Origin of the sequence: Mesorhizobium sp. KR1-2 (genome assembly GCF_040045035.1) — a bacterium.
Classification (GTDB): Bacteria; Pseudomonadota; Alphaproteobacteria; order Rhizobiales; family Rhizobiaceae; genus Pseudaminobacter.
The window spans coordinates 222,879-279,250 of sequence record NZ_JBDZDS010000006.1 but is presented as its reverse complement, the minus strand read 5'-3'; the positions used below and the strand labels follow the sequence as shown (position 1 = coordinate 279,250).

Here is a 56,372-nt window from a genome sequence, read left to right as displayed (position 1 = left end):
GACGCCGTTGCGCGCATCCCATCTCCATGGCGTAGCGCGACGATGTTGAAACTCGTCGTTGAACAGACTGGCGATCCCGCCGAGTCGATGCTGCAAAGCATCAAGCGCCGCATCGAGATCCTGGAGCTTGATCTCGCGGGTCTTGCGGTGGTGACGGAGGCCGCGACAGGCGCCTACGCATCCACGGCGGTCATAGCCGCGCTTGCAGGCGCCAGAGTGCACGCCTGCGCACGGGATACGAACAGCCATGGCAGCGCGGACGATGCCATCGCCGCCACACGCGAACTGGCGCGGCTGGCCGGAGTAGAGGCGCGAATTTCCTTTTCGCGCGGCATCCCGCAGTTCGCGTTGGTAGCCTGCGATATCCTAACCAACTCGGGCCGGATTCGACCGATCACGCGCCGCGTGATCAATCTTCTCCCGCCGACGGCGATCATAGCGCTAATGTTCGAGGCGTGGGAGTTTCGGGATACGGATCTCGACCTCGCTGCTTGCCGCGAACGCGGTATCCGGGTCGCGGCGGTGAACGAACGTCATCGCGATGTTGCCGTGTTTCCCTTTCTTGGCCCGCTTTGCGTTTGCCTTCTTCGAGATGCTGCCATGCCCGTCGCAGGACAGCGTGTCGCAATCTTGTGCGACAATCCTTTTGCCGACTTTCTCCTTGCCGGCCTCACGGAAGCGGGCGCAAACGCCGCGCTCTTCGCGGATCTGCATCAGTTGGCGCATGGATCATGGGATGCCGTCGTTCTCGCGCTTCTTCCCGGGGACAGACCACTTGACCGCGACGATCTGGAGATGATCGCCAGGAAGGCCCCGGGGGCGCTTCTGGCCCAATTCTGGGGCGGGATCGATCGCGATGCTGCTCGCTCGCTCGGCCTGCAGGTCTGCCCCGCGACAGAGCCGAGCCGTGGACACATGGGAATCCTTTTGAACCGGCTCGGACATGAGCCCATCGTGCGATTGCAGGCCGGGAGTCTCAAAGCGGCGGAGATTGTCCGGCGCGGCGGCCTTCTCACGACGGACGGCATCGCCTCACTGCTTTGATAGCTTCATGCGTTCGGTGCTCTGGCAAGAACCTAAGGGCACCGCCCAGGACGGGTGAGTCTCACCGCCGACTCACGGCGCACCTTGTTTGCCCGTCGTCCTGCGCGATCTCCGACTGACGGTCGCTACACGCCTGACCATTGCCTGCTTTTGGGCACTTCTGCTGGAAGGACGTGAAGAATCGGCCCCCTATGCTCCCTCGAAATGTGTGCCCACATGGCAACGGCGCCCCCGGCCTGACTGGTAAGCCGGTGTGAGGCTGAATCAAGATTGCGTGTAGCAGAAGCAGCGGACTGCTCTGGGGCGGGCGGCGATTTACGTTAGGAATGATTTCGAGCAACTAGCTGTTGGCAGGGAAACTGCGGCCAAGCGAAGATCAGTTGTAATGGATTTCTTTGCGCCTTCGCAAGAAGGTGGCTCCCCGGGCCGGATTCGAACCAGCGACCAACCGGTTAACAGCCGGTTGCTCTACCACTGAGCTACCGGGGAACAGCGGCTCGTCAGAACGAGGCTGCCTATAGCAAAACCTATTCGGCTTTGCAAAGAGCCTTTCTCGTTTTTTCGTGAAATATTCAGCCGTATTCTAAAAAAAATGCCAGAAGGCCTCATATGGGGGCTTTGGCGCCCTGCGCTCGCCAAGCGGCGCAGGCTAAGCGGACAGGAAAGGGACCACATTTCGCCCATGTCGGACCAGGATGCACAGCAGAACGCATCGCCTCGGCGCGTGATTTCGGTGTTCGGGCGCGATTTCACGATGCCCCAATCACGCAGCAAGCGCGTGGCTCTGGGAATCGGGCTGACGATTCTCGGCTGCTTCGGGTTTCTGCCGATTCTCGGCTTCTGGATGATCCCCCTGGGATTGCTCGTGCTCTCATATGAATTCGCCCTGGTGCGCCGCTATCGACGCCGCGGCATCGTGAGTTGGGGGCGTTGGCGAAAGAGGCGCAACAACAAGGCGGTCGGCGGCTGATTCGTGCGGTGGGGAAGTGATTCGAGAACGCCCGCCAATTGCATGAGCGTTCGATAAGTGGCCGATTCCATTACGGAATTGTAATGCGCGCGTTCAGTCCGCGTTCATCCGGGCCGGCCTAGCTTGCCCGTGTTGAATACGAAAGGAACACCTCCCATGAAGCGCATTGTTCTTGCTCTTGCCGCTCTTTCGATCCTCGCTGCGCCGATGGCGGCGCAGGCGCAGCCCGGCTACGGCAATCAGGAGGAATATCGTCACCACCACAGGCACCAAGACCAGAGGAGCAAGTTCCACAAGCCGGCTCCGAAGCCGTACTGGGTCAAGGGCAAGCAGGTGCCGGCCTGGCAGCGTAAGCATGTCGTGCGCGACTACCATCGCTACGGCCTGAAGCGTCCAGGCCGCGGCCAGGAATGGGTGCGGGTCGATGACAGCTATCTCCTGATCAACGTCGCTTCCGGCATAATCGCCGGCATCATTGCCGGCCGCTGATTGCGGTCGAGCAGGCGCGAACGGGGCGGCTGCGGGGTCGCCCCTATCTATTTGCCCGTCAACGCTTGCAGCGGCCCTGTTCCGGATTCGCTGAGGGCCTCTTCCTCAGCGTCATCGCGCGAAAGGTACGGGGAAAATTGACAGAAGCGCGACTGACAGCTTGACGCAAAAAATCTGGCAACCTATTGAACCCCCGTAGAACGCCGATAGCGGCGAGGCCTCGTGGCGGAGTGGTTACGCAGAGGACTGCAAATCCTTGCACCCCGGTTCGATTCCGGGCGAGGCCTCCATCCTGCACACCTTACCAGGTAAGGTGTTGAATTAACTGGCGTTATTCTTCTTGTTTTCGTCGCGGAACTCCACCCTATCGTCAGGGTGGGGCAGAATGTTCCCCATTTCACCCTATCAATGCGCAGAATCGCAGTCTGGCGAGCTTCGCCTGCAACTTCTTGGCGGTGTAGATTTTCGAGGTTTTGCCGTCCTTCCAGTCGAAAAGACCGTCCAGCATAGAGTCGGTCGCTTCGCTTTCCGCGAGATTCGGGTGGATCGAAATTGTGAGCGTGACGGGCGGCCGATTCCGGTTCTTGAAGAGGCGCAGCACCAGATAATTGCCGCGCCTGTGCTGAGGGCCGATCGCGGCGAGGTCGAGAGCGAGGTCGACAAAAGCCTCCCAACACCGGCCGCGCCAACGGTCAACATCCGGTCAGGCCCGGTGGCGCGGTTATCGTTCCCGCCGGCACCTTGCCAGATCCCGCGGATCTAGGCGGGCAATAAGCTGACATCAAGCGCGACCTGGAACACCAGGGATGGGACGCTGCCGCGGCGGTCTCACCGGCAAGATCCATGCGCTTGTTGACGCGGAAGGCCGCCCCGTTACCGCCCGGCTGACCGGCTGACCGGCTGACCGGCGGCCAGGTTGCCGGCTGCAAGGAGGCTGGAGCCCTGGTCTACGTCCTCGGCGAGGGCGACATCCTGCTCGCCGACAAGGGTCATGACAGCAACGCGATCCGGGACAAGGCGGCGCAACCGCTGGGCCTGGGTCAACATTCCACCGAAAGCGAGCCGTACGGGAACCTTCTCCTTCTCGGCTTGGCTCTACCGGCAGCGAAACCCTGTGGCGCGGCTCTTCAACCGCATCAAGCACTTCCGCGGCATCGCCACCCGCTACGACAAAAGGACCCCGCCAATTTCCTTGCCGTCGTCAAACTCGCCGCAGCCCGCATCTGGTGCCAAACGTAATGAGTCTACGGCCTAATGGCGACGCTTCATGTCCGTGCCGAAGGCAGGATCACCCGTCGATGGCCGTAGCTGAGGTCTGGACAAATGGTGCGGATGAAGGGACTCGAACCCCCACGCCTTTCGGCACCGGAACCTAAATCCGGGGCGTCTACCAGTTCCGCCACATCCGCTTTCCGTTGGCATTCTCATGTAGTGTTCACTCTGTCAATGTCGCGGCGGTGCATTAGATGGTTGAATCGCACGGAAATGAACCGGTTAGACCGCGTGAAGAGAGTTGAAAAATCGGTCCGTGTGTGACAAAAGGCGTGTCAAATGTGACGGGTTATAAATTCGCGCTTCGGACGTATGTGGTAAGAAGCAGGCAAAACAAAGACTTACCCATATTCTCGGAGCGCATTGAAGGCAGTTGATAGCCGATGGTGAAACCACCCCGGTCCAGTTGCTTCACCCGCGCCGAAGGATTGCCCGCCACGAGAACACCCGCAAGTCGAGCGGCAGGAGCCGTTGGTCGGGCGGCATTCGTGAAAACAAAGGTTTGATGATGCAGGTTACCGAAACACTCAATTCCGGTCTTAAGCGCGAAATCAAGGTGATCGTGCCGGCTGGCGACATGGAAGCCAAGCTCGTCGAACGGCTTGCGGATGCCAAGAACAAGGTGCGCATCAACGGCTTCCGTCCGGGCAAGGTGCCGATGCAGCACCTGCGCAAGGTCTACGGCAAGTCGTTCATGGCCGAGGTGGTCAACGAGATCCTGTCGAACTCGACCCGCACGATTCTTGCCGAGCGTGGTGAGAAGGCTGCCATGCAGCCGGAAGTCACCATGACCGAGGACGAGAAGGAAGCCGAGAAGATCCTGGCCGGCAATGCCGACTTCGAGTTCCAGCTCTCCTACGAAGTCATCCCGACCATCGAAATCCAGGATTTCTCCAAGATCGCCGTCACCCGCCAGGTGTTCGACGTGCCGGAAGAGGAAATCGACGAGCAGGTCAAGCGCATCGCCGAATCCTCGCGCTCCTTTGAGCCCAAGGACGGCAAGGCCGAAGAGGGCGATCGCGTCACCATCGACTATGTCGGCAAGATCGGCGGTACGCCGTTCAACGGCGGCACGGGCAGCGACCAGCCGCTGGTGCTCGGCTCGAAGGAATTCATCCCCGGCTTCGAGGACCAGCTGATCGGCACGAAGGCCGGCGACGAAAAGCTTATCACCGTGACCTTCCCGGAGAACTACGGCGCGGCTGAACTGGCCGGCAAGGAAGCCACCTTCGACGTCACCGTCAAGGAAGTGGCCAAGCCGGGCGAGCTGGAGATCAACGACGAGACCGCCAAGAACCTCGGCCTCGAATCGCTCGAGCGCCTGCGCGAGATCGTCCGCGGCCAGATCGAGAGCCAGTTCGGCTCGATGACGCGTCAGAAGGTCAAGCGCCAGCTGCTCGACCAGCTCGACGAGAGCTACAAGTTCGAGGCGCCGTCGAAGCTGATCGAAGCCGAGTTCACCAACATCTGGAATCAGGTGCAGCGTGACCTGGCCGCTGCCGGCCGCACCTTCGCCGACGAAGAGACGACGGAAGAGGAAGCCCGCGTCGAGTATCAGCGCCTGGCCGAGCGCCGCGTGCGTCTGGGCCTGGTGCTTGCCGAGATCGGCGAAAAGGCCGGCGTGCAGGTGAGCGACGAAGAGATGCAGCGCGCGCTGTTTGATTTCGTGCGCCGCTATCCGGGCAACCAGCAGCAGGAAGTCTTCGACTTCTACCGCAACAACGTCAACGCGCTGGCCACCCTGCGCGCGCCGCTGTTCGAGGAGAAGGTCGTCGACCATCTGCTGACGCAGATCTCCGTCACCGACCAGAAGGTGAGCAAGGAAGAGCTGATGGCCGACGACGAGGACGAGGCCGCCGGCGAAGCCAAGCCCGAGAAGAAGACCAAGAAGGCAGCGGCCAAGAAGTCCGACGAGGCGACCGGCGAAGAGCCGAAGAAGAAGGCCGCGCCGAAGAAGAAGGCTGCCAAGGAAGGCGACGCCGAGTAAGGCTCCGTCGCTTCCGGAAACGAGAAGGCCGCCCGCTGGGCGGCCTTTTTTGTTGGCACCCGTTCCGCGGGTGCGTCGCGGGAGCGAAGGCTCAGATGAGCAGCAGCCCCTTCATGCTGGCATAGCCCTTCTTGCCGATGATGATGTGGTCGTGCACGGCGATGCCGAGCGGACGGGCCGCCTCGATGATCGTCTTGGTCATGTCGATGTCCGCCCGCGACGGGGTCGGGTCGCCGGACGGATGATTGTGCACGAGGATGACGGCCGTCGCCGAGAGCTCAAGCGCGCGTCTCACCACCTCGCGCGGGTAGACCGGCGTGTGGTCGACGGTGCCGGTCTGCTGCACCTCGTCCGCAATCAGCGTGTTCTTCTTGTCGAGGAAGAGTATGCGGAATTGCTCGCGCGCTTCAAAGGCCATCGACGCACGGCAATAGTCGAGAACCCGGTCCCATGAAGAAAGAACCTCGCGGCCCTCGATTTCGCCGCGCGTCATGCGCTGGGCGGCTGCCGCGACGATCTTCAGGTCCATGGCCGCGCCTTCGCCGATATTCTCGACTTCCCGCAACAGGTGCTCGGGCGCCCCAAGCACTTCGGCCAGCGAGCCGAACCGTTTCAGCAGAGCCTTGGCGCGTTCCTTGGTGTCCGCCCGCGGGATGGAGCGGAACAGCAGCAGTTCCAGAAGTTCGTAGTCGGAAAGCGTCTCGGGGCCCGACTGGCGAAACCGCTCGCGCAAGCGCTGCCGGTGGCCGAGATAGTGTGGCTTCTTTGGAGTTGGAGGAACAGGCTTAATAGACGGAAGCGGCTGCTCGGCGAACAGCCCGCGCTCGTCCTCGTGGTCATCGGTCATGCCACGCCCCCCCGGTATCCGTCGCCGCATTCGGGCCGCGACGCCGGAAGGATATTAGGAAGACAGGCCGGGGCGGTCGAGTCCCTTGGGCGACAGCGTGAAAATTTCACAGCCGGTCGCAGTCACGCCCACCGTGTGCTCATACTGCGCCGAGAGGGAGCGGTCGCGGGTCACGGCCGTCCAGCCGTCGGAAAGCACTTTTACGTGGGGACGGCCGAGATTGATCATGGGCTCGATCGTGAAGATCATGCCTTCGCGCATCTCCACACCTTCGTTCGGGCTGCCATAGTGCAGGATGTTCGGCGCGTCGTGGAAAAGCTGGCCGACACCGTGGCCGCAGAAATCGCGCACCACCGAGCAGCGCTCGCCTTCCGCATAGGTCTGGATGGCCGCGCCGATCGCGCCGGTCCGTGCGCCGGGCCGAACGGCACCGATGCCGCGCATCAGGCATTCATACGTCACCTCGAGGAGGCGCTCGGCGGCGCGCTTGATGGTGCCCACGGGGTACATGCGGCTGGAGTCGCCGTGCCAGCCGTCGAGAATATAGGTCACGTCGATGTTGACGATGTCGCCGTCGCGCAGTGGCTTGTCATCCGGAATGCCGTGGCAGACAACGTGGTTGATCGAGGTGCACGTCGACTTGGTATAGCCGCGATAGTTCAGCGTGGCGGGCAGGGCGCCATTGTCCATGCCGAATTCGAAGACGAACCGGTCGATCTCATTGGTGGTCACGCCCGGCTTGACGATGTCGACGAGCTCGTCGAGGCAGCGCGCAGTCAGGTTGCAGGCCTTGCGCATGCCGGCGAAGGCTTCCTCGCCATAGAGACGGATTTGACCGGTGTTTCGTGGCGGGGCCGAGTCGGCGTCCAGATAGGTGACCATGGAAAAGACCTGCATGTCGAAAGGGCGAAGGGCAGAAGCGCTCGCAACCGCCCTGATGTGACACCTGATTGCGCCGGCTTCAAGCCCCAACACCGCAGAAGCGACCAAAAGGCGCCATAACGCGCCGGTTGGTGCGCTCTACGCCTCGATGTCGGTCTGAACGAGTTCATCCAGCAGCAGCGCACCTTCGTCCTTGATTGTCTTGATGACGACATAGGTGAAGTGCCGGTCGATGCCGAGTTCGCGGCCGAGCAGGTCATCGACCAGGCGCTGATAGGCATCGATGTCGCGCGCCATGATCTTGAGCATGTAGTCGACCCCGCCGCCGACTGACCAGCAGGCGACGATCTCTGGAATGTCGCGGATGGCGTGCTCGAAGCGCTCGAAATCGGTCTGACGGTGGGCGCTGAGCGTCACTTCCATCAGAACCGTCGCCACCGGTGCAATCTGGCGCATGGCGACCTTGGCATGATAGCCGGTCACCACTCCGGCCTCTTCCAGCTTCTTCAGTCGCGTCCAGCAAAGCGTCGGCGATTGCCCGACCTGCTCGGCGAGTTCCTCTTTGGTGATGCGTCCGTCGTGCTGCACGGCATTGAGAATGCGCAGATCGATCGGATCGAGTTTCGTCGTGGTCATGATCTTCCCGTGAGTGCGATTGCGGGCGACCATGGCCGGGCGCCTTTTCAATTGTCAATTGCGGGCGGGGCAGGGGTGCCATGCGGTTGTGGCCGGCAAAAGGCAAGTACATGTGTGCAATTGCGTACACAAGGGAGTTGACCGCCCGTTGGTGGCAGTGCAACTTATGATCGCATCGCCTGGCGGTGCCGTGGGGGACGGGGCGCCGGGCTGAGGCCTGATGTCGCACCGGATTTCACGACGGTGGTGCCGGCTTAAAGCGGGGGGCTTGAGCCGGCATCATCACAGCAGATTCGCCACCAGATGCCGCGTAGAGGAAAAACTACGCGGCGAGCGGCTTTTCATCTGGCGCCGGACGTGGTACCAGCCCTTGCCATTCCTGAAGGAAACAGACGATTCAGCGCAGCTCCTTCGAGCCATAGCGCGGGTTTCCTGCATTGAGGGCTAGTTTATGGCAAGGATCATCGAAACTTCCACCGGCGCGACCGCGCTGACTTTTGACGACGTGCTGCTACAGCCCGGTCACTCCGAAATCATGCCGGGACAGACCGACGTCCGCACGGTCATCGCCGGCGACATCGAACTCAATATTCCAATTCTTTCGGCTGCCATGGACACCGTGACCGAGGCGCGGCTCGCCATTGCCGTGGCGCAGGCCGGCGGCATCGGCGTCATCCATCGCAATTTCACGCCTGCCGAACAGGCCGAGCAGGTACGTCAGGTCAAGAAGTTCGAATCGGGCATGGTGGTGAACCCCGTCACCATCGGTCCTGACGCGACGCTCGCCGATGCGCAGGCGCTGATGCGCGCCCACGGCATCTCCGGCATCCCGGTCGTCGAGAACGGCGGCACCGGCGGCCAGAGGACCGGCCGGCTGGTCGGCATCCTGACCAACCGCGACGTGCGCTTCGCCACCGACCCGGGCCAGAAGGTCTACGAGTTGATGACCCGCGAGAACCTCATCACGGTCAACGAGTCCGTCGACCAGGCCGAGGCCAAGCGGCTGCTGCACAAGCACCGCATCGAGAAGCTGCTTGTCGTCGACAAGGCGGGCAACTGCGTTGGCCTCATCACCGTCAAGGACATCGAGAAGACGCAACTGAACCCCAATGCCTCCAAGGATGCACAGGGGCGTCTGCGCGCCGCTGCCGCCACGAGCGTTGGTGATGACGGTTTCGAGCGCGCCGAACGTCTCATAGATGCCGGCGTCGACCTTCTGGTGATCGACACCGCCCACGGCCATTCGCAGCGCGTGCTCGATGCCGTAACCCGCGTCAAGAAGCTCTCGAATGCTGTGCGCATCATGGCGGGCAATGTGGCCACAGCCGGCGGTACCCAGGCGCTGATCGACGCGGGTGCCGATGCGGTCAAGGTTGGCATCGGTCCAGGCTCCATCTGCACCACGCGCATCGTTGCGGGCGTTGGCGTTCCGCAGCTGTCGGCCATCATGTCGGCGGTCGAGGTCGCGCAGAAGGCTGGCGTATCGGTGATCGCCGACGGCGGAATCAAGTTCTCCGGTGACCTCGCCAAGGCGCTCGCCGCCGGCGCCGATGCCGCGATGATCGGCTCGCTGCTGGCCGGCACCGACGAAAGCCCGGGGGAGGTCTACCTCCACCAGGGCCGCTCGTTCAAAGCCTATCGCGGCATGGGCTCGGTCGGTGCCATGGCGCGCGGCTCGGCCGACCGCTACTTCCAGGCGGAAGTGCGTGACACGCTGAAGCTGGTGCCTGAAGGTATTGAGGGGCAGGTGCCCTACAAGGGCCCCGTCGCCGGTGTTCTCCATCAACTGACCGGTGGCCTGCGGGCTGCCATGGGTTATGTCGGCGGCGAGAACCTGACGGAATTCCGCGAGCGCGCCACCTTCGTGCGCATTTCCAATGCGGGCCTGCGTGAAAGCCACGCGCATGGAGTGACGATCACTCGCGAGAGCCCGAACTACCAGGGCGGCTTCTGAAGGCTGTAGACTTCCGGCTGACGGGGTCGCACCTGCCAGCCGGTTTTCCTGGCGCTCTTCAGGCTTCCTTTGGCTCGAACACCACCACCTTCTTGCGCTCGAACTTGAGTGCAAGCTCGCCGCGCACCAGCTGCAACGCGACGTTTCCGAACACCTCGCGTCGCCAGCCATGCATGGCCGGCACATCAGCCTTCTCGCCTTCCGCGGCGATGCGGTCGATGTCGTCGCCGGAGGCCAGCACCTTGGCGGCCACGCCTTCCTTCTCCGCGACCTGGCGCAGGAGAACCTTCAGCAGCTCAGCCGCCGCGCCGGTGCCTTCCGGCGCCTGGTGCATCTTGGGCAACTTCGGCAGCTCTTCCTTCGGCAGGGCGAGTGCCTGGTTGACCACTTCGAGAAGCTGGGTCGCGGTGGCCGAGCGTTCCCAGCCGTTCGGCACGGTGCGCAGCCGGCCGAGAGCGGCGGCGTCGCGCGGCTGCTGCTGGGCGATCTCGTAGATGGCGTCGTCCTTGAGCACGCGGCCGCGCGGCACGTTACGTTCACGCGCCTCGCGCTCGCGCCATGCGGCGATAGCCTGCACCACGGCGAGCTCCAGCGGCTTGCGTAGGCGCATCTTCAGCCGCTTCCAGGCGTCGTCCGGGTGCGGGTCGTAGGTCTCGCGCGAGGTTAGGACCTCCATCTCCTCCTTCAGCCAGTGAGCGCGATCGTCGCGCTCGAGCTGTGCCTTCAGGTGCTGGTAGACCTCGATCAGGTGCGTGACGTCGGCGAGCGCATAGGCCAGCTGCTTTTCGGAAAGCGGCCTGTGGCGCCAGTCGGTGAAGCGCGACGACTTGTCGAGATGCGCCCCGGTCACCTTGTGGACCAACTGCTCGTAGGAGACACTGTCGCCGAACCCGCAGACCATCGCCGCAACCTGGGTGTCGAACACCGGATGCGGGATGAGCTTGCCGAGATGGAAGACGATCTCGATGTCCTGCCGTGCGGCGTGGAAGACCTTTGTCACCGCTTCGTTTGCCATCAGGGCGAAGAAAGGCTTGAGGTCGAGGCCGGGCGCCAGCGGGTCGATGAGAGCCGTCACGCCGGGAGCGGCGATCTGGATCAGGCAAAGCTCCGGCCAGAAGGTGGTTTCGCGGATGAACTCGGTGTCCACGGTCACGAAGCTGGACTGCTCCAGCGCCGCGATGACCGTTTCAAGCTCTTTCTGGGTTGTTATGACGTGCATGAAAGTTCTTTGCTGGAAAGGGAAGTCATTTCCTTTCAGCCTCGGACGCGTTCGTCAAGCGTTGCGAGACAGTGGCGGTCTCGGCCAGCACGTCGCCCTTGCGGCGCGCCAGCCGGGCAAAGACCGTGGAAGTGCGTAGAAGCGCGATGAAATGGCCGCGCCGGCCCTCCGGAACCGCGCTGCGAACACCCATGCGATAGATGGTGATAAGCACGAAGACGGCATAGACGCAGCCCATGAAGACGAAGAGCGAATGCGGTCCCGTCGCCTCCATGGCGGCGGACGCTGCAAAGGGGCCGACGATCGCTCCTATCGAATAGAAGAGCATCAGCGCCGCGTTCACCAGTACGAACTCGTCCTTGTCGGCGCGGTCATTGGCATGCGCCGCCGACAGCGAATAGAGCGGCATGGCGAACGAACCGAATATGAAGATAAGCACGAAATTGGTGAGCGGCGCGCTTCCGGCCAGGAAGGCGATGGAGAACGCCGAAAGCAAGGCCAGCGTCGTCGTCAGCAGCAGCACCTTGCGCCGGTCCCAACGGTCGGAGAGATAGCCCAGCGGGTACTGGATCAACGCTCCGCCGATGATGCCGACACTTATGAATGTGACCACGTCGGTCACCGACATGCCGATCTGCTCGGCATAGACGGGCGAGAGCGTGCGGAAGGCGCTGTTTGTCACGCCCACGGCGACGCAGCCGATGGAGCCGAGCGGCGAGATGCGCCAGACACGGGCGAGGTCGAGCTTGACCTCTTCCGGCGGCTTCGGGTTCGAGCGGTCGCCCAGCGAGATCGGCACCAGCGACAGCGTGATCATGATCGACATGATGGCGAAGATGGTGAAGCCGCCAGCCCCGAAGACGGGAATCATGAACTGGGCGCCGGTCACCGACCCGATGTCGATGATGCGATAGATCGCCAGCACCCGGGCCCGATCGTGATTCTGCACGCCCGAATTCAGCCAGCTCTCCATCACGGTGAACAGGCCGGCAAAGCAGAAGCCGGTGACGAAGCGGATGACCGACCACATGACCGGGTCGATCACCAGGATGAGGAGCAAGGTTCCTGCCGAGGCGAGCGCGGCGAGCGCCGAAAAGGACCGCACATGCCCCACCGCCTTCATGATGCGCGAGATCGCCATGCAGCCAAGCAGGAAGCCGGCGAAATAGGAGGTGCCCATGAAGCCGATAACCGCCGGGGAGAAGCCTTCCTGGGCGCCGCGCAGTGCGATAAGTGTACCTTGAAGGCCATTGCCGCCGAGAAGTATACCTGCGGCGACAAGGAGAGGGATCAGCGGACGGATGGAGGACATCAGGCATCAATCGAATTGTGAAGCAAGAGTAGTGGACTAACCCCACCGCGATTGCCAGCATCATTATCGCTCGGCATTGGACCAAACGGCGCCATTGCCTTGACAAAACCCGGTGCACATGCGCTTTTCGCGCGACTTTTCGCGCCGCGCTTTGCGTCGGCGCGTTCCAGCAAACTCCTGACCGGATTTTTGACCATGCACCGTTATCGCAGCCATACCTGCGCTCAATTGAGGAAATCAGACGTCGGATCCACCGTCCGCCTGTCGGGCTGGGTCCATCGCGTTCGCGATCACGGCGGTCTGCTGTTCATCGATCTGCGCGACCACTACGGCCTGACGCAGATCGTCGCCGATCCGGATTCTCCCTGCTTCATGGTCGCCGAGACCGTGCGCGGCGAATGGGTCATTCGTGTGGACGGCGAGGTCAAGGCGCGCACTGCCGAGACGACCAATCCGAACCTCGCCACCGGCGAGATCGAAATCTTCGCCAAGGACATGGAAGTGCTGTCGGCCGCGAAGGAACTGCCGCTGCCGGTCTTCGGCGAGCCGGACTATCCGGAAGACATCCGCCTGAAGTACCGTTTCCTCGACCTGCGCCGCGAGACGCTGCACAGGAACATCGTCGCCCGCACCAAGATCATCGCCGACATGCGCCGGCGCATGACCGAGATCGGCTTTGCCGAATATTCGACGCCGATCCTGACCGCCTCGTCGCCCGAAGGCGCGCGCGACTTCCTGGTGCCGAGCCGCATTCATCCTGGCAAGTTCTTCGCGCTGCCGCAGGCGCCGCAGCAGTACAAGCAGCTGCTAATGGTCGCCGGTTTCGACCGCTACTTCCAGATCGCGCCCTGCTTCCGCGACGAAGACCCGCGCGCCGACCGTTTGCCGGGCGAATTCTACCAGCTCGATCTCGAAATGAGCTTCGTGACCCAGGAAGACGTCTGGAACACGATGGAGCCGGTCATGCGCGGCGTGTTCGAGCAGTTTGCCGAGGGCAAGCCGGTCACCCAACAGTTCCGCCGCATTCCCTACGACACGGCGCTGCGCACCTATGGCACCGACAAGCCGGACCTGCGCAACCCGATCGAGATCCAGGAAGTCACCGAGCATTTCGCCGGTTCGGGCTTCAAGGTGTTCGCCGGCATGATCGCCGCGAACCCGAAGGTCGAGGTCTGGGCGGTCCCGGCCAAGACCGGCGGCTCGCGCGCCTTCTGCGACCGCATGAACTCCTGGGCGCAGAGCCAGGGCCAGCCCGGCCTCGGCTATATCTTCTGGCGCAAGGAAGGCGACAAGCTCGAAGGCGCAGGCCCCATCGCCAAGAATATCGGCGAGGAGCGCACCGAGGCGATCCGTACCCAGCTCGGTCTCGAGGACGGTGACGCCTGCTTCTTCGTCGCGGGCGAGCCGGCCAAGTTCTACAAGTTCGCAGGCGAAGCGCGCGCCCGCGCCGGCGAGGAACTGAACCTCGTCGACCGCGATCGCTTCGAGCTTTGCTGGATCGTCGACTTCCCGTTCTACGAGTGGCTGGACGAGGAAGAGAAGATCGACTTCGCCCACAATCCGTTCTCCATGCCGCAGGGCGGCCTGGAGGCGCTGAACAGCCAGGATCCGCTCTCCATCAAGGCCTATCAGTACGATCTGGTCTGCAACGGCTTCGAGATCGCTTCGGGCTCGATCCGCAACCAGCTTCCGGAACTGATGGTCAAGGCGTTCGAGCTGACCGGGAAGTCGCGCGAGGAGGTCGAGGAGCATTTCGGCGGCCTCTACCGTGCGTTCCAGTATGGCGCACCGCCGCATGGCGGCATGGCCGCCGGCATCGACCGCGTGATCATGCTGCTCGTCGGCGCCAAGAACCTGCGCGAGGTGACGCTGTTCCCGATGAACCAGCAGGCGCAGGATCTGCTGATGAATGCGCCTTCCGAGGCCACCCCGGCACAGCTCCGCGAGCTTTCGCTGCGCGTGGTGCTGCCGAAGAAGGAAGAAGTCTGAGGCGCCGCCAGACGGTAGTCTCGCCCAACAAAAAAGCCCGGCAGCAATGCCGGGCTTTTTCGTTTTAGCCTGTGTGGCCGCTCAGTCCTCGTTCGCCGTCACGGTGACGCCCAGCGTCTTGGGCAGGTCCAGCGGAGCCGACATGGCGCCTGCCGCGAGAAGCGCGAATGGCACCGGCGAGGGCGGTGCTGCCTTGATCTCGATGCTCTGCGGGTCGTCGAGGAACTTGTTGACCGCGGCGGTGATCTGGCCGGAAAGCTCAGGGTTGTTGAGCTGCGCGGTCAGGAAGGGCAGGATAGCCTTGGCCTGGTTGGCGATGTCGGCGGGCTTCATGCCTTGCTGCTCGGCGACGTAGTCCAGCACCTTGCCCACCAGCGAGTCGTCGTCGTAGCGGACGCTGGCGCCCTTGAAGGTCAGCTGCTGCATCAGCCCCAGCATGGCGAGGCCCTGTGCGGTGCTGTCGGCGTCATCGGGCAGCTCGGCGATCTTCTTCTGCACGTCCTGAAGCGACTTCAGGAAGGCGAGCGTATAGCCGCCGAGATCGAAGCTCATACCGAAGGTGCCGGCGTCCTCGACCGAAACGTCATATTGCGACAGCGCCAGCCGGCCATCGGCGGGGTTCCACGAACCGGCCATCTCGATGCTGCCATTGATCTGGTGGTAGCCGAGTTTGTCGATCACCTGCCGGGTGTCCCGGTCGTCGATCGCCGTCAGGTCGGAGGAGAATTTCTCCACGGAACCGGTGAACTCCAACGCTTTGCCGTCCTTCGGGGGAGTGACCTCGACCGACAGGTTGGAGAGCGAGAGCACGTCCTTGTCGTCCATCTTGACGTCGATGTTGGCGAGCTCTGCGCCTTCATACATCATCATGGAGGCGAGAGGGTCGGTCGACTTCGGCGACGGCAGAACGACCCCGGACAGCACCAGCGCGCTGACGTCGACCGAAGCCTTGTCTTCGTCGAAGTGATACGGCTCGGTGCTGATCGTCTCGATCTTGTAGCCGCCGTCGGCTTCGGTGACGCCTTCCAGGGTCACTTTGCCGACCGGAATGCGATCCTTCTCGCCGGGAACGCCGAAGCTCACGCCGTCAAGAACCATCTCGGAGGCGTCGCCGCTGACGGACTTCCAGCTGACGTCCATGCTTTGCGCAGCCAGAAGTTCCTTGAGGCGGCTGGCAACCTCGGTGGCGTCCTGCGCATAAGCACCATGGATGGGGAGGGCAAATAGAAACGTCGAAAAGGCAAGCTTGCGCAAAGTCGGACGGAATATCGTCATCATATGATCCTTGAGATCGGAAAATGCACTACTGTTCCCTGCCATGGAAAAGTCGGAGACCGGGATAGGACAGTTCGCGCTCAGCATGCTCAAAAAAGCGCTCAAAAGGCAATCGGAAGATGGCGGCGCAAGGTCCTGGCTGCTCCAGATTTCGTGATTAATCTTACACTTTTGCTACAATTCGCCCTCTTGTCGCGAATCGGCCGGTCGGATAACCGAAAATCATGGGAAAAGGGCTCTTGCCGCCGGGTTCCGGCGATGGCGATCACATTGAACCGGTCGATCTGAAGAAGGCGCTGGAAGAGCGCTATCTTGCCTATGCGCTGTCGACCATCATGCACCGCGCGCTGCCGGACGTGCGCGACGGGCTCAAACCCGTGCACCGGCGCATCATGCACGCCATGCGGCTTCTGCGCCTCAACCCCGACCAGGGCTTTGCCAAGTGCGCCCGCATCGTCGGCGAGGTGATGGGTAAGTTCCATCCCCATGGCGACCAGTCGATCTACGACGCGCTGGTGCGTTTGGCGCAGGACTTCGCCGTCCGCTATCCGCTGGTCGACGGGCAGGGCAACTTCGGCAACATCGACGGCGATAACGCGGCCGCCATGCGCTACACCGAAGCGCGTATGACCGAGGTGTCGGTGGCGCTGCTGGAGGGCATCACCGAGGACGCGGTCGACTACCGGCCGACCTACAACGAGGAAGACGAGGAGCCGGTGGTTCTGCCCGGCGCCTTCCCGAACCTGCTCGCCAACGGTTCCTCGGGCATCGCGGTCGGCATGGCAACCTCCATTCCGCCACACAATGCCGCCGAGCTCTGCACCGCCGCGCTGCATCTGATCGAGCATCCCGACGCCACTGTCGACGATCTCGTCAGCAAGGAGCCGAGCGACGGGCTGGTGCAGGGGCCGGACTTCCCGACCGGCGGCATCATCATCGACAGCCGCGCCTCGATCCTCGAGGCCTATGAGACGGGCAGGGGCTCATTCCGCGTCCGCGCCCGCTATTCGGTCGAGGACCAGGGCCGCGGCACCTGGAACATCGTCGTCACCGAGATTCCCTATCAGGTTCAGAAGGCACGCCTGATCGAGAAGATCGCCGAGCTTCTCGTGGCCCGCAAGCTGCCGCTGCTCGAAGACATCCGCGACGAGAGCGCCGAAGACATCCGCCTCGTGCTGGTGCCCAAGAGCCGCACCGTCGATCCGGGCCTGCTGATGGAATCGCTGTTCAAGCTCACCGAGCTCGAAAGCCGCTTCCCGCTCAACATGAACGTGCTGTCGCGCGGCAAGGTGCCCAACGTCCTGTCGCTGAAATCCGTGCTGCAGGAGTGGCTGGAGCACCGCAAGGAGGTTCTGGTCCGCCGCTCCAAGCACAGGCTGGCCGAGATCGAGCGCCGGCTCGAAATCCTCGCCGGCTACCTCATCGCCTATCTCAACCTCGACGAGGTGATCCGCATCATCCGTGAGGAGGATGAGCCCAAGCAGGTGATGATGGCCCGCTGGGCGCTCACCGACACGCAGGCCGAGGCGATCCTCAACATGCGGCTGCGCGCATTGCGCAAGCTGGAAGAGCTCGAGATCCGCAAGGAGCACGACGCGCTCAGTTCCGAGAAGGACGAGATCGAGCGCCTGCTGGCTTCCGACGAGAAGCAGTGGAAGACGATCGCCTGGCAGGTCCACAAGGTACGCCGCGATTTCGGCCCCGAGGAAAGCCCGGACGTCGGCAAGCGCCGCACCACCTTCGCCGACGCCCCCGATCACGATCTGAGTGACATCCAGAACGCCATGATCGAGAAGGAGCCGGTCACCGTCGTCATCTCCGAGAAGGGCTGGCTGCGGGCGATGAAGGGCCACCTCAACGACCATTCGCTGTTCAGCTTCAAGGAAGGCGATGGGCTGAAGCTCGCCTTCCATGCGCAGACCACCGACAAGATCCTGGTCTTCACCACGGGAGGCAAGTTCTACACAATCGGCGCCGACAGGCTGCCGGGCGGCCGCGGTCATGGCGAGCCGATCCGCATCATCGTCGATATGGAGAACGATCAGGACATCGTCACCGCCTTCGTGCATGACCCGGCGCGCAAGCTGCTGCTGGTCTCGAGCGACGGCAACGGTTTCGTGGTGCCGGAGCAGGACGTCGTTGCCAACACCCGCAAAGGCAAGCAGGTGATGAACGTCAAGCTGCCGGACGAGGCCAAGCTTTGCCTGCCTGTGAAGGGCGACCATGTCGCGATCGTCGGCGATAACCGCAAGCTGCTGGTCTTCCCGCTTTCCGAAATTCCGGAAATGACGCGTGGCAAGGGCGTGCGCCTGCAGCGCTACAAGGACGGCGGCGTGCTCGACATCAAGCTGTTCGCCATGGCCGACGGGCTGACCTGGCAGGATTCTGCCGAGCGTACCTTCGTGCGCAGCCGCGAGGAACTGATCGAGTGGATCGGCAACCGTGCCGCCGCCGGCCGCATGGTGCCCAAGGGTTTTCCGCGCACAGGCAAGTTCGGCGGCTAGAAACTGATTACGGTGCCAGGGGCAGGGGATCGCCTGCCCCTTTCTTTTCCAGCTCGGCCTTGAGCTTGTGCGAGATCGGTCCGTACTGCTTCGACCAGGCGATGAAGGCCTGGAACACCGGCCGCAGGCCGTAAGCCGCCTCTGTGATCTCATACTCCACGCGCGGCGGGTTTTCGTCATAGGCGGTGCGCTTGACCAGCCCGTCCGCTTCCAGTTCTCGCAACTGCACCGTCAGCATGTGCTGGGTGATGCCGGGCAGTGCCCGGCGCAGTTCGCCGAAGCGATGGGTGCGCTGGGCCAGCGCCCACATGATCTCGATCTTCCACTTGCCGGTCAAAGGCCGCATGGCCTCCAGAAAGGGCTTGTAGGGGTAGGCGTCGTCGCAGTCCGTTGGGGCCGCTTTGTCCTTGGCTCTCTTGTTCATGCGGGGCTCAAAACATCGTTGTCTGCAATGGCCGGCCGGGGCGGCCCGGCAGCGGCCGGCGAAGATGGACTTTTGCGCATCGAAAATGAAGCCTCGAGATGGCGGCGCGCGACCTCACCCCGTCACGATTTCTTGATGAGCGCGCCCGGCTGCATGAAGTGGCCGTGACCGCATCCCTGGCTATCGCTCCCCAGTAGCCGCGGGCTTCATTCATCTGGTCGGAAATCGCACAGGGGTGTATCTTCAGGAATTGATCGGCCTGCCCTGAGGACAGGCCATGCGACCAGCCGGCGGCCTGGCGAGGTGCCGGCCCGCGGGTGCGGAACGGATTTCTGCCACGGCTCGCTGTTCGAAAGTTTCCTCGCCGTCCGTTCTTCGCGCCGGTCGCGGCAGACGCGAAAGGAGACGGACATGGGCATTGCGCTGACGATGCAGGAATATCTGGAAGACAACCATGTCGCCTATGACGTGGCGCGGCATGGCAAGACCGGCTCGTCGGCGATGACCGCCCACGCGAGCCATGTGCCAGGCGGCGCGCTCGCCAAGGGCGTGGTACTGAGATGGAACGGCAGCTATCTGCTGGCCGTGGTCCCGGCCTCGAGCCATGTGAACCTCGACAACGTTCGCAAGCTCGTGGGCGAGAATGTGGAACTCGCCACCGAGGAAGAAGCCAGCATGCTGTTCCCCGACTGCGAGACCGGTGCGGTGCCGATCTTCGGCGCTCCCTATCGGATCGCTTGCCTGGTCGATGACAAGCTGGAACGCCACGGCGACATCTATTTCGAAGGCGGCGACCATCGCACGCTCGTGCATGTCTCGGGCGACGGCTTCGAACGGCTGATGTACGGCATCCCACACGGCAGTATCAGCAACTGAGGCGGTCCTTGCCGCGATGCCGAAGGGCCCGGTTGGAAGCCGGGCCCTTTGTCGTAGGCCACTGCCGGGGCGGTAAAGCCGTCAATTGTTGCATGGTCGTGAGTGGATTGAGGATCGCGCGCACTTGCTACGCGGTACGCACTCTGATCCCTTGGGCCACCGATTCGATGGCCTGATTCTCCGGCTGAGCGCTTCGTTTCACGGCCTTCTTCGAATGGCCGGAGGCGGCTTGGCTGTCCAGGGCTGTCGCCATAGCCAGGGATGACTACGTAGCGATGACCACGCCCAAGAAAACCGAAATCTCCGAAATGAGGCCGCGCCTGACCGTTATCGGCGTCGGCGGCGGGGGCGGAAATGCCGTCAACAACATGATCTCGGAAGGTCTGCAGGGCACGGAATTCATCGTCGCCAATACCGACGCGCAGGCGCTGACCATGTCGAAGGCGCCGCGTCTGATCCAACTCGGCGCTCACGTCACCGAAGGCCTAGGCGCCGGCTCGCTGCCGGAGATCGGCTGCGCGGCGGCCGAGGAATCGATCGACGAGATCATGGATCACCTGTCGGGCACGCATATGTGCTTCGTCACGGCCGGCATGGGCGGCGGAACCGGCACGGGTGCTGCGCCCGTGGTGGCGCGCGCGGCGCGCGAGGCCGGCATGCTGACGGTTGCCGTCGTGACAAAACCGTTCGACTTCGAAGGCCGGCGGCGCATGCAGGTTGCCGAGCGCGGCATCGAGCTTCTGCGCCAGTGCGCGGACACCGTCATCGTCATCCCCAACCAGAACCTGTTCCGTGTGGCGAGCGCCAAGACGACGTTGGCGGACGCCTTCGTTACGGCCGACCGCGTGCTCTATGCCGGCGTTTCCTGCATCACCGATCTCATCGTGAAGGAAGGCCTGATCAATCTCGACTTCGCCGACGTGAAGACGGTGATGAAGGACATGGGCCGCGCCATGATGGGAACCGGCGAAGCCTCGGGCGAGGGGCGTGCCAGGGCGGCTGCCGAAGCTGCCATCGCCAACCCGCTGCTGGACGAGGAATCCATGCGCGGCGCCAAGGGCGTGCTGGTCTCGATCTCCGGCGGCATGGACATGACGCTGTTCGAGGTGGACGAGGCGGCAACCCGCATCCGCGAGGAGGTCGATGACGACGCCAACATCATCGTCGGCTCTATCTTCGACCGCAATCTCGAAGGCAAGTTCAAGGTTTCGGTCGTGGCGACCGGCCTGGAAGGCCGATATCTGCAGGGCTGACGACTATCCTGGCAACTCCCGGGTAAATCCTCGTCCGCGGCTGGCGTGCGGGCCATACGGCCACGCGCCCGCCGCCGGCATCGTCTGCATTTACCCTGCGATGGTGAAGCGGAAAGGCGTCGCCTCCGCCTTGGGGTCGACATCCTCGAACTCGACCTTGCGAACCAGCGCGCCGGGCGGTCCCTTCCACAGCCGGCCGAGCATGGCGACGACCGCGCCCTCCGGTCCCACGAGTAGCGCGCTGACGGACCCGTCCGGCTCGTTGCGGACCCAGCCGGTCAGTCCCAGTCCCTGCGCCTCGCGCAGCGTCCAGGCGCGGAAGCATACGCCTTGCACGCGCCCGGTGACCTGCGCCATCACCGCCTTGCGGTCCTCTTCCAACGAAACCTCCGGGCAAGCCTTTTGAGGGAATCTGGAGCGAAAGGGCACGCTGGCAACGTCATGCTGGAATACCGCCGCGATGGGTGATCTCGCCGTCTATGCCGGACTGTTTGCGGTCGCCTTCGTGGCGGCGACGCTCTTGCCCGCGCAATCGGAGGCCGCGCTCGCCGGCCTGATTGTCATGGGCGACTATTCGCCGGCCGCACTGGTGCTGGTTGCAAGCGCGGGCAACATTCTGGGCTCGACGGTGAACTGGCTGATCGGCCGGCGCGTGGAAGTGTATCGCGACAAGCGCTGGTTTCCGGTAAGCCCAAGGATGCTCGACCGCGCCACCGGCTGGTACAAGCGCTACGGGCGCTGGTCGCTGCTGCTCAGCTGGATGCCCGTCATCGGGGACCCGCTGACGTTCGTGGCGGGCGTGCTGCGCGAACCGTTATGGAGTTTCGTCGTGATGGTGACCGTGGCCAAGACGGCGAGGTATCTGGTCGTGGCGGTGGCGGTGATGGCTGCGTAGAGTTCTGCCGCCGCAACTCGAAAAATGCCTGGTTGCCGTTATTTCTGATCAAGCATCGTCTAGCTTTACTCAAAGCAGGAACCTTCATCCTAATATCCGACCTTCGGACATTCACGTGTTGCCTTCATCCAGCATGATTTTACCGTCATGCTGCACGAGAAAGATCTCGCCGTTCGACGGAGTGTCTCCAAACCGCGACAGAAGCATGCATCACGGGAAATGTTCGTCAAATACAATGGACAAAAGTCTTTTCGCATCCCAAGGTTAGGCATAGGCCAATATTGGAGATGCCCGCATGACGTATCTCGACTTGCCTGCCCTTGAAGCCACTCCGGTAAACACCGACCCGTTTCCTCACGTCGTCATACCTAAATTCGTGCAGGCCCAACGGCTCTCGGAGGTGATTGCGGACTTTCCCGCCGTTCCGGGGCCGGGTTCTCATCCCCCGAGCGAGCTGGCAATCAAGGGCGCTTTCAAGTCCGTTATGGACGAGTTGCTCGGAGACCGCTTCCGCTCCGCGGTCGAGCGGAAGTTCGGGATCGACCTTACGGGCAAGCCCACCATGTACACCGTGCGCGGCTATACCCGTCAGAAGGACGGCGGCATCCATACCGACAGCAAGACCAAGATCGTGACCGTGCTGCTCTACCTGAACGAGGCGTGGGACCCGGATGGCGGCCGGCTGCGGCTGCTGAGGAACGGCACAGACCTCGAGGACTATGCCGCGGAAATCCCGCCCATCGAGGGCAACATGCTGATCTTCCTGCGGTCGGATTCGTCCTGGCATGGCCACAAGCCGTTCGCAGGCCGCCGCCGCGCCATCCAGCTCAACTGGGTGACCACGCAGGAAGTCGCCGACAAGGAACAAGCCCGCCACCGCTTTTCCACGCGGGTGAAAAAGCTGACCTCGCTGGTGACTGGGCGAGGGGCGTGAGGCCGTCGCTATCACACCTGCACCCAGCGGCTAGCAACTTTAGACAGCGTCTTGATCGGCTTGTGCTGGGCACACCGCGTCCTTTGATCCCCCGACCCTCAGAGGCCTCTAACGTGCGGTTTAAGGATCGCCCATAGGGGGGTCGCGATTAAGAGCGGCACCTGCTTCAGCAAGCTGTTGGCGACTTTAGGCAGCCGGTGTTCAATCGTCAGGAAGGTGTCGCAGCCGGCGGCGGCAGCCTCGACCAGAAGCGCTTTGTCCTTCTGGCTCACGAACCCGCACTTCGGGCTTGCGATATACGCGGCTACTTCGTCAGCGTACTCAGTGGGTGGATTGTCGCTCAGACAAGCCCAGGAATGATCTGCGATGTCTCTGACGTAAGATGATCGATACCTGTCGCCGCCAGCGTCGACTTCCTCAAGCAACTTGCGGGACACTATCCAGTCGAAGTGCGCCCGTTCGTCGAACCGGAATATCCACCTGAGGGGCTCGAGTACTTCCCGGGCGTCCGGTCGCGATACGACTTGAGGGCACTTGCCCGGTCGGAAATCAGACGGAAGCGGGAACTCATCTGCGTCGAAGATGAAGCCGCCGCAGTCCGCGAGTACCTGGAACGCGCAGGTGTCGAGAAAAATCCGCCGGGGAACGACAATGCGGGCCGTTGGCTTCATAGGACCTAGGCCTCCGCGATCAAGAACTCTGGAAAGCAAGGCCCGGGCGCGAGGGACGCGCCCGGGCCTTGGATTCAACTAAAGTCGCCGGAAGGCTGACCTGAGAAAACCAAGCAAGTGCTGGCCAACTCACACGTAAGTCATTGTTTTTCTGAGACTGAATCCTTCAAACGCAGCCAGGAATGGCCAATCCGTAAGTCAAAACTGGCCATCGGAGCAGGCCAAAAGAAAAGCCGGGTCAGAGACCCGGCTCGCAAGTGCGAACAACTACTCAGAGAACATGTAGGCTAGGATCTCCGAGCGTCGATAGAACGGCATGTCCGCTGCGATAAACACGGGTGATATCCCTGCGTCGTCGAGTTCGCGCTTCAAGCTCCACGTTCTGGTTCCGCATCCCGTTGCCAGACTTCCCAGCGACACGAACTCCTCCATGAAAGCAATGAAGGCACCGGGTTCGACTACGGTCTGCATGTTCCGTTTGACCGGATTTCGCCTCTGAACTGTCGGCATATGACCGCCATCGACAAGCGCCTTGATGATCCGGTTCGATGCCGGAATCAGTCTCTCCAGTCGACGCAATGTGACACACCTATGGTCCTCACCGGCGGTTCTCTCTTTGACTTCGTCAACGTCAAGCCGGATTGCAGCAATGCCCACGCAATCCGCGAACAGGGCAACCGTTCGGAGTTCGCCCCCAAGGATCAATCCGATAACTTCCGCAAATGTGCATCCAGCTTTCCGGACGACCTCTTGCAGGCTGCTCAGGCCGCTATCATCGGAGCCCGTAACTGCCGAACGCAATCGGCCGAGAAACTCACCGAGGTCGATCGGCGAGAACCTTCGATCGACTGCCTTGTCACTCGCGGAGCGGTTTCCCCCATGCGGCTTGATGAACCCATGTTTCACGAGTTGCTCGAACTGCACCCGCCCGGCTCCGAGATATGCCTTCGCCTCGGGAACGTCGAGACTGCTTCCAGCCTCGACAGCAAACCTCTCCATCGTCGCCGCGTCGAGAAGAATCCGCTCGAAGGTTTTTGCACTGTCCTCCGCGGATACCAGGCCGCTATTCGACAAAAGCTTGCGAAGGCGCTTCGGATGCACGCCGAATTCCTTCGAGGCCGACTGCACGGAATGAAGTCTCCGCTCGGTGACGGGGCCGAAGAAATCGTCACCGGGACCAAGCGGAAGGTTGCTCAGTGCCACGTCACGCATGATGTCGCGAACAGGATCGAAAGCCTCATCCGATGTCTCATGGGCAAGCCATTCATACAGACGGCCGAAAAGTGCTCGACCGCCCATATCGCCCTTACTGCTCGGAAACCGGACGAGGCGGCTTTGGAGCCAGTCACGAAAGTCATTCTCGCCATCGCGAAGCAGATCAAACCCGGCACCCGCACAGGCCGACCGTTCGCGCTCATCCAGCGCGCCGCTCTGGAACCGGATGCCATGCCTTTCCGATGCGCCGACGGTCTCGCACAGGCGGACCGCAACATAAAGCGGTATGGTGTCGAGCCAGGTGGATCCGGTCTCTGCGCCCCCAAGACGTGCCTCGACATAACGCTGAAGTGTATCGGGCTCCATCGGTACGGCCGCCGCCAGCAGGTTGTCGAAACTATCCGCTTCCGCCGCCAGATTGGCTGCGAAATCATGGATAAACATCGGGTGCATCGTGCGGTCCGAGGTGATCAGTCGCGCGCCGTGATGCCTGCAGGCCCGAATTGGTTTCACCAGCCATGACAGTCGACCGTACGAGCGGAAGCCGCGTCGCCCGCCCTTGTCCCGTTCGTCATCCTGAACGCAGAACGGGCAGAACCGGAGCCGCTGCCGCTCCATGTGAGCACGGGTTAGCTTCTCACATGCGAGGATGTTCATGCGGTCGTCCGTTGCGACCACGCCCGGAGACAGCGACGATCTGGGTACATCGAGGATGGAAGCGAACTTCTCCACCTCCGGCTCGTCCCCAACGGCTAGGCCCTGGAAGCGAAAACCGAGGTCGAAGCCGAAGGAGCGTGCATGCCGATAGCCGCACGCGGCTGCGAGGCGGGAGCAGTAGCTGGCAATCGTCTCGCCAGCGTTGAAGGGAAGCAGTTCCGCGAGCCTGTTCACTGGGGGCGTACTCCGTATTTGGTTGCGTTCTTGCCCTTGGATTTGAACCGCTCCTCCTCCCAGGCCCTGTCCTCGTCACGAAGCAGCGCGGTCGAAGGCTCGAGCTCCTCCCAATTGTCGGCCTTGAACACGTTCTTGCTCGGCCTGCACCCGGAGAACGAGGCGTATGTCTTGGCGAAGTCGTCGAGGGTGACGTGGTCCTTGCCAGCGAGGATCGCGAGCTCGACCGCGGCTCGGATCATCTGGACGACGGAGCCGAATTCTGCATCGCATGCGTGCATCAGCCTTTTCAGAAAGTCTCCCTCCAGATCGATCTGGATCCCCAGCCCGGCATGCTGAATGACGATCGTCTCCAGGATGTCCTGGATGAGGTCGGTGCTGCCGTCGGCGTCGAGCGTGTCGAAGGGAACGACGGTTCGCCGATTGTAGAGCTGTTTGCGGGCAAGGAAGCTCGCGAGAGGCGGAACTCCGACCAGGATTAGTCTCACGGGCCATTCGCGCATCTGCGTGAGAGATTTGAATGCGTCTCCGATCACAGTCGCCTCTCGCACAGACGCGGTCTCGATCGCGTTCTGGGCTTCGTCGATGACGACCCACATCACCTTGTGGACCTTCAGCAAGCGGCGGAAGAGCAGCCAGGCCTCATTTTCCCGGATCCTGTCAGGCGGCGTGTGACCGAGCGCCTCGAGACCCGCGATGGCAAGGAGGCGCGGCGTGCAGGGGGAGGGCCCATCCACAACGATCACAGGATGAATCACGACGCCGTCTTCATCGACATAAGACTGCATCGCATTGAGACTTCCGATGTGCTTTGCGACGGCCGTGGTCTTTCCTGCGCCGGAACGCCCGCATACCGCAACGATGCGTCTCTTGTCGGGCTTGCCCGTGATGGGCGTCGTCACGCTCGCGACGGATGCCGTCAAAGCGTCCCGCAGCAGTCTGTCGCGGTCGAGCGCGATGTACTCGTTGTATAGATTCGCCAAGCGGTCGGCGACGGCGAGACGGTTTTCACCGACTAGGCCACGGACGCGATCGATGGCGGCCCGGCTGCGCTTGGTGTCGAATTCCTGGTTGAACTGGGTCATCATTCCACTCCTTACTCGTTGTCAAAGATGTCATTGCTGATGCGCTGAACGACGGAGACTTCAGGGGCCTCGTTCTGCTGTGTCGGCTGCGGCTTCGGCGCGGGACCGATCTGCGGGCGGCTTCCGGCCTCAGCCTCTTCCCGGATGGCCTTCGCGGACTTCTTGGCCTTGGCGTAGACGACAGGCTGGATGCTGAGGGCGGCGAAGAGCTCATTTGACGGATGCCACTCGCCTTCCGGCCGGATCTCTCCCTCGAACGGCTTATCGACGAGGTCGAACATGCGGTCCATCTTCCGCTCGAAGCGCTGATAGTCCTCGTCGGTCAGGACAGGGTTCACGAGCCCGGCCTCCAGCCGCGCCATTTCGGCCTGCTGCTTGAGCCAGGCGAAAGTCGCCATCAGCGTCTCGCGGGAAGCCTTGGCGTTCTCCGCGTTGAATAGGCGCAGTCGTTCGGTGGCAGCCAGCCACTGCCAGATGCTCACACCCTGGAGTTCCGGATGTACGCAAGGTACCTCGACCCAGCCTTCCTCCGTCCAGACCGAGACGGCTCCCAGGTCGTGGTTGTTCACGCGGCCGACGATGGGGGTCTTGCCGACCGTGCGCCGGATTTTCTGCAACTCCTTGCTCTGGAACTGTAGGCCAGCGACGCGGAGGCCCTTCTTCGAGATGGCGCGCTTGATGTAGGTGCCGAACAGGTGGGTGCGCAGCGCTCCCGACGGGCCGGGCATCACTCCGTAGTCACGGCTGAGTTCGAGCCAGCGGTTCGTCGGAGTGGCACCGTTCAGCTCGGTGTGAGGAGCGTTGTGATAGCCGTCCACCGCCCACCGGATGATGCACTCGGCGACCTGATCGGCGACTGCGGCCGCGTTCGCTTCGGAATCGTAGTCCCCCTTGGCCGCCACCGAACCCCAGGTGCGGCCGTCGAAGTAGTTGAACAACTGATGCGAGAACGTTCCGAAGAGGCGTTCGATGAAGCCGCGCCACGGGGCCTCTCCGGCCGGAGGCAGGAAGAGGTCCGTGCCCATGTCATTTACGGCGACACGGAACGGACGAAAGGCGAAGTAGACGGCGCTATCCACAGCAAGGGCTTCCATGGTGCCGCCCTGGATCCACGGCGACTTGCATCCGAGGCGGCGCGCCATCTCGGTTTTGTCGCGTGTCGCCATCTCCAGGATGGTCATGGCCGACTTCATCGAAGGCGCCTGGGCGCTGACATGCAGGCCGACGAAGCTTCTGCTCGCCACATCAATCGCTCCCGAGATCCAGAGCCGGATCCGCTTCACCTTCGCGCGCTCAGCCTTGGACATCGTCTTCCAAACGCCGATCTTCGCCAGAAGGCTCTGAAGGTCGGTCTCATGGTCGTCGAACTCGGTGCGTTCCAGCGCTCGAACGACATCGATGCCGCCGTGCTCCGGCTGCCACTTCCGCCTAGCCGAATTCTCGCCGTCGCGTCCCAGATCCCGCCGCATCTCCGGAAGATCCTGGTATCGGTTGCGCAGTGTGCTCTCGCACGGGATTCGGAGTTGGTCGTCCGATCCCCGCAGACGGTTCTCCGCTTCCATGGCAATGACCATTTGGCGGTGAATCTCTGCAAGATCGGGATCCGTCTGGGAGCACGCGCTCGCGATCGCCTTGTTGAGGTGAACGAACTCATCCGGCGTGAAGTATTCTGGGCGCTCCGAGCGGTACTGGTTTTTCAGAAAGACCGGATCGAACTCGTTCTCCTCCATCTTCTGAATCCAGTTCTTGACCGTGGACGGCTTGGGTTCAAAGAAGCCCTGCGCGGCTTTCGTCCTATAGGTCGAACTGGCTGCGCTTCTCATCTGCAAATCGCGCCACGCGACGGCAATGGTCGGGATCACCTTGAGAAGAGAGGCGCGGGATCGGCTCACGGGAGGCGGCAGCGGCAGCCCGTCCATGCGCGCAAGCCTCCGCCTCTCCCTGTTGTCGGCCTGAAGTTCCAAGAACTTCCGGACGAAGAACTCCTTCCGCAGGACGTCCTCTTGGTCGCTCGGACCGAGGGAACTCAGCTTGTCGGCTCCCCGGAGGCGGGCGCGTGCCTTCGTCGTCGAGTAGTAGTCCTTCTCGACCGTCATCGGGTTGCCGGGACGGTTCAGCCGCTCGGCGATCTCGGCCTGGCTGAATGTGACTGTGGCGTCGGTCTCGTCCATGCGCTGAAGCGCGGCGCCGTTCCGGTCGCAGTACAGGACGCAATAGTCGATGCCGAGATCCCTGACGCGGGCGTTCTCCGGCAGGCGGTGGAAGACGGGCAGGACAGCGCCGTGCTGGAGCGCAAGAACGGAATGCAGATTGGTTTCCATGTTTGGTCCTTTCAGAGTGCGTTGTGGTTGAAGCGGACGTACGGGGCGTCGATGAGCTTGAGATCGGGCCGGGCCGGGAGAAGGATCTCGTCGTGGACGAGGCACCAGACGGCGTTCCAGGCGGCAGCCGCGCAATCGAAGACGTCGATGAGCGCCCGGATCGCCACCATCCCCTGGAATTTCGCCGCGTAGTCTGCGAGCCGTGCGTTGTCGTCGCCGACCGAGCCCTTCAGGGCGCGCAGAATGCTCTTGGAGTTCCAGCCGCGATCATTGGTGATTTCGCGCTCTGTCATGATGATCGCCTCGTCGGCGAACCCTTTGAGGGATCCTCCGTTGATGCGCTCGACCGTGTGTCGAAGGTCGTCCTTGTCCAGGAGCCATGAGGGCCTGACGGCGACGACGACCTTGTAGCCGCTGACGGCCATCGTCGCCCGGTAATCCACGGTGTGCTTCCGGTCGCCGTCATCCCGGGAGACAATGATGGCCTCGGGCTGATCCTCGACCAGTGACACATGTTTTGTGGCGCAGAGCATGTACGCGAGGTTCATCTCGTACGTACTGGCGTAGCTGATCGCCTTCCTGGTCTTGGGGTTGGTGATGGTGCCGCGGGAGTGCCCCTTCGTGCGCGCCGGATACCAGCGGGAAGGTGTCGGTTCCTCCGTCGGCTTCCACAGCCACGGCACGCTTGCCAGGTCCGAATAGTCTCCGTCATCGGTGGGATCGACCGCGAAAGGGCGCATCCTTCCCGAGAGGAGCGGCTGATCCGGCTTGAGAAAGACGGTTTCGGCGGGGAGCGCAGCGGAGGTCCGATCGTAGCCGGATTCCAGCTCCTTCATGTAGCGGATGATCTGTCGTACTCGAGTCATTTTGGTCTCCGTTGGACGCAGTTCTCCTTCCCCAGCGCAGTGTCGCCGGGGCGATGATGCTTGGTGTGGATGGGGAGGCTGTGGTCTCAGCGTCGCCTGGCGACGACGGAGTTACTGGCGCGGCCGCGTATGCGCTGGGTCTTTCCGTCCGCGATGGTGACCAGGCTCGGTGCCAGCCGCTTCAGGTGGCGGCGATGTCTGTCCGAGAGCGCCCCCCAGATTCCTGTCGCCTTCAGAAGGAGCTCGAGATCGAAGGTGATCTCCTCCAATTCGGCGGGGAGCGACTGAAGAAGGCTCTTATCAACGGATCCCCGCTTGCGGGTACGCAGTGCGATGGTCTTGGCCATGATGTTCGTCCTGTTTCCCTGGATCACCGGCCGCGCCGGAGGCTAGAAAGGCTGCCGTGCTCGTGGAGGAGCGCGCTCGCGGTGGGGGGGCCAAAATAATACTCCGTCGCAGACGGCCAGGCTTTCACCAGATTCCGTCGTCGGACAGCTTCAAGGCGACTGAGGCGGATTGCATTCCTGAACTCCTGAAAGCTGCACGCACGCAGCCGGCGACGATGGCATTCCGCCTTCATCGCCATATATCGAGAGGAAAGGTCCTCGAACTGCTTCGCACGGAGGCACTTCCGTGCGAAGTCGCGGTGGATTTCGATTTCACCCTTCGTGAAGGGCGCGGGGCCGGGCAGGCTGGAGGGGTTGGCTGCAGTGTTCATGTCGGTCTCCGTCTTGGTGACATGTGGACGTGCGCCGTCGATCCCCGGACGTCCGAGGTTGCGGCATTTCTAGTCATTGGGGGCCGCACGCGCGGCAGTCCTCAGGTCAGGGCGGGGCGCGTGCGGATACGGTCGACATCTGCATCAGGGAAACTTTCTTCAGGACACGGGGGTGCATTCCCGGCAGCGGATGCCGGGTGAAATCAGATGGGAAATGTCAGGGACGGATCAGGCTATGGCGACGGCGGTCGCGGCCGGGAGGCGGAAGAGGATGGCTTTGTCTACTGCGTACATCGTGGAGCTCCACTAAGGTCACCAGCTACAAGACCGGTCCTAAATGACGAGCGAAAACTTGTCCGCCAGCCTAGGGCTGTATTGTTCAGAATAATGAAGTTTTTTGCGAGCCCTGTTCAGAAGCATGGGGCGTCGGGGTGCGCGAGGGCACCTACCGACTTCGGCTTCAGGCCTGGCCTGTCACGGATATCGATATTTGCGTCATCGGTGCCTCCGGCGACTAAGGGCGCAGAAAGTAAGGCACACTTCTGCTGAAGAGTCTATAGAAAAATATCACGTGAAATCAGATATTTCGACGTTCTTCTTAAGTTCTTGTGTCAACAATTTGGGATATTTGGAAAGCGAATCCATGCAACCCGATTTGTGACTTGCCGCTCCGACCTGAATCCTTCTCGCATTGGGCAAGGAGTTGGATTCCATGGGTTACTACACGCATATCATGATCGAGGCGAAAGCACGGTACGGGCATATACTAAGGGATAGAAATCTCGTCATGAGGGGCAAGCGTGACGGCGATAGCCTCACCCTCGTATTCAAGAGGAAGGGCCCGGGAGACTGGAAGCTGCCCGTCGAACTTCATGTTCCGGGCAAATCCGAGACCGGTAGGGACCAGGCCCTTTGGGAAGACGTTCAGTTGACCGCGGACATCCACCAGGAGGTTACGTTCGGCGATGCGGGATGGGTGGGGTTCATTTGTAGGCAGAGCGAGCGGCTTGAGTACCTGCACGGAGACGACATGTCGAAGTTCATCGAGCAGATCGGCCTCTACATAAAGGAATGTAGCGTCATTCCCTACGGCGAGGTCGAAAACCGCGTGTCGCCGGAAACCGCAATGGCATATGCGGACCTAATTGATCTGATCGGCGCGGAAGACCCTGGGATCCAATTCTCGACGGATGGAAATCTCCAGACCCTGACCGTGGAGGACGCTGCCGGACAACAGTCGGTCAGCTTCGCATGGAACGAGAAGAAGGTTGCCGGAGAGATCTATGTCGATGGGAAACTGGCCGAGCGTCTGGAGCGGCCTGAGTCCTGGGAGATCCAGGACGCGCTCAGCCGCCATTTCACGAGCCAGATGGATCTAAAAATCCGATAGGAACGGTAGCTGTCTCGGGCCCAGCGGTCCTGGACTCGCGGATCTCCCTCATTTCCCGCTGGTGGGCGCCCTGTTCCTTGATTGCCTGTCTTCTCAAGCGCTTGAGATCCGGGAAGTTTTTCCCATAGGTCTCTTCGAGATCGTCTACATACTGAACAGTTATCGCGTTCAGGCGGATCGTTCTCTTCGGTGGCACGCCGATCAAGGACTCGTCGAACGGAACGAGCGGCGGCGCATCGACCGAGCCCGGCTGCCGGGCTTCCAATGCGCGTGCGATCGCAAGGCCAATCGCCTTCGACATCTGAGGCGGGAATGCATTTCCGATCTGGTAGAACTGGCGATCCGGCTTGCCGGAGAACCGCCACGCCTTGGGGAAACCTTGCAGCGCTCGGGCCACTTCCACCGTCAGATAAGGCAGGCTCTTCGGATCCTTAATGGATCCAAGGGGAGCTGGCCCATCACCGATCCGGTTCGGGTCGATTTCGAAGCCGATCTTTTTCCAACGCTGCTTCGTCATACCGTCGTTCTTGTAGAGATTCGATGAGACTGTGTAGGAGGGTTCGTTCGTGGATGGCCTCCCAAGCCAGGTTTCTGCCCACTTGTCATAGTCGCTGTCTCCCTGGCCTCGATAAGGGAACAGGACATCCGCGAGGGCCTCGCCCATTGTTGTCCGAGCCGCAGAGCTCGTCGGCGGAGTGAATAGGCCACGTTCGTTCTTGCGGATGCCGACCAGCACGACCCTGCTGCGGGACTGGGCTAGCCCGAAGTCCTCGGCATTCAGGACATGCTCGCCGACGGAGTAGTCGAGTTCTTCAAGCCGCCTGTACACGCTCGCGCGGTATTCGATGAACTTGCTGTCCTTGAATCCTTCGACGTTCTCGAAGAAAAACGCGCGGGGTTCGATGATCTCGACGTATCTGACCGCCTCATCGAACAGGTTCCTGCTGTCCTTCGGGCCAAGCTGCTTTCCTGCGCGCGAGAAGGCGCGGCACTCGACGCCTCCGGCCAGCAGATCGATGCCGTGATACCGCCGCAGTTCGTCGTCCGAAACCTTTTCCAGACGCTTCCGGCGGACGTTCCAGTTCCAGTTTTGCCTCAGCGTGCGGGTGGCGTTCAGATCCATGTCGTAGAGGGCGACCGGCTTGAAGCCCGCACCGAGCAGACCAATTGCCTGGCCACCGGCACCCGCGCAGATTTCCACGAACTTCAGCGGCTCGGTGCCGACATTTTTTTCCAAGGGTTCAGGCTCTGGAGTGAGGTCGCATGGCAGCAGGTACTCGAGCGCGTCCTGAAGTTCTGTCCGCCAGAGATAGCCGGGCTCGAATCCGAAGCCACTGAAGCCGCTATACCAGGCAAATCTTCCCTCGGCGAAGCGCTTCAAGGATTCCTGGGCGGCCGCCAGCCTCTGCCGATGCGTCCCGGCCTTGAACCCGGGGCCTGCTTTCGGCAGTTCGACCTCTCCATAGATGCTTCGGAATTCCTGTAGCACGGCCGCGGCATGCTTTTTCACGGCCAAGGCCGCGGAGTTGCACTTTGGGGATCGGTCGACGTAGTCATCCTCCGGATCGTGCGACGGTTCCGGAACGAACCAATACACGAAGTCATCGATGTCACGAAGAAGAGCCGCCACATTCTCGGAGAGCGTCTGGACCCGTACCGATGTCTGCGCCGAGGCGGCAGCGGTCATCGCGCGCTGACGTGCCCGCTCGGCCAAGACACGCGCGCCGATCCTGCTGCGGACGGTCATGCGGCGCAGCGTTGCAATTGTCGAAACATCAATGTCACTTCCGGCCGCGAGGGTATCAAGAGCGGCTCGCCTGGTCTTCGAATCCGTTGCTATCAGCGCCTTCACCACCGGGAACGGGACTGAGTGCTTGCGCAGTAGAGCTTCGAAAGGCCCGAGAACCTCATCGAAGGCGAAGATCGATTGCAGGTCCTTGCGCGATACGCCGCATTCGATGACTAGGAAACTGCGAAGATCGTCGTCGCTCATGATTGCGCGCATGCGAGCGACATTCGAGATCATGTCAAACTGGGCCTTGGCGATGGATTTGCGGCACGCACGGATGCGCCTCGTCAGTGCTCCCGCGTCTTCACCCCGTTCGTCACCCGGCTTCCCAGCCATCGCCGTCTCCTTGTTTCGAGGTCGTCTAGCAGGCTGTTCCCTTCTGTCACGAAAACGGATTCCATAAAATTTTATCGATAGCGTTCGCGGATTACCGGTCATGTCGGAAGATTGGGGATGGGAGCTTGCGCCAGCTTCGGCAGGGCCTTCTCGTGCGGGTCCGGCTCGTTTGGATCGAAATATGGCAGCGGCACCTCGAAGCCGGGATCCACGAACCATCGCGCCTTCATTGGATGGTGTAGACCCGGAAGCGGGAAGTGCTCATCGATACGGAGGAAGTCTTCGACGTTCGCTGTGATGATTGGTATCCGGTGCGTGATCGCGACAGCCGCGATCATCAGGTCATGCCCAAGGCGGTTGCTCTTCTGCTCCCGCTGGACGGTCCACATGTGCCTCAGGCACGGCACTGATGTCATCTCGGCGTAGGTGGTCGCAACTTTCGCCGTCATCTGCGGAAAGGGGAAGTTCATTGCCAGGATCTGGCTGACCCAGTCGGCGATGAGGGGCGCCCCCTCCGGATCCTCTTTCACTTGGAGATGGGCTCCTCGCATCAGTTCTGTTATGACTGGATAGCAAAGTGCAAGACGATCTATGCCAACACGCAGAAGCCAGGGGCGCAGTCCACCCGGCGGTCTCCGGCGGCCCATGAGGCTGACAATATCCGTGTCCATCAAGAGCAGAGTTTTTGGCATCGTGAAAATCCTGTGTGTATGGAGCCTTTCATCGACGAATTTGAAGGCAGGATCCGTTCGGATCGGTAAGCTGCGAAAGCTGGTGTGAAAGTCGGCCAAAGAGGTCTTAGATGACGCGTGACAAGGAATGGCAGAGACGTGAAGCCGAGGCTCGCATCCGTCAAGTTCTGGACGCAGCTAAAGCACGAGGCGCCCAGAGGATCCTGGATACCGATGGCAGCTATGACATTACCTTCGTCCCGAAGAAGCAGTCGCTCGAGCAACTTTTCTCTCGCCCCGGTCCACTTCCAGACGATGACGACTAAAATGTCTGACGAACATGCCTGTCTCTCCGGCGACTACGCTAGCCGGCGACAAGTGGATTGAACGAGCGGTCGGGCCATAATTTGTGACGTCTTGACGCTTCGTAGGCCGCTATATGGATAAAGTCACAATTTAAGATGACTTAGGACACAACCCCTTTCTTTCGACCGGAACAGGCTTTTGAGGCAGTTGACCGGCTGTGCAGCGTGCAGAGTCTCCAGGTTGGTCGACAAAGCAGCCAGCAGATTCGCGGTCGAGCTGGTTGACGCTCACTCCTTGTTCTGTATATGTTCCTGACTATGAGCAACTTCATCGCACCCACCTTCCGAATACGCTGATGGATTCCGGGACCGCACCCGGAGCCGCCCAGATCGCTGTTCGTTGGAGGGAACGTCATGAAGACTGTCTCCGCTCATGCCGCAGGCGATGATGCCCGCGATTTCCAGTTTCAGCACTATCGCTCTTTCTTTCCTTTCGCGACGCTGAAATGCGTCGGTCGACCACTCTATCGATCCCAGGAAGCGCGCGATTACGCGTGTCTGCTCGATCTCGATCCCACGGTTCTTTCCTGGCGAAGCGTCACCCGTCCGATCACTAACGACAGCGGCGCCCGGAAGCCGCGCAAGCATTTCGTCGATTTCGCTGTCCAGACCGAGAGCGAAGCGCTGCTTGTAGATATCGGGCGTGCAGATGCCAGGATCATCACCTGGATCGCTGGTGTCGCCGAGCGACAGGGCTACCGTTATCAGGCGGTGTCCCTCTCCGAGTTCGGGAGAGGGCCCCGGCTCCAGAATGCGAAGGATCTCATTCGCTACGCTGGCTGTGACGCGCCGCTGGGCGACCGCATCCGGATTCTCGCTGCTTTGGAAGAGATGGGGACGTTGACGCTCGCGGAGTGCCTTTCGTCCGTTCGCGAAAGCAAGCCAATGCCCACAATCGTGGCCATGATCCTCACGGGGATCCTCGAAATCGACCTCGACGAAGCTCTGCTCGGACCGGACTCGATCGTCCGACGGGCGGCCAAGTAGGAGGCGGGCATGGAGAAGGAAACTGTCAAGCGGGAGGCCCCGCTCGAAACAATTACCTATGCCGTCGCCATCAGGAACGCATTAAGGCGATGCGGTTTCTACCTGCGGGCGCAACGGATTGACCGAGCTGTTGGTCTGATGCTGCCACCAGACGCGGAAATGGAAACCTATCGGGAGGCAACCAAGGCTGTCCTGCGGCAGACCGATGCCTTGAACCACTACACCGTAACTACCATCGAACTGGGGCGAAAAGGCGAGACATACTCCGAGGACGCGAGAACGGTTCTGGCTCACAGGTGGGCTGTTGTCGTCCTGATCGCGAATGGAGCGAAGCTCCCGCCTGAGGTCGAAATTGCTCTGGACCGCATTGTCGAAGTGGGCTCTGTCAAGCCGATCCATCTCACATCCGCTGTGAAGAGTGAGTGGAAGATCGATATCGCCAGTGAGGTTGCCAAACAGCTCTGCGGTTATCCGCCGAAGCTGTTGTTTGGGGCACTGCGAAAAGGGCGGCCGATCGACATGGTAGTTGAGAAGCTCGTGGCGGCATCCGCGGCTCCACAGGCTTCTGTATGGGAACCCCGCGTCGAGGAGCTCGAAGGCTACGGTGAGGCCAGGCTGTGGGCGGCCAGCCTCGTCGCCGACCTCACTGACTGGCGTGCTGGCAGGATCGCATGGCGCGATGTCGATGCCGGGCTTCTTCTCAGTGGGCCGCCCGGTACTGGCAAGACACTTTTCGCTTCGGCTCTGGCTCGATCCTGCCGCGCGAAGTTCGTGGGGACATCCAGCGCGCAGTGGCAGGCCAAGGGACATTTGGGTGATATGCTCGGTGCAATGCGAAAGTCCTTCCGGGATGCGGCCGACAATGCTCCGTCGGTTCTGTTCATCGACGAGATCGATTCCATTGGCGACCGCCGGGCATTCCGCGGGGACAACGCCTCTTACTGTCTGCAGGTCGTCAATGCTCTCCTGGAACTGCTCGACGGTGCCGACGGCCGCGAAGGTGTCATCGTCGTCGCGGCCTCGAACTTTCCGGATCATCTCGATCCAGCATTGCGCAGACCGGGCCGATTGGATCGTCATGTCGTGATCGGTCTTCCGGATGGAGCTGCACGTGCACAGATGCTCGCCATGCATCTTGGCGGACAAATCGCGGTGGAAGGCCTTCAGGAGGCGGCGATGGCGACCAGCGGCTACTCTGGTGCCGCTCTCGCCCAGGTCGCGAGGGACGCGCGCCGGACCGCGCGTCGGCAGGGCCGGCAGGTCGAGGTTTCCGATGTGCTTGCTCTCGTTCCGCCCGTCGCGATCATCGACGGCGCCGAGCGATGGGAGGCTTGCGTCCATGAATCCGGGCATGCGGTCGTGGGTCTCGAACTTGCCGTGGCTGAGATCGAGGTGATCGCCGTGGCCCGGGAGGTAGGTCATCGTGAGGGCAGCGTCGGCCACGTGCAATGGCGGCGGAAGGTGAGACGAAATCGAAGCCGCCAATCGTATCTCGACGAGATCGCGATGATGCTGGCCGGGATGGCCGCGGAGCAGATCATCCTCGGAGATATCTTCGACGGCTCGGGCGGGATAGAGGGATCCGATCTTCAGCGAGCGTCGGACATGGCGACGCTGATGCTCGCGAACCTGGGGATGGGGTCGCTCTACTACTGCGATGTCATGACGTCGAAGGAGCTCGATAAGCTGCGGCGGGAGGATCTGAGCCTGCGGCGGCGCGTCGAGGATCTTCTTGTGGCGCAACTGGAGCGCGCTGTGGCGATCGTCGAAAATCGCAAGGCGGAGGTTGAGCGGCTTGCAAATGCCGTTGCCGAACGAAGCCTGTTGTCTCGACGCGAGGTTGCGGAAGTCATCGCGCCGCTCAGGCGGGCCGGGTAGGGAATGTCCATTACTATCGCCCTATCTCAGCACGGCGATTTGTAAGATTCGAGAACGCCGACGCGTTGTAGGCAATATGCGGATTTTGCCTACAACGCGAAAACCTGTCCGAAGCTCGGCGGTACATAGGCCTCGGCAGCGGCGCTACCGCGACCTGCCTCCCAGTGCTGCGCGTGCCGCCACACCAACTGGCGGAGGAAGCTGTACGTGACGGCTTCGCGCCCGATGTCGGTCGTTCAAGGCGCCTTCACCACCGCCCAAAAGCAGACGTACCCACGGCAAGCTGTAGGTCGAGGTTGCGCCGAATACTTTGCTAACCGGACGCTCCACATATGCGTCAGAGTCAATATTGGACGCCGGTGGCGCAATCGCGGCATGCCGGACGCAACCGGCTAGCGCCGAAGTTATCCCGCTTGGCAGGACTCCGGGTTGGCGAGATTACGGCGCTTACGGTGAGCTACGTCTACATCACCCCCGAAGCATTTGAGTTCGAGATAGCCCGAGCACCAGCGATTGTTGGAGCGTGTTGCGCGATGACAGGGGCGGCATGGCGCGTCCGGCAAGGGACTAATCGGCCTTGTCGTCGCCGATGTCATAATGAATATTGCGCCCAGCCGTCAGGGCTTCGCTGGAGATCGCGTCCGCCAGGTCACGGTCAGATAGCTCCAGCTCGGGAAAGACGCGTCTCACGGCCTCTATCGCTTTCGATACCGCAAAGGGGCCCTCATCTTCCTGGCTATCATTCAGGAAGGCGCTAATGGCCGCCCGTACTTCAGGTGGGACCTCGTTTGCTCGGCTCGCTTTGCTCAATGCGCCCTCCCGTCAACTAGGGACTCCAATACAACGGGAATGGTGGGGCGGTTGTTCCTCTTGATTGCCATCTGTGCCGAATCTGATCTCCTTTGAAGGGCTTCCTCGGCTATCCTTCGAGAAAGTGCCCCAAGGCCTTTAGCGGACCCAGCCGATCACAGATAATTTTCAGGATGGCCAGCATGGGAACGGCCAAAATCGCGCCGGGCGCGCCCCACATCCAGAACCAGAATATCAGTGACAAGATTACCAGGACGGGGTTCAAGGTGAAGCGTCGCGCAAGCAGCATGGGCGTCAGCGTTTCGCCCTCGACCAGGTGAATGCCGAAGTAGAGGGCCGGCGGAAGCAAGGCCCACCACAAGCCGTCGAAGCTCAGCAATCCGACGAGGAGGAAAATGACGGTCCCAAACAATGGTCCCAAGATTGGGACATAGTTGAGTAGGAAGGCCGTGGCCCCCCACAGCAAGGGATCCCCAAGACCACAAAAGTACATGGCGCTGGCAGTTGCGACCCCGACCACAGCGTTCATGACGGTGATCGTCACCAAATAGGCGGATACATCCCCTTCGATCTGCTGAGATATCTCGACAGCCTGCCGCTTGTCACTGAACTTCGGCAGGACTTCCACGAGACGACGAAGAAACGTATCGCCCGACACCAGCAGAAAATAGAGTACGAGAACTGTCGTAAACAGCCCATCGAGGACGGCACGCGTCCCGGAGAACAACGCACCGGTCAGACCAAGATCTTTGCGTATCGCGACGGTGGCGCCCTTCTGTTCGGGACCGTTGGCGACTTGCTCGGCCTGCTGGAGGGCGCTTTGCAACATTTTGATTGGACCGCTCAGAACCATCAGGTGAGTCTCGAGGCGAGGTATGCCCTCCGGTAACTTCTGTGCCCAGGTCTCGGCGGGGCCTGACAGTACCGCCACGAAACCCACGAGCGTTCCAATTATCAGCACGATTGCCAAGAGTGCTGCAACTGGCGTGGGTATATACAGGCGTTCCAAAACGCGAACAGCGGGTTGCAGGAGAAGCTTGAGCACCAAGGCGAGCACAACGGGCAGCACGATCGAGCTGGCCGCGTAGGTCGCCGCCAGAACTGCCAATACAAACAGGCCCCCGAGAAAGATAGTCAGTGCACGGGACGGCAATCTTTCCGTCGCACCCGAGGGCTCAGTCAAAACCGTATTCGGATCTGGCTGATCCGCGTCGTGAGCCGCCGACAAGGGAATGTCCGGCTCTGGATTTTGGACAGGAACCATGGCTGCTCTACCCCCAGACCTGAGGATTTCTTGGCACCCATGCCAACCATAGTCGATTTTGCGATCATCGTCAGCACAAGGCCATTTTGATCGGCCGCTCAAACGTCGGCGAGCTATACCGCGCGGACGGCTCCAGCATCGATCGGGAGGTGGGCGCCGCTAGCTGCCCTTACGTCGGCAGCACATGGGATGGCGTCAGATCGACGGGCGAACGAAACCCTGTCGAGACGAGGGGGTTGTCGCTGAGGAGGAATTAAGAGCCTAACCGCAAAGCACTGACCCGTCGTTGAGGTGGCCGGAGGGGGTCACCTTCGGTGCCTGACCGGTGGCTGGGCGTTCGCGCGCCGATGCCCGAAAATGCGCATAATTCTGGCCGTGTCGTCGCGACATCTCAAACTCGATCTTTATCCGCTGACGCAGAAGAACCGCCAAAGCGAAGATGAATGGGCGATCTTCCCGTTTGGGCTCAGGTGTCGCGACAGCACGCCGCGCAGTTCGATTTCATCCGTCTTTCCCCGTTCGATATGTTGAATGAGAACGCGTGTTGCCAGCGTCTCTCGATCAAAATCTCGTCGCAGGCCAGGGACTCGTAGCTCGGCAAGGAGCGTCTCAATCAGGCTCATATTTGCGAACGTAAGGTATGAAGGCATGACGCCCTCCGTTGGTATTCCAATGGTATATGAACCGGACTGAGCGTCAGCCAGAAGTTCTCTTCGATTAGCTAATCTACCACGTTAGTCCGAAGAGAACGGAATAAACGATGAAGCTTATAGCAAGAACGACCAAAACCCTTACGAAAAGATCCTGATATTCGAATGCATGTTCTTGGACATAGTTTTGCATTTTCATGGCGGTCTCCTTTGTTTTGATTATCGAGCCGCAAAATAATCATATCACATAATTATCAATTTATGTGAAATATTTTGAGAAACAAAGGGAACGTCCGTAATTTCTCTTCCAAAATCTTCACCGCAGAGACCGCTGTCTCCCCACGATCCAGCGTACGGTATTGCGCTGGCGAAGAAGCTGCAGACGGTGCCCTCTTTGGCCGTAACCTTTGACATACGTGAGCCACCACGGAGCGGTTTTTAGTAACTCATTCCGCCGATATTCCCGTTTCTGGGGACCACAGTTGCGTTCCTTGCGTCGGCGATCATGGCTTCGGCGGTGATGAGAAGCGCGCCAATGGAGCCGGCATCCTGCAAAGCCGTTCGCACGACTTTGGCGGGATCGACAATGCCAGTCTTGATCATGTCGACATAGCGCTCGGTCTGCGCATCGAATCCTTGATTGCGATTCTTGCTGTCCATGAGCTTTCCGACGACGATCGAACCTTCGACGCCGGCATTTTCGGCGATCTGCCTTATCGGCGCCTCCAGCGCCCGCAGCACAATCGAAATACCCGCAGTCACCTCGGCATTTGCTCCGGTCAGCCCAGTCAAAATGGCCTTGGCGCGGAGAAGGGCCACGCCGCCGCCGGGGACGATTCCTTCTTCCACCGCAGCGCGAGTCGCGTTCAGCGCATCATCGATGCGGTCTTTCTTTTCCTTGACCTCAGTCTCAGTCGCGCCGCCAACGCGAATTACGGCTACTCCCCCGGCTAACTTCCCCAAGCGTTCCTGCAGCTTGTCCGTGTCGTAATCAGAGGTGGTTTCCTCGATCTGCGCCTTGATCTGCCGCACCCGAGCCAAGATGGTAGCCTTTTCACCGAAGCCGTCGATGATTGTAGTCGTGCCCTTATCGATGAGGACGCGCTTTGCCCGACCGAGCATATCGATCGTGACATTCTCGAGCTTGATGCCGAGATCCTCTGAGATGACCTGGCCAGCGGTCAGGATCGCAACGTCCTCCAGTATAGCCTTGCGACGATCGCCGAAACCCGGTGCCTTGACGGCCGCGACCTTGAGGCCGCCGCGCAGCTTGTTGACGATCAGGGTCGCCAGCGCTTCGCCTTCGACATCCTCGGAAATGATCAGCAGCGACTTGCCGCTTTGAGCCACAGCTTCGAGGATCGGCAGCATCGCCTGAAGATTGTCGAGCTTCTTCTGGCAAATGAGTATGTAGGGGTCCTCTAGCTCGACGCGCATTTTCTCGGCGTTGGTAACGAAGTAGGGAGAAAGATAGCCGCGGTCGAACTGCATACCTTCGACGACGTCAAGCTCGGTTTCGGCAGTCCTGGCCTCCTCGACCGTAATGACGCCCTCGTTGCCAACCTTGTCCATAGCCTTGGCGATCATCTCGCCGACGCTCACGTCGCCATTGGCGGCAATCGTGCCGACCTGAGCGATCTCGCCCGATGATTTGACTTTCTTGGCGCGAGCCTGAACCTCCTTGACCACAGCCGACACCGCAAGATCGATACCTCGCTTGAGGTCCATCGGATTCATCCCAGCGGCAACGAATTTGATGCCTTCGCGGAGAATGGACGCGGCAAGCACAGTGGCGGTGGTGGTGCCATCTCCGGCGAGGTCGTTCGTCTTTGAGGCGACTTCGCGAACCATTTGCGCGCCCATGTTCTCGAACTTGTCTTGAAGCTCGATTTCCTTGGCCACAGTGGCCCCGTCCTTTGTGATGCGCGGTGCACCGAAGGCTTTGTCGATGATGACGTTGCGGCCCTTCGGCCCCAGCGTTACCTTTACGGCGTTATTCAGGATCTCGACCCCGCGAAGCATTCGATCGCGCGCGTCGACAGAGAATTTGATTTCTTTCGCAGACATGGTTTTTCGTCCAGTTCGCTCTTGAAATTGCGAGATCGAATATCGTCCGGCCACCGGCCTTCATGGCCGTTTCTGTCTTCTAATGCCGGTCTCCCATGAGCACGAAGGTAGCTCCGTCGATCTTGACCTTGGTTCCGAACCATTTGCCAAGCAAGACGGTTCAGTCGGCCTTGACGCTCCAGCGAGATCAGTTTGCCAGTTTCGCCACCAGAGGCTGGACTGACGTCATACGGGGCGGCGGGACAAAAATGTGCTACAATAAAGAGGTGCCGACAGCACTGGAATTTCCCCATGACTTCAAAGCGCTATGATGTCCGAAAAGAAGCCGATGGCACCTGGACGGTGTTCGACATCTTTACCGGGCAGCCGGCTGCGGTTGGGACATCGGTCTTCAACGCCCTATCTTCAGATGAAGCCGTCGATATCGTCCATCTGCTCAATTGGTTCGATGCGAAACGGCGGCGCCAGTTCAGTCATTAGTCGGCGCAGCGTGGCAGCTACACGAGGCGATGTCGTTCCTAGTTTGGGCTCGCTCGCGGTCCCGTGCCGTCGGCATCGCTGACCACTCACTGTTTTCCCGGGTCCAATGCGTTATGCAAGTCGACGTGCTTTGCCAGCTTCTCGCGTAGAACGATCTCGCCGGTGCTGCCTTTCTCGATCTGTTGAATGAGAAACCAGGCAGCCGCTGTTTCTCTGTCGAAGTTGCGCTCCGGGCCTTCTTCACGGATTTCTCGGAGCAGTCGTTCGATCAATGTCATGTCGTCGGACGTCAGGTAAGCGGAAGACATGGCGTCGTCCCTTCGGTCGGGGCTAGGGCACTGTGGCCACCCTCACGCGGCAACGCCCTTGCTACAAGTTGCCGACCAAACAGATTACGCCCACGGCGAGACGAAGGCAAACATTTCCCCCGGCCGCCAGCGACACTGGTTCACGGCACCGAGCACAACATGCAGTATGCCGAAGGCAACAGCGGAGCATCGGCCGTCTTCACAGCGTGCAACGAAATTACGATGCCAAAATCAATCGGTGCCATGCGCCAGGGTGAGGGTCTCTTTCTTAAACGACCCTTGCGCTTCAGTGAACACGTCATCGTGGCGATTGAACCAGCTTCCACCGAAGTGACGGTCATCTTCGGACCACCCGACTTCAAGATGACCACGTCGCCGACCTTAAAACTGTCCGACATTTCCAATTTCCGTTCTCGTTGCCAAGTTGTTGGATTAGGCGGGTTTTCGGTTGCCCGGGTTAGGCGGAATCTGGCCGAGGCTGCCATGGCTTGAGACTGGGGCTGAGTCCCACTACGTCCATCACTGAGCGGTTCTGCTAGCTGCCATCGTAGCGACACTGGCCGCGCCGGTTAGGCTTTCGTGACCCGCCTTGAATAAACCGTAATCGTCTCATACGGTTCCTAATCGCCTATTTGGCCTGAATTGGCCTCTCGCGGCGTCAGAGGTTCTCGACCCGCCAATCCCTATCCAGATTTACGATGCTTGAACGCGTGGCAAGGATTTGCCATCGCGATGGCAACACGGACGTTTTCGTTCAGCGTGCTAGAGCGCACTGGCCTAACGGATCGTCGAGGGCCAGCCGGATATGCCGACAGCTCTCGATCTCGACCGTCCGAAAACAGCGAAAAAGACAGGGTAAGATCCAGTCTTTGGTTCGCGAGGGCAAGAACATGCCGACACGCACGACCCAATCCATCGTCCACTTCTTCGCGCCCTTCGCATTGAGGGGCATCGACGAGATGCAGCCGGCAGGCGACTACGCCATCGATCAAGATGAGGATCTCATCGACGACGCGTCATGGCTTGCCTATCGCCGCGTCGCAACCTTCATCCACCTGCCAGCCGTCTCGACGAACGAGATGACGACACAATTGGTCGAGATCGATTCCTCCGAATTGGAAGCCGCACTCAAACAGGATCAAGAGCAGGATCGATGATGCTCCAAGCTCGCGCCAAGATCTGGCACGCGCGGAATCAAAGGACAGAAGAAGATGTCACTGCATCGTTTCGCCATAGGGCAGTCGGTCCACTTCAAGAACAGGCAGTCAGACACGACGGGGGGAGTCTATCGCATCACCGCGACCCTGCCGGAACGGGACAACTCGCCTCAATACCGCATTCGCAATGATGGCGAGCGGCATGAGCGTGTGACAACCGAGAACACCCTCGTACTTGTCGACGCGCCGCCGGTCGCAACCGGATTGAGCTGACGGGAGATTTTCATGGCCAACAACCGCGAAACCGGGAAACCGAAGCAGGCAAAGACGCCAGTCAAGGTCGAGATGCCGCTTGGCGCGCCGGTCATGATCGACAGGTGGTTCAGATGAACGTCGTCATCGAATTCTATCGACTCCGGGAACTGGACAACGCGCACGCGCTTCTCGGTCGCGTGACCTGCGACGTGATCGATGCTGACGCGGCGATCGGGATGGCCAGATCGCTCTTCCACACGCTCGATATGCCGCAGGATCCCGACATTGTCAGCATCAACGACGATCTGGGGCGCAAACTCTACTGCGCGAGGGTGAGGCCAGTCTGGAAGGAAGCGGCTTTGTCCGAACGGCGGTTCATTCACGAAGGACAGCAACAATGACACACATCACAATAGCCTCCGGCCCGAAGCGGCCTATTCCATACCCGACACCGGATCTTATGCCTGATGGCCGCGTCCGACCTAATGAAAATGCCGAGCTTTTGCGCCGTAAGAAATCCGACTGTGACGGCACCCTTCGGCGTATTCGTGAACTCGTGGAACGCAACAGGCTGCTGTAGGCGGCAAAGGTTCGCGGCCAGGATCGAATGAAGGAGCCTTGGATCGTCTGGTGAGGAGTACTGCCATGCACATGAGCGACCAAATAAACGAGAGTAGCCGAGATGCCATGGATATCAGCGCCTGGGAAAATGAGGGTGGCGCGCTGGCGCAGCACAGCATCCACCACAACTATGACCGCCGGGTGGAGATGGATGGGTCATGGACGATCTATCACGTATTCACTGGAGTCCCTGCTGTCTTGGATGGTCGTGCCATGACCGGACTGCGACGAGCGGAAGCCACCACCATGATGATTAATCTCAATGCCCGCAACGCCCTAGGATGCAAGGTAGCAAGACGGGCCGAAGTGACGCTTTCTGAGCCGACCCAGACGGGACGCTAGCTATGACGCTGATCTTTCCCAATCGATGCCGAAGTTATGACGAAACCGCGATGCGCATTCGCTTCATTGGGTATGATGGAACTTTCCAAATACCCTTCTCAGTCAAGGTACGAGCACTGTTGAACGTGGTGCCGGCGATGGATGCCGAAGAGAAATGCCTGGCAGCTTTTGACGCGGCCCGCTTTACAATTCTGGAAGCGGCGCAGAAGGCGTATATTCCCGGCAACAAAACCTTCTATGTCCTGACGGAAGCCGATCTCAGAAGCACCGGACGTTAGTGATCCTTCCGCCTTGCGCGGGACGCGCAGAAGCCGAAACGTTGTGACGCGATGGAGCCTTGCCATCTCAGTGGGACGGTGGCATTCGCGCGGAAACAGAGCGGACCGATGCTGTATTCTCCGTCGCAAGGGAAAATGTAGACTATGAACGCGATCAGCTTTGGCTTTCTCATGTTTGCGTGCTTGGTGATTGCGCTCACGATCATGTATGTATTCTTTCGCTGATGAGTCTCCATCAATACCTGCGATCGGTCGTGTCAAGGCAACGGACATCTCGGAGCGTCGGGAGAAACGCCTGAACGCAGCATTCGGCAACCCACTGGAGATTGAAGTTTCCGGACCGGAGTTAGCGGAGGTCTGACCGACCTGGGCCTTGTCGACGAGTATCGATTGTACCTCCATCCCGTTGTGCTCAGCGGCGGCAAGCCGTTCTTCGCCGGGCCGCGGCCCCCACTGCGCCTCGTGGCGAGCGATCGTATCGACGAGGACGTGATCAGGTTGACATACGTTCCAGCATAGTCACGGCAATTAGCTCGACGGACCGCTGAAGAGGCGGCTTTCGGGATCGGCGACGGTAGTCTTTAATGTCCGCCATGAGGTCGGCAACCGAATGGCGGCTATCCCTTGGATACGGCCAGAACCGGACAGTCGGCAGTCGGCCCCACTCGAGACATTCGACGTGTCCTCGCCAAGCTTCTGCCGCCGCGATGGTAATCGTTGTCATCTTGGATGCATCTGGAGCTTCCGAAACTGGCCGATCACGCAGCATGCGCAATAGCCCTGTTGCACCTATCAAGAGTTGGGGAAGCGATGGTTCGCACTAGGCGGCTTCCCATACTTGGTTCAAGATCTTGGCAGCAAGTGCGGCTTTGTCCCGCGGTAGAAAGCGTCCATAGTGACTGGCGACCATGTCCGGTGTGTCCTGGATTGCGTAGCTTGCCTGCTCATAGGACCCCGTTTGCTTGAGGATGTGCGTGGCAAGAACGTCCCGGACATTGTGTGGCCCGTGGGGAAGCAGCCCCTTGATAGCCCCGCGATTAGTGTAGGGATTGTAGATGCCGTAACGTTGGATGGTCAGTCGCCAGGCCTCGTAGAAGGTGGTTTGATTGTAGGCGGCATCCTTGCTTGTGGTTTTCACCGTCTTGACGAAAAGCGTGCCGGGATCTTCGGCGCCAGCGAGCAGCACACCGCGGTGACGCTCGATATAGGCATTCAGATATTCATAGAGGTCCTGGAGGTTGGGCAGGATGAGCCGGAATGGTTTGGAGCCGAAGAAGGACGAGTTCGCGTTCTTGAAGGCGTTGGACGGGATCAATACTTCCCAGCCGTGATCGCGATCGCTCCAGCGGATCTCGCCGCGCTTCATGTCCTCTAGGCGCCGTTCCGACGTCGGAAAATGTCCACGCGGGCAAACGAGCAATTGCCGCAGGTTCTTCTGACGAAGACCGAGGTGGAGGCCGAGACGCAACATCAGGAAAGATCGAACTGCTTCGGCCGCCGCCCGCGGATAGCGATCCTCATCCGGCATGCGCTTGATGATCTCATCGGTGATCTTGCGGTATTCGGCCAGCGGGCTGTCCGCCTCCAACACGCACATGATCGGTTCGAACGGGTCACGATGAATGCGCGCCACGCGCTGAATCTCCTTCGAACGCTGCGAGGCGTGTTTGAAGCAGGTGTCGCAGGCGGCATGCCAGTCCTTCTGGGCAGCAGAGATTTCAGCAGCTGTGATCAGACCTGGAATCGGCTTTGCATTTTGGACCAACTCCGGATGCTGCCAGAGCCAACCGGTCTCGGGCCGTACCATGCTGAGGAGGACGCTCAGCATGTCGTGTTCCCATGAGGTGTAGAAGCCTCGACGCTTCTCGCGCCATTGCAAGTACCAGTCCCAGATGCCCGGAAAAATGAGCAAGCCGAAGGTCAGTTGGCCGAGCGGGACACCGTAGCCCTTCACGGCTCCCTTCGGCGATGCCGCTAGCGCGCCGAACATCAGGCCGAGATGCTCGATTTTCTGCGAAGCCGTCTCTTCCCCCAGACCCCGTTGCGCTGAAACCCGAGCGTGGTCAGTGTGGCCGTCTTGAAGCGGATGAGGTTGGCCATTTCCATGGCGAGCCGGGGAGGGGCATCGACAACGCCGGCCAGCAGATCCGGATCCTCGATGGCGCTGTGGTCTGCCTCGCCATCCCATTCAAGACTGTGAGAGCCGGAACGCGGTGAGAGTGCACCGCCATAGGAGATGGCGGGAAAGCGAATGGCATAGCGCTGTCTTATTGCCGCCGCCTGGAAGCGCCGGTAGTCGGTCGAGCCGGAAATGACGATACGGCGAACCCATTCCAGGATTTCCTCGCGTTTGCTGAACATCAGGCTGTTGAAGTCGTCCGGCAGATGCCAGGCGAGTCTTCGCCGCTCCGCGGCACTGATGTCCTCACCAAGGTCATGACCGGATGCCGATCGGGACTGATGTGGAAGCTTCGCCTTGAAATATCCGGTGGGCAAGCGGTAGCGCCGCTCGATACGAGACAGGATCTCGAAGCTGTTCACCGACCGTGGCACCTTGGAGCCATTCGTCCAGCTCAGGAGGGTCTTGTGGTCGAACGTCTCGTGTTCGCCGGCGACGGCACGATAAAGATGCCAGTATGTCTCACCATGACGGCGCATGTGATAGGTGAGCGCCTGCTGGAAGCTGGATGGGTCATCGGCCCAATCGAAGAGCGGCCTCGGGAATTCTTCGATCGGTTTGGGTGGAACTCCGGTCTTTGCCTTGACCCGATGGGATGACGTTGCGGTGGACGTTTTGGCCGGGCGAGGGCTGGAAACACGCGATGGGTGGACTGGCTTGCTCTCTGCGCGTGCCGGTATCGAGAGATCCTGATCTTCGGAACGTTCCTTGTCGATCCAGCGGATGATCGCCTCCAGGCCGGCTTGCAGGTTCTTTTTGAGCTCGGCCGTCACTTCCCATTCAAGGCCGCAGGCATCGGAGACGGATTGCCAATCGATGCGACCGGATCGCATGGGCGGCGGTTTGCGATAGATGATGAGGCTGGAGAGATACGGTTTGATATTTTCCAGAGCCCGCCTGGAGACGAGCGGGGCGATGCGCACATCGCAGAAGTCAGAAATCTTGCGCTGAAAATGTCGAGATGAAGCAGTCTGAATTGTCATGCCAGTCTTAGGTTCGGATCACTCACCGGCACAAGCGCCGGGGCGTGGCCTGCTAAGGCTATGTGGTAAACGAACTCTAAACTAAGGGCGGATTCCGTGCCGACGCGCGTGCAAAGCTCATATCGAGAGCCGAGCTGGCTGTGCTAACCATCAAGCATGGGATTCGGGGTCTTCATTCATCGCTCGGATTCGATCTACGACGATAGCCCAGCGGAACAATATCAGTTTCCGAGCCAATATCTCGGTCGTGTGCAGGCCTGCGTCGGAGACTGGATCCTCTATTACGAGCCGCGCAAGGTTGCCGCGACGAGAGGCTATTTTGCGATTGCCAAGGTAGCCCAAGTAATTGCCGATCCGAAAGCGCCTGGTATGTATCTCGCGCTCATCGAATCAGGCAGCTACCTCGATTTCATCAATCCTGTTCCATTCAGTGGGCCGGACGGTGTCATCGAACGCGGTGTCTTGAACGCGGAGGGGCGGATTTCCGGGCGGGCGCAGTCCGCTGTTCGACCGATCTCAGTCGCGGATTTCAATCGTATTGTCACGATCGGCCTCGACGAGCATGAGCCTGAATTGCCGCGGCTGGAGGAGCCAAGGACAGTGCTCCCTGCCGCCGGGTTTGAAGACGAAATTCAGGCACCTTTCACGTTCGAAGAGGAGCGCGACCGCGTTAAGCAGATCTCGTCTCGGATCGTTCGCGACAGGTTGTTTCGTCGCCTCGTTCTGCAGGCTTACGACAAGCGGTGCGCAATCACCGGGCTGAAGCTGATCAATGGCGGTGGGCGCGCCGAAGTTGATGCCGCGCATATCCGCCCGGTTGAGGCGAACGGGCCCGATATCCTAACCAATGGCCTTGCGCTGTCTGGGACGGCCCACTGGATGTTCGACCGCGGCCTGATCAGTCTTTCAGATGACCTCGACGTTCTGATTTCAAGACAGGCCAACGACCCGGAGAGCGTCCGAGGACTGATCAACAAGACAGGCAAGGCGATTGTACCTTCGCGAGCGTTTGAACGGCCTCATCCACATTTTCTGCGATGGCATCGTGAGAATTGCTTCAAACACTGAAAGCGAAACGAAAAATAAGGCGGTATTCGTGGTTCGACCCGATGCAGAAACGGCGGTCTGGTCGCCTCGTTTAGTCACAATGGCCCGTTAGGCTCTCAGGCGACTGGCAGCGTCGCGTTCCTCGAGACAAATCCCCAATCATTGTGCATTTGAGAATTCAGTAAGCACCAGATTGCTACATCACCCGCTTTATCTGAATGGTGAGTGAGATGGGAATGATGGGACCTGGAAATGTTGTGGCCACCGACGTAGTGCTCGGATTTGACTACGGCACAGTGCCGACAACGGTCCGTGACGCATTGCAAGACGACGCCCGCGCTATCCGTGGTCGCCTCATTGAAGCCGCCGGAGCGCTGATGGACATCGGGGAACGTCTCAATCGGGCTCGCGAAGCACTTCCTCATGGTGCGTGGCTGCCGTGGTTGATGACAGAAGCGGGCATGTCGGAGCAATGGGCACGTGATTGCATCAGGGTCTATACACGCTTCCGCAGTGATCGATCGATTTTTCAGGAACTCAACGTTGCACTTCCTCCGACAGCTATCGTGAGACTTGCCAGCGCCCCGGATGCCGCGTGCAATGATGTCCTTGACCGAGCCCGCGACGGCGAACGGCTTCGTGTTGTGGACGTTGAAGCAGTAATCAAGCAGCATCGGCAGCAGGCGCTAGACGGGCGCGCCAACGGCGCTTCGGAGCCAGAAGTGAGCAAGAGGGAAGGAGGCGCGGGAGCACTAAGGAGACTCGCGGACCAGGCTCGTGACGAACTCGTCCCACAGATTGTGGGCCGCGCTCAAGCCGTTCTCGATGTGCTTGCCGACGCGGAGCAACGGCTGGCAATGGGTGGCAAGGTCACCGCCGAGAGCCTTAAGGGACTCCGTTCAGAGGCACAGTGGCTAGTCGATGGCCTGGAGCAGGCGACACAACGACGTGCGCCGGGGCAAGCCAAACTGGTTCACCAGACCTTCCTCGACCGCGCGCCGATGGATGATGGTCCCTGGGTCGAGGCTGCCGTCTTTCTGCGAAGCATTTCAAGTTCCGACGCGCTCGCGAACGCACTGAAAGTCGGCGTGCCGGCATTCGTCGACCGGGGAGTTCGCGCTCTACGTCAGGCGCTGGGAGATTGAAGTGCGTCCTGACATTGCGTCAATCACGCCAGCGCCTGATTGACGTGTCTGGCCCGATTTGAGTTTCATCAAGTTCGATTTCAACAAAGCGATGCAAGATCAGCGATGCAAGCCCGGCCATTGGCAAGATCTCGCGGAACACTGAAAGAATTTCAGCCACAGATGCCGTGCCATGCTCATCCAGTGCCGAAAGCACTCGGACCCGATCACCGAGCGGACATTGCCATCGAACATAGCGAAGCAAGTCGCGTGCATTTTCAAGCCGGAAACCAACGCCCATGAGCTCCAGGCCGTTGGGCAGATAACGGAGACCATGCGCTGCGGCTTCCTCAGCAATCCAAGACGGCGCTTCTCCAGAAAGCGCGTCCACTAAGACAGGCCCGTCAGCTCGTTGAACTAAAAAATCAGGAACATGCACCGTCTGACTATGCCGAAGTGCCAGTGGCAGACATGCCCATGACAGAACACTTGTGTCGACATCCAGGAGGCAGCCGAGATTCCTGGCGGCCTGATTTCGAAACAGCGGGCTGCCGATGCAGCGGACGGCGCCAGTTGGATAAAATGCTCGCCGACCGGCTTCGGCACGAAGGGATTCGAGAAATTCTGATTGGGAAACAATGCTCGGGTACAAGGGACACTCCATACGCACGCAACAGCCAACAACAGTTTTGCCAAAATTGGCAGCACTGGGGTTCAGCGTATCGGCCGTATGTTTGTCCTGGTCATAACGCGAGAACAAATATAGAACATATATATCGCAGTCAAGCGGAATACCTGCGTTTACGGGAGCGCAGTGGTAGGCTGACGATGATCGCCATGGGAAGGTGGAATTAGCCATCGTCCTTGTTGCGGGTCTAGCAGGCCTGGCAATCGAAAAAACCGGTGAATGTACAAGAAGTCCCTTACGTTCATCGAGGCGATTGGTACCGAGTGAACGATCGCTGTTGCTGCGATTGAAAGATCCTGTCCCATCCGAAACCTCTTCTTGGTCAGCGTTGGGACCCAGAGGTTGTTCAGCGCCGGCACTGCGGTCATCTGTGCAAAAAGACGTGCGACTGCCGAATCCATGCCAAGAAAGGGAATATCGGACTCTAGCAGTGACTGCAGCCAACGGCTGAGTTCGGACGCTTTGGCCGGATCGCGGACGGAGATATCCCAGATACCCCGCTCTATTTCGATGACCGCTCCGAACGGGATCGCCAAGCCTGCATGCGTTTCATGCAACCAGGCAGTGACTTGAGGGCAAGGGCGTTTAAGGGCAAACTGGCTCAGCACATTAGTGTCGAGCACGTACATTTCGGGCTCTTCAAACACGACAAATAAGACCTGTAACAAAAAACGATGCAGAACCATTGAAGCGAGATCACCGGCTTTTCGTTAACGGGTCTTCGAATAATGCCAGCAAGGGTCCTGTTGAGGTCGGATATGGCAAAAAGGCACATTGAGACGGCAAAGCTTGGTTCACGGACCTGGACGTTTGAGGAAGTGCTGCATCGGCTTGACCAGCTCTTCGATGAAGCCGCGACCAACGGTCCGCAGCGGATCAAGGCTCTGGACCGAGAGTTCAGCTTGTCCTTGGTGAAGGACTCCTCCTCACCGAAAGGGAAGGGAATCCTAGGTCGAGGAGGACATTTGGAACACACCGATTTCGGCGACGACTAAGGAAGACGCTGTGGGATGGCGAGCCGATCGGCAATACGAGAGAGCACAGGACGCGGCTTTTCGCGAATGGAAATCGTCACTGTCTTGGCGCGAGTATGCGACTTGGCAGGCTAGGCGGTGGGGCCCATTTCTAAGCGGCGTTGCGCCGCTTATATCGCATTTCAGGCAGCTAGGGATTTTTTCCGATGACAACGAGGATCGCTGAGCCTCGTCCGTTCGTTCTTCTGGTGAGTCACACTCTGCAGACTTCCGTCCGCTTGTCGTTGACGCCTTGACATCAATCCATCCGTTCCCTATACGTTCCGAACCATGAATACCGATACGGTCCTCGATCTCATACGCTGACGCTGAAGATATCGCCGCTCCTGAGCGGCCTCGGCGAATATGTGTAATCGAGAACTTCATCATGATCTCCACCTCAAAGAAATCCGAGGCGATGACGAGAGTCTGGAGCCGAGCGCTAATACGCCAGGCAGCCTAATCCCGATTATCCGTTATCAGTTTCAGCCGCGTCGGCGTTGTCGGCACGGATTACGAGGTGCCGTGCATGCGTTTCACTTCCATTGACCAAAGCGACGCCGATATTGCCGCAGCTTTCCGTCAGAAGCTCCGTCAATCGTTTCCCAGGTTCCTTGCATACTGCGGAATCATGCGAGCTTGTCGAGAGGTCCCACAGGCCCGCGGTCGAGGACCCGTTGTCATCGGGCTCGTTTTACCCGCGGGAGCGGACGCAGATACCTATGAGCGTGCGGTGCAGTATGCTGCGCACGGACATTCATATCTGAATGGTGGGCAGGACCTCACGAAAGTATTGACGAGCAAGGCCGATCGAAGAGGAAAAATGGATGGCGCGGATGTGCAAACCGCGCTTGTGTCCTGTCGCCGAATTTTCTTGCTTGCTGAAAACCTGTCATGTGTGCCGGAAATTTTCCGACTGGCGGCGGACGGAGTGATTGATGTCCCTCCGGTGCTCCCGAGACACATCGTTGCCGGTGCGAAGATGTGTTTAGGACTCAATGTCTCCGCTGAGCAGGGCGAGTTCATGGCAACGGTCCCCATGCAGGTCCTTGTTTCGACGTTGCGCCGCGGTCGTCCTGTCTCAACAGCGATCAAGCTGATGAGAGAGGCCATGAAGCCGAAGCCAAGGGATGTGACCGGCCCCACATTGGACGATCTCCACGGGCTCGGCCAAGCCGGGGACTGGGGTAGGGAACTCGCGACCGATCTAGGGGACTGGAGAGCCGGGAAGATTGGCTGGGAGGACGTAGACCGGGGGATTCTCCTTAGCGGGCCGCCGGGAACCGGCAAAACTACTTTTGCCGGAGCACTTGCCCGTTCCTGCGGGGCGCATCTTGTGCTTGGGTCGTTGGGGCGTTGGCAGGCCAAGGGCCACCTCGGCGATCTCTTGAAAGCTATGCGTGGCGCTTTCGATGAGGCTCGGTCAAACGCGCCGTCAATCATCTTCCTGGACGAGATCGATGCAGTCGGGGATCGGGAACGGTTCAGAGACCACAACGCCCAATACTGTACCGAGGTTGTTGCAGCGCTGCTCGAATGCATCGACGGTGCCGAGGGTCGGGAAGGCGTTGTTATCGTAGGTGCGTGTAATCATCCAAACAAATTGGACGCGGCCCTCGTTCGAGCGGGAAGACTGGATCGGCACGTGCACATTGGTCTGCCCGACAGAAGCGGCCGTGAGGGTATTCTGAGATGGCATCTTAGAGAAACGCTTGTGACTGCCGACTTGTCGCCAATCGTCGAGCGCACCGAAGGATGGAGTGGTGCGGCGTTGGAGCAACTCGTACGCGGCGCACGTCGACGTGCAAGGCGTGCGCGAGTGCAAATGACCGTTGCGCATCTGGAAGCCGAACTCCCGCAGCGTACTCAAATTCCACAGGAACTACGCCGAAGGGCTGCCATCCATGAGGCCGGTCATGCGGTCGTTGCGCTGTGCCTCGGTGCGGGAGAAATCGCGTCAGTATCAGTGGCGGATCATATCGAGCCTGCTGGTGGACTGCAGGATGTGGGGGGAGTTGTGCTTCAAATGACCTCGCTACTAGAGCGTACGAGAAGCCAGCTTTTGGATCAGGTCGCCGTCTGGTTAGGCGGCCTTGCCGCCGAGGAAACGGCTCTCGGCGAGCGATCCGCAGGCGGTGGCGGCGCAAAGGGCTCCGATCTGCACACCGCGACTTTGCTCGCGCTGAGGCTTGAGGCTTCATACGGCTTGGGCGACGGCTTAACCTATTTATGTCCCGATAACGAGGACGCACTTTTGGGTGCGCTTAGGTTGGATCGCTTCCTTCAGGCGCGTGTTGACAGAGTCCTGGCTGAACAATTCGCGCGAGCCCGGAGGATCATTGACGAACGCAAGAGCCAACTCTCTCGTCTGGCAGAAACCCTTCTTTTGAAAGGGGCGGTCAGCGGTGATGAAGTGCAAGAGATCGTCGGAGACAGTTCCCACTTGACGGGGCGGGATCTGATTGAGCGCTTCGGGCACGATGGTCCCCCAAGCGAGTTGGTAAAGGATGTCGCAAAAGAGCAACCCTTCGGATCGTCGAGGTCGAAAAAGGAGCCTGGAGAAGGATCAGGCGGCTAGGGACTTACCGGATGCACGAAGCCGAGATCAGGCAGCAACTGCCACCGGTGTTGCGAATTCCGCAGGTCTCTTTGCTCCAAAATATGGTTCGACCACAGAAAAGGTACACCATGTCATCGATCGATTTCATGCTTTCCGAATTCTCCCGATTGCGAGAGCTCGAACTGGTAAAAGCTAGCTGAAGATGGATGACATAGTTCGGGCAGCACTAGATCATCTCATTGCCCAAGAACTAGAAAGCGAGATGTTAGGAAGGCTTCTGTTCTTTCCATACCTGATGCTGGCCGTTCCCTGGGTGGATGATGAGATCGGGCGAGGAAGTATCAAAGCTTCTAGATAGAGTGGTCCCGGCGGCTAAAAGCACTGCGGAGGACTAAACACGACAAGGGAGGTTGACGCCAACAGCCCGGCGCCCGATCCTTAATATATCGGAAACAGAAGGTGAGGGTGATGGAACGAAGCCCGCAGTACATATGCAAGCTTACCGAGGATCAAAAGCTCCACGTTCTCGATGGGCTTGAGCGAGCTGGCAGCATCGGGATCCTTGCTCGTCTTCTGAACGGAAATTTCTCTGATCTGGCAA

The 56,372-nt window shown here is 60.4% G+C and carries 52 protein-coding genes, 3 tRNA genes and 3 pseudogenes (2 of these 58 cut by a window edge); 30 read left to right on the top strand and 28 right to left on the bottom strand.

Features of this window, described 5'->3' with window-relative positions; translation table 11 throughout:
* Positions 1-35, top strand: partial view of a DegT/DnrJ/EryC1/StrS family aminotransferase gene (locus ABLE85_RS14700; RefSeq protein WP_348793468.1) — the final stretch only. The gene continues 1,135 nt to the left of window position 1, outside the view; the window shows 35 of its 1,170 coding nt (coding positions 1,136-1,170); its start codon lies off the left edge, out of view; its stop codon occupies positions 33-35.
* A 7-nt stretch (positions 36-42) separates the two neighbouring features.
* Positions 43-1,044 (top strand): hypothetical protein, encoded by a 1,002-nt coding sequence (locus ABLE85_RS14695; RefSeq protein ID WP_348793467.1) that lies wholly within the window; start codon positions 43-45, stop codon positions 1,042-1,044.
* Positions 1,045-1,458: 414 nt separating this feature from the next.
* Here the strand turns inward: ABLE85_RS14695 and ABLE85_RS14690 are convergent.
* Positions 1,459-1,533: transfer RNA gene (locus ABLE85_RS14690), tRNA-Asn, on the bottom strand.
* Between the two features lie 193 nt (positions 1,534-1,726).
* Here ABLE85_RS14690 and ABLE85_RS14685 point away from each other — a divergent pair.
* The 3 genes from ABLE85_RS14685 (at position 1,727) to ABLE85_RS14675 (ending at position 2,793) form a co-directional block, all read left to right on the top strand.
* Positions 1,727-2,014, top strand: a complete 288-nt coding sequence (locus tag ABLE85_RS14685) for a hypothetical protein (RefSeq protein ID WP_348793466.1) — start codon at positions 1,727-1,729, stop codon at positions 2,012-2,014.
* Positions 2,015-2,170: 156 nt separating this feature from the next.
* A complete protein-coding gene (locus tag ABLE85_RS14680; RefSeq protein WP_348793465.1) occupies positions 2,171-2,503 on the top strand; it encodes an RcnB family protein in 333 nt (110 codons plus the stop codon).
* Between the two features lie 216 nt (positions 2,504-2,719).
* A tRNA-Cys gene (locus ABLE85_RS14675) sits at positions 2,720-2,793 on the top strand.
* Positions 2,794-2,900: 107 nt separating this feature from the next.
* Here the strand turns inward: ABLE85_RS14675 and ABLE85_RS14670 are convergent.
* Entirely contained in the window at positions 2,901-3,104 is a 204-nt protein-coding gene (locus ABLE85_RS14670; RefSeq protein ID WP_348793464.1) for a hypothetical protein, read from the bottom strand.
* 202 nt (positions 3,105-3,306) lie between these two features.
* On the opposite strand from ABLE85_RS14670, the pseudogene ABLE85_RS14665 reads away from it, so the two are divergent.
* Positions 3,307-3,742 (top strand): annotated as a pseudogene (locus ABLE85_RS14665) (IS5 family transposase); the annotation flags it as partial.
* Positions 3,743-3,827: 85 nt separating this feature from the next.
* Here ABLE85_RS14665 and ABLE85_RS14660 read toward each other — a convergent pair.
* Positions 3,828-3,912 (bottom strand) — tRNA-Leu (locus ABLE85_RS14660).
* Positions 3,913-4,283: 371 nt separating this feature from the next.
* Here ABLE85_RS14660 and tig point away from each other — a divergent pair.
* On the top strand, positions 4,284-5,762 hold the full coding sequence (gene tig, locus ABLE85_RS14655) for a trigger factor (RefSeq protein WP_348793515.1): 1,479 nt from the start codon (positions 4,284-4,286) through the stop codon (positions 5,760-5,762).
* 91 nt (positions 5,763-5,853) lie between these two features.
* On the opposite strand, the gene radC is transcribed toward tig, so the two are convergent.
* The 3 genes from radC to ABLE85_RS14640 all read right to left on the bottom strand — a co-directional run bounded on the left by radC (position 5,854) and on the right by ABLE85_RS14640 (position 8,127).
* Positions 5,854-6,609, bottom strand: a complete 756-nt coding sequence (gene radC / locus ABLE85_RS14650) for a DNA repair protein RadC (protein ID WP_348793463.1) — start codon at positions 6,607-6,609, stop codon at positions 5,854-5,856.
* Between the two features lie 54 nt (positions 6,610-6,663).
* Positions 6,664-7,491 (bottom strand): type I methionyl aminopeptidase, encoded by an 828-nt coding sequence (map, locus tag ABLE85_RS14645; RefSeq protein WP_348793462.1) that lies wholly within the window; start codon positions 7,489-7,491, stop codon positions 6,664-6,666.
* 138 nt (positions 7,492-7,629) lie between these two features.
* Positions 7,630-8,127, bottom strand: a complete 498-nt coding sequence (locus ABLE85_RS14640) for an Lrp/AsnC family transcriptional regulator (RefSeq protein WP_348793461.1) — start codon at positions 8,125-8,127, stop codon at positions 7,630-7,632.
* 451 nt (positions 8,128-8,578) lie between these two features.
* Between ABLE85_RS14640 and guaB the strand changes: the two genes are divergently transcribed.
* Positions 8,579-10,081, top strand: a complete 1,503-nt coding sequence (gene guaB, locus ABLE85_RS14635) for an IMP dehydrogenase (protein ID WP_348793460.1) — start codon at positions 8,579-8,581, stop codon at positions 10,079-10,081.
* 58 nt (positions 10,082-10,139) lie between these two features.
* Here guaB and rnd read toward each other — a convergent pair whose 3' ends face one another.
* On the bottom strand, positions 10,140-11,300 hold the full coding sequence (gene rnd, locus ABLE85_RS14630) for a ribonuclease D (RefSeq protein ID WP_348793459.1): 1,161 nt from the start codon (positions 11,298-11,300) through the stop codon (positions 10,140-10,142).
* Between the two features lie 25 nt (positions 11,301-11,325).
* Positions 11,326-12,612, bottom strand: a complete 1,287-nt coding sequence (locus tag ABLE85_RS14625; protein WP_348793458.1) for an MFS transporter — start codon at positions 12,610-12,612, stop codon at positions 11,326-11,328.
* Positions 12,613-12,807: 195 nt separating this feature from the next.
* On the opposite strand from ABLE85_RS14625, the gene aspS reads away from it, so the two are divergent.
* A complete protein-coding gene (gene aspS / locus ABLE85_RS14620) occupies positions 12,808-14,601 on the top strand; it encodes an aspartate--tRNA ligase (protein WP_348793457.1) in 1,794 nt (597 codons plus the stop codon).
* Between the two features lie 81 nt (positions 14,602-14,682).
* Here aspS and ABLE85_RS14615 read toward each other — a convergent pair whose 3' ends face one another.
* Entirely contained in the window at positions 14,683-15,876 is a 1,194-nt protein-coding gene (locus tag ABLE85_RS14615) for a hypothetical protein (RefSeq protein ID WP_348793456.1), read from the bottom strand.
* A gap of 224 nt (positions 15,877-16,100) precedes the next feature.
* Between ABLE85_RS14615 and parC the strand changes: the two genes are divergently transcribed.
* Positions 16,101-18,380 (top strand): DNA topoisomerase IV subunit A, encoded by a 2,280-nt coding sequence (parC, locus tag ABLE85_RS14610; RefSeq protein WP_348793455.1) that lies wholly within the window; start codon positions 16,101-16,103, stop codon positions 18,378-18,380.
* A gap of 7 nt (positions 18,381-18,387) precedes the next feature.
* On the opposite strand, the gene ABLE85_RS14605 is transcribed toward parC, so the two are convergent.
* Positions 18,388-18,726 carry a helix-turn-helix domain-containing protein gene (locus ABLE85_RS14605; protein WP_348793514.1) on the bottom strand — a complete coding sequence of 113 codons (339 nt, stop codon included), beginning with the start codon at positions 18,724-18,726 and terminating at the stop codon, positions 18,388-18,390.
* A gap of 489 nt (positions 18,727-19,215) precedes the next feature.
* Here ABLE85_RS14605 and ABLE85_RS14600 point away from each other — a divergent pair, with 489 nt between their 5' ends.
* The gene (locus ABLE85_RS14600) at positions 19,216-19,680 is read left to right on the top strand and encodes a YbaK/EbsC family protein (protein WP_348793454.1); all 465 of its coding nucleotides are present in this window, start codon (positions 19,216-19,218) and stop codon (positions 19,678-19,680) included.
* A 275-nt stretch (positions 19,681-19,955) separates the two neighbouring features.
* A complete protein-coding gene (gene ftsZ / locus ABLE85_RS14595) occupies positions 19,956-20,933 on the top strand; it encodes a cell division protein FtsZ (protein WP_348793453.1) in 978 nt (325 codons plus the stop codon).
* Between the two features lie 90 nt (positions 20,934-21,023).
* On the opposite strand, the gene ABLE85_RS14590 is transcribed toward ftsZ, so the two are convergent.
* Positions 21,024-21,314 carry an acylphosphatase gene (locus ABLE85_RS14590; protein ID WP_348793452.1) on the bottom strand — a complete coding sequence of 97 codons (291 nt, stop codon included), beginning with the start codon at positions 21,312-21,314 and terminating at the stop codon, positions 21,024-21,026.
* A gap of 79 nt (positions 21,315-21,393) precedes the next feature.
* On the opposite strand from ABLE85_RS14590, the gene ABLE85_RS14585 reads away from it, so the two are divergent.
* Together ABLE85_RS14585 and ABLE85_RS14580 are read left to right on the top strand one after the other, a co-directional pair.
* Entirely contained in the window at positions 21,394-21,828 is a 435-nt protein-coding gene (locus ABLE85_RS14585) for a YqaA family protein (protein WP_348793451.1), read from the top strand.
* Positions 21,829-22,123: 295 nt separating this feature from the next.
* On the top strand, positions 22,124-22,762 hold the full coding sequence (locus ABLE85_RS14580) for a 2OG-Fe(II) oxygenase (RefSeq protein ID WP_348793450.1): 639 nt from the start codon (positions 22,124-22,126) through the stop codon (positions 22,760-22,762).
* Positions 22,763-22,860: 98 nt separating this feature from the next.
* On the opposite strand, the gene ABLE85_RS14575 is transcribed toward ABLE85_RS14580, so the two are convergent.
* From ABLE85_RS14575 to ABLE85_RS14545, 7 genes are all read right to left on the bottom strand, one after another.
* Positions 22,861-23,433 (bottom strand): hypothetical protein, encoded by a 573-nt coding sequence (locus tag ABLE85_RS14575; RefSeq protein ID WP_348793449.1) that lies wholly within the window; start codon positions 23,431-23,433, stop codon positions 22,861-22,863.
* A 267-nt stretch (positions 23,434-23,700) separates the two neighbouring features.
* On the bottom strand, positions 23,701-25,539 hold the full coding sequence (locus tag ABLE85_RS14570) for a TniQ family protein (protein WP_348793448.1): 1,839 nt from the start codon (positions 25,537-25,539) through the stop codon (positions 23,701-23,703).
* Positions 25,536-26,624 carry an ATP-binding protein gene (locus tag ABLE85_RS14565; RefSeq protein ID WP_348793447.1) on the bottom strand — a complete coding sequence of 363 codons (1,089 nt, stop codon included), beginning with the start codon at positions 26,622-26,624 and terminating at the stop codon, positions 25,536-25,538. Before ABLE85_RS14565 ends, ABLE85_RS14570 begins: the two co-directional genes overlap by 4 nt.
* Before the next feature lie 11 nt (positions 26,625-26,635).
* Complete coding sequence (locus ABLE85_RS14560) at positions 26,636-28,795, bottom strand: hypothetical protein (protein WP_348793446.1); 2,160 nt, start codon at positions 28,793-28,795, stop codon at positions 26,636-26,638.
* 161 nt (positions 28,796-28,956) lie between these two features.
* Complete coding sequence (locus ABLE85_RS14555; protein WP_348793445.1) at positions 28,957-29,811, bottom strand: hypothetical protein; 855 nt, start codon at positions 29,809-29,811, stop codon at positions 28,957-28,959.
* An 86-nt stretch (positions 29,812-29,897) separates the two neighbouring features.
* Complete coding sequence (locus ABLE85_RS14550; RefSeq protein ID WP_348793444.1) at positions 29,898-30,158, bottom strand: hypothetical protein; 261 nt, start codon at positions 30,156-30,158, stop codon at positions 29,898-29,900.
* Between the two features lie 23 nt (positions 30,159-30,181).
* A complete protein-coding gene (locus tag ABLE85_RS14545; protein ID WP_348793443.1) occupies positions 30,182-30,529 on the bottom strand; it encodes a hypothetical protein in 348 nt (115 codons plus the stop codon).
* A gap of 712 nt (positions 30,530-31,241) precedes the next feature.
* On the opposite strand from ABLE85_RS14545, the gene ABLE85_RS14540 reads away from it, so the two are divergent.
* Positions 31,242-31,919 carry a hypothetical protein gene (locus tag ABLE85_RS14540; RefSeq protein WP_348793442.1) on the top strand — a complete coding sequence of 226 codons (678 nt, stop codon included), beginning with the start codon at positions 31,242-31,244 and terminating at the stop codon, positions 31,917-31,919.
* On the opposite strand, the gene dcm is transcribed toward ABLE85_RS14540, so the two are convergent.
* The gene (dcm, locus tag ABLE85_RS14535) at positions 31,888-34,044 is read right to left on the bottom strand and encodes a DNA (cytosine-5-)-methyltransferase (protein ID WP_348793441.1); all 2,157 of its coding nucleotides are present in this window, start codon (positions 34,042-34,044) and stop codon (positions 31,888-31,890) included. The two genes, ABLE85_RS14540 and dcm, sit on opposite strands and share 32 nt — an antisense overlap.
* A gap of 98 nt (positions 34,045-34,142) precedes the next feature.
* On the bottom strand, positions 34,143-34,574 hold the full coding sequence (locus ABLE85_RS14530) for a type II toxin-antitoxin system VapC family toxin (RefSeq protein ID WP_348793440.1): 432 nt from the start codon (positions 34,572-34,574) through the stop codon (positions 34,143-34,145).
* Between the two features lie 272 nt (positions 34,575-34,846).
* Here ABLE85_RS14530 and ABLE85_RS14525 point away from each other — a divergent pair, with 272 nt between their 5' ends.
* The 3 genes from ABLE85_RS14525 to ABLE85_RS14515 all read left to right on the top strand — a co-directional run bounded on the left by ABLE85_RS14525 (position 34,847) and on the right by ABLE85_RS14515 (position 37,945).
* On the top strand, positions 34,847-35,041 hold the full coding sequence (locus ABLE85_RS14525) for a hypothetical protein (RefSeq protein ID WP_348793439.1): 195 nt from the start codon (positions 34,847-34,849) through the stop codon (positions 35,039-35,041).
* A 393-nt stretch (positions 35,042-35,434) separates the two neighbouring features.
* Positions 35,435-36,067 carry a hypothetical protein gene (locus tag ABLE85_RS14520; protein WP_348793438.1) on the top strand — a complete coding sequence of 211 codons (633 nt, stop codon included), beginning with the start codon at positions 35,435-35,437 and terminating at the stop codon, positions 36,065-36,067.
* A 9-nt stretch (positions 36,068-36,076) separates the two neighbouring features.
* Positions 36,077-37,945: an AAA family ATPase gene (locus ABLE85_RS14515; RefSeq protein WP_348793437.1), complete on the top strand. Its 1,869-nt coding sequence runs from the start codon at positions 36,077-36,079 to the stop codon at positions 37,943-37,945.
* Between the two features lie 567 nt (positions 37,946-38,512).
* Here ABLE85_RS14515 and ABLE85_RS14510 read toward each other — a convergent pair.
* The 4 genes from ABLE85_RS14510 to groL all read right to left on the bottom strand — a co-directional run bounded on the left by ABLE85_RS14510 (position 38,513) and on the right by groL (position 42,736).
* On the bottom strand, positions 38,513-38,755 hold the full coding sequence (locus ABLE85_RS14510; protein WP_348793436.1) for a hypothetical protein: 243 nt from the start codon (positions 38,753-38,755) through the stop codon (positions 38,513-38,515).
* Between the two features lie 109 nt (positions 38,756-38,864).
* Positions 38,865-40,019 (bottom strand): AI-2E family transporter, encoded by a 1,155-nt coding sequence (locus ABLE85_RS14505; RefSeq protein WP_348793435.1) that lies wholly within the window; start codon positions 40,017-40,019, stop codon positions 38,865-38,867.
* A 404-nt stretch (positions 40,020-40,423) separates the two neighbouring features.
* Positions 40,424-40,669 (bottom strand): hypothetical protein, encoded by a 246-nt coding sequence (locus tag ABLE85_RS14500; protein ID WP_348793434.1) that lies wholly within the window; start codon positions 40,667-40,669, stop codon positions 40,424-40,426.
* A 438-nt stretch (positions 40,670-41,107) separates the two neighbouring features.
* Positions 41,108-42,736, bottom strand: a complete 1,629-nt coding sequence (groL, locus tag ABLE85_RS14495; protein WP_348793513.1) for a chaperonin GroEL — start codon at positions 42,734-42,736, stop codon at positions 41,108-41,110.
* A gap of 291 nt (positions 42,737-43,027) precedes the next feature.
* On the opposite strand from groL, the gene ABLE85_RS14490 reads away from it, so the two are divergent.
* Complete coding sequence (locus ABLE85_RS14490) at positions 43,028-43,216, top strand: hypothetical protein (RefSeq protein ID WP_348793433.1); 189 nt, start codon at positions 43,028-43,030, stop codon at positions 43,214-43,216.
* 86 nt (positions 43,217-43,302) lie between these two features.
* On the opposite strand, the gene ABLE85_RS14485 is transcribed toward ABLE85_RS14490, so the two are convergent.
* Positions 43,303-43,524: a hypothetical protein gene (locus ABLE85_RS14485; protein WP_348793432.1), complete on the bottom strand. Its 222-nt coding sequence runs from the start codon at positions 43,522-43,524 to the stop codon at positions 43,303-43,305.
* A 159-nt stretch (positions 43,525-43,683) separates the two neighbouring features.
* Between ABLE85_RS14485 and ABLE85_RS14480 the strand changes: the two genes are divergently transcribed.
* From ABLE85_RS14480 to ABLE85_RS14450, 7 genes and pseudogenes are all read left to right on the top strand, one after another.
* Positions 43,684-44,016, top strand: a complete 333-nt coding sequence (locus ABLE85_RS14480; protein WP_348793431.1) for a hypothetical protein — start codon at positions 43,684-43,686, stop codon at positions 44,014-44,016.
* 398 nt (positions 44,017-44,414) lie between these two features.
* The gene (locus ABLE85_RS14475) at positions 44,415-44,681 is read left to right on the top strand and encodes a hypothetical protein (protein WP_348793430.1); all 267 of its coding nucleotides are present in this window, start codon (positions 44,415-44,417) and stop codon (positions 44,679-44,681) included.
* Positions 44,682-44,735: 54 nt separating this feature from the next.
* Complete coding sequence (locus tag ABLE85_RS14470; protein WP_348793429.1) at positions 44,736-44,954, top strand: hypothetical protein; 219 nt, start codon at positions 44,736-44,738, stop codon at positions 44,952-44,954.
* A gap of 113 nt (positions 44,955-45,067) precedes the next feature.
* Positions 45,068-45,337 (top strand): hypothetical protein, encoded by a 270-nt coding sequence (locus ABLE85_RS14465; RefSeq protein WP_348793428.1) that lies wholly within the window; start codon positions 45,068-45,070, stop codon positions 45,335-45,337.
* Between the two features lie 244 nt (positions 45,338-45,581).
* Positions 45,582-45,899 (top strand): hypothetical protein, encoded by a 318-nt coding sequence (locus ABLE85_RS14460; RefSeq protein ID WP_348793427.1) that lies wholly within the window; start codon positions 45,582-45,584, stop codon positions 45,897-45,899.
* Positions 45,900-45,901: 2 nt separating this feature from the next.
* Complete coding sequence (locus ABLE85_RS14455) at positions 45,902-46,177, top strand: DUF1488 domain-containing protein (RefSeq protein WP_348793426.1); 276 nt, start codon at positions 45,902-45,904, stop codon at positions 46,175-46,177.
* Positions 46,178-46,499: 322 nt separating this feature from the next.
* Positions 46,500-46,696: pseudogene (locus ABLE85_RS14450) on the top strand (dihydrofolate reductase family protein); the annotation flags it as partial.
* 301 nt (positions 46,697-46,997) lie between these two features.
* On the opposite strand, the pseudogene ABLE85_RS14445 reads toward ABLE85_RS14450, so the two are convergent.
* Positions 46,998-49,339: pseudogene (locus ABLE85_RS14445) on the bottom strand (hypothetical protein).
* 156 nt (positions 49,340-49,495) lie between these two features.
* Between ABLE85_RS14445 and ABLE85_RS14440 the strand changes: the two are divergent.
* On the top strand, positions 49,496-50,407 hold the full coding sequence (locus ABLE85_RS14440) for an HNH endonuclease (RefSeq protein ID WP_348793425.1): 912 nt from the start codon (positions 49,496-49,498) through the stop codon (positions 50,405-50,407).
* Between the two features lie 236 nt (positions 50,408-50,643).
* The gene (locus ABLE85_RS14435) at positions 50,644-51,531 is read left to right on the top strand and encodes a DUF3102 domain-containing protein (RefSeq protein ID WP_348793424.1); all 888 of its coding nucleotides are present in this window, start codon (positions 50,644-50,646) and stop codon (positions 51,529-51,531) included.
* 19 nt (positions 51,532-51,550) lie between these two features.
* Here the strand turns inward: ABLE85_RS14435 and ABLE85_RS14430 are convergent, their stop codons facing one another.
* Entirely contained in the window at positions 51,551-52,162 is a 612-nt protein-coding gene (locus tag ABLE85_RS14430) for a hypothetical protein (RefSeq protein WP_348793423.1), read from the bottom strand.
* 149 nt (positions 52,163-52,311) lie between these two features.
* Entirely contained in the window at positions 52,312-52,884 is a 573-nt protein-coding gene (locus ABLE85_RS14425) for a type II toxin-antitoxin system VapC family toxin (protein ID WP_348793422.1), read from the bottom strand.
* Positions 52,885-53,740: 856 nt separating this feature from the next.
* Between ABLE85_RS14425 and ABLE85_RS14420 the strand changes: the two genes are divergently transcribed.
* Both ABLE85_RS14420 and ABLE85_RS14415 read left to right on the top strand, forming a co-directional pair.
* On the top strand, positions 53,741-55,789 hold the full coding sequence (locus tag ABLE85_RS14420; RefSeq protein WP_348793421.1) for an AAA family ATPase: 2,049 nt from the start codon (positions 53,741-53,743) through the stop codon (positions 55,787-55,789).
* 450 nt (positions 55,790-56,239) lie between these two features.
* Positions 56,240-56,372, top strand: partial view of a hypothetical protein gene (locus ABLE85_RS14415; RefSeq protein ID WP_348793420.1) — the 5' portion only. It continues 233 nt past the right edge of the window; the window shows 133 of its 366 coding nt (coding positions 1-133); its start codon is at positions 56,240-56,242; its stop codon lies off the right edge, out of view.

Excerpts from the sequence above, each read along its gene's own strand:
- ABLE85_RS14625 (WP_348793458.1), bottom strand. The coding sequence starts at position 12,612 with ATGTCCTCCATCCGTCCGCTGATCCCTCTCCTTGTCGCCGCAGGTATA.
- ABLE85_RS14490 (WP_348793433.1), top strand. The coding sequence starts at position 43,028 with ATGACTTCAAAGCGCTATGATGTCCGAAAAGAAGCCGATGGCACCTGG.
- ABLE85_RS14480 (WP_348793431.1), top strand. The coding sequence starts at position 43,684 with ATGCAGTATGCCGAAGGCAACAGCGGAGCATCGGCCGTCTTCACAGCG.
- ABLE85_RS14500 (WP_348793434.1), bottom strand. The coding sequence starts at position 40,669 with ATGCCTTCATACCTTACGTTCGCAAATATGAGCCTGATTGAGACGCTC.
- map (WP_348793462.1), bottom strand. The coding sequence starts at position 7,491 with ATGGTCACCTATCTGGACGCCGACTCGGCCCCGCCACGAAACACCGGT.
- ftsZ (WP_348793453.1), top strand. The coding sequence starts at position 19,956 with ATGACCACGCCCAAGAAAACCGAAATCTCCGAAATGAGGCCGCGCCTG.
- dcm (WP_348793441.1), bottom strand. The coding sequence starts at position 34,044 with ATGGCTGGGAAGCCGGGTGACGAACGGGGTGAAGACGCGGGAGCACTG.
- ABLE85_RS14470 (WP_348793429.1), top strand. The coding sequence starts at position 44,736 with ATGTCACTGCATCGTTTCGCCATAGGGCAGTCGGTCCACTTCAAGAAC.
- ABLE85_RS14575 (WP_348793449.1), bottom strand. The coding sequence starts at position 23,433 with ATGAAGCCAACGGCCCGCATTGTCGTTCCCCGGCGGATTTTTCTCGAC.
- ABLE85_RS14550 (WP_348793444.1), bottom strand. The coding sequence starts at position 30,158 with ATGGCCAAGACCATCGCACTGCGTACCCGCAAGCGGGGATCCGTTGAT.
- ABLE85_RS14525 (WP_348793439.1), top strand. The coding sequence starts at position 34,847 with ATGACGCGTGACAAGGAATGGCAGAGACGTGAAGCCGAGGCTCGCATC.
- aspS (WP_348793457.1), top strand. The coding sequence starts at position 12,808 with ATGCACCGTTATCGCAGCCATACCTGCGCTCAATTGAGGAAATCAGAC.
- ABLE85_RS14485 (WP_348793432.1), bottom strand. The coding sequence starts at position 43,524 with ATGTCTTCCGCTTACCTGACGTCCGACGACATGACATTGATCGAACGA.
- ABLE85_RS14545 (WP_348793443.1), bottom strand. The coding sequence starts at position 30,529 with ATGAACACTGCAGCCAACCCCTCCAGCCTGCCCGGCCCCGCGCCCTTC.
- ABLE85_RS14580 (WP_348793450.1), top strand. The coding sequence starts at position 22,124 with ATGACGTATCTCGACTTGCCTGCCCTTGAAGCCACTCCGGTAAACACC.
- ABLE85_RS14540 (WP_348793442.1), top strand. The coding sequence starts at position 31,242 with ATGGGTTACTACACGCATATCATGATCGAGGCGAAAGCACGGTACGGG.
- ABLE85_RS14560 (WP_348793446.1), bottom strand. The coding sequence starts at position 28,795 with ATGGACGAGACCGACGCCACAGTCACATTCAGCCAGGCCGAGATCGCC.
- groL (WP_348793513.1), bottom strand. The coding sequence starts at position 42,736 with ATGTCTGCGAAAGAAATCAAATTCTCTGTCGACGCGCGCGATCGAATG.
- ABLE85_RS14600 (WP_348793454.1), top strand. The coding sequence starts at position 19,216 with ATGGGCATTGCGCTGACGATGCAGGAATATCTGGAAGACAACCATGTC.
- ABLE85_RS14475 (WP_348793430.1), top strand. The coding sequence starts at position 44,415 with ATGCCGACACGCACGACCCAATCCATCGTCCACTTCTTCGCGCCCTTC.
- ABLE85_RS14615 (WP_348793456.1), bottom strand. The coding sequence starts at position 15,876 with ATGACGATATTCCGTCCGACTTTGCGCAAGCTTGCCTTTTCGACGTTT.
- ABLE85_RS14695 (WP_348793467.1), top strand. The coding sequence starts at position 43 with ATGTTGAAACTCGTCGTTGAACAGACTGGCGATCCCGCCGAGTCGATG.
- parC (WP_348793455.1), top strand. The coding sequence starts at position 16,101 with ATGGGAAAAGGGCTCTTGCCGCCGGGTTCCGGCGATGGCGATCACATT.
- radC (WP_348793463.1), bottom strand. The coding sequence starts at position 6,609 with ATGACCGATGACCACGAGGACGAGCGCGGGCTGTTCGCCGAGCAGCCG.
- ABLE85_RS14465 (WP_348793428.1), top strand. The coding sequence starts at position 45,068 with ATGAACGTCGTCATCGAATTCTATCGACTCCGGGAACTGGACAACGCG.
- ABLE85_RS14565 (WP_348793447.1), bottom strand. The coding sequence starts at position 26,624 with ATGACCCAGTTCAACCAGGAATTCGACACCAAGCGCAGCCGGGCCGCC.
- tig (WP_348793515.1), top strand. The coding sequence starts at position 4,284 with ATGCAGGTTACCGAAACACTCAATTCCGGTCTTAAGCGCGAAATCAAG.
- ABLE85_RS14520 (WP_348793438.1), top strand. The coding sequence starts at position 35,435 with ATGAAGACTGTCTCCGCTCATGCCGCAGGCGATGATGCCCGCGATTTC.
- ABLE85_RS14460 (WP_348793427.1), top strand. The coding sequence starts at position 45,582 with ATGCACATGAGCGACCAAATAAACGAGAGTAGCCGAGATGCCATGGAT.
- ABLE85_RS14425 (WP_348793422.1), bottom strand. The coding sequence starts at position 52,884 with ATGGTTCTGCATCGTTTTTTGTTACAGGTCTTATTTGTCGTGTTTGAA.
- ABLE85_RS14555 (WP_348793445.1), bottom strand. The coding sequence starts at position 29,811 with ATGACTCGAGTACGACAGATCATCCGCTACATGAAGGAGCTGGAATCC.
- guaB (WP_348793460.1), top strand. The coding sequence starts at position 8,579 with ATGGCAAGGATCATCGAAACTTCCACCGGCGCGACCGCGCTGACTTTT.
- ABLE85_RS14685 (WP_348793466.1), top strand. The coding sequence starts at position 1,727 with ATGTCGGACCAGGATGCACAGCAGAACGCATCGCCTCGGCGCGTGATT.
- rnd (WP_348793459.1), bottom strand. The coding sequence starts at position 11,300 with ATGCACGTCATAACAACCCAGAAAGAGCTTGAAACGGTCATCGCGGCG.
- ABLE85_RS14455 (WP_348793426.1), top strand. The coding sequence starts at position 45,902 with ATGACGCTGATCTTTCCCAATCGATGCCGAAGTTATGACGAAACCGCG.
- ABLE85_RS14605 (WP_348793514.1), bottom strand. The coding sequence starts at position 18,726 with ATGCGGCCTTTGACCGGCAAGTGGAAGATCGAGATCATGTGGGCGCTG.
- ABLE85_RS14585 (WP_348793451.1), top strand. The coding sequence starts at position 21,394 with ATGGGTGATCTCGCCGTCTATGCCGGACTGTTTGCGGTCGCCTTCGTG.
- ABLE85_RS14440 (WP_348793425.1), top strand. The coding sequence starts at position 49,496 with ATGGGATTCGGGGTCTTCATTCATCGCTCGGATTCGATCTACGACGAT.
- ABLE85_RS14505 (WP_348793435.1), bottom strand. The coding sequence starts at position 40,019 with ATGGTTCCTGTCCAAAATCCAGAGCCGGACATTCCCTTGTCGGCGGCT.
- ABLE85_RS14680 (WP_348793465.1), top strand. The coding sequence starts at position 2,171 with ATGAAGCGCATTGTTCTTGCTCTTGCCGCTCTTTCGATCCTCGCTGCG.
- ABLE85_RS14640 (WP_348793461.1), bottom strand. The coding sequence starts at position 8,127 with ATGACCACGACGAAACTCGATCCGATCGATCTGCGCATTCTCAATGCC.
- ABLE85_RS14515 (WP_348793437.1), top strand. The coding sequence starts at position 36,077 with ATGGAGAAGGAAACTGTCAAGCGGGAGGCCCCGCTCGAAACAATTACC.
- ABLE85_RS14420 (WP_348793421.1), top strand. The coding sequence starts at position 53,741 with ATGCGTTTCACTTCCATTGACCAAAGCGACGCCGATATTGCCGCAGCT.